The organism is Nitrospira moscoviensis, assembly GCF_001273775.1.
In the GTDB taxonomy this organism is placed as follows: Bacteria; Nitrospirota; Nitrospiria; order Nitrospirales; family Nitrospiraceae; genus Nitrospira_D; species Nitrospira_D moscoviensis.
Genome location: NZ_CP011801.1, coordinates 3365717 through 3421032 on the forward strand (window position 1 = coordinate 3365717; position 55316 = coordinate 3421032).

General features: G+C 61.1%; 60 protein-coding genes (1 of these 60 cut by a window edge). 12 read left to right on the forward strand and 48 right to left on the reverse strand.

Going from position 1 to position 55316, the window contains the following annotated elements:
• Window positions 1-38 precede the first annotated feature (38 nt).
• From rplS to ffh, 5 genes are all read right to left on the reverse strand, one after another.
• Window positions 39-443, reverse strand: a complete 405-nt coding sequence (gene rplS / locus NITMOv2_RS16375) for a 50S ribosomal protein L19 (RefSeq protein WP_053380883.1) — start codon at window positions 441-443, stop codon at window positions 39-41.
• A gap of 4 nt (window positions 444-447) precedes the next feature.
• Window positions 448-1233 (reverse strand): tRNA (guanosine(37)-N1)-methyltransferase TrmD, encoded by a 786-nt coding sequence (trmD, locus tag NITMOv2_RS16380; protein ID WP_053380884.1) that lies wholly within the window; start codon window positions 1231-1233, stop codon window positions 448-450.
• Window positions 1234-1236: 3 nt separating this feature from the next.
• On the reverse strand, window positions 1237-1755 hold the full coding sequence (gene rimM, locus NITMOv2_RS16385; RefSeq protein ID WP_053380885.1) for a ribosome maturation factor RimM: 519 nt from the start codon (window positions 1753-1755) through the stop codon (window positions 1237-1239).
• Window positions 1756-1769: 14 nt separating this feature from the next.
• Window positions 1770-2060 carry a 30S ribosomal protein S16 gene (gene rpsP / locus NITMOv2_RS16390; protein ID WP_053380886.1) on the reverse strand — a complete coding sequence of 97 codons (291 nt, stop codon included), beginning with the start codon at window positions 2058-2060 and terminating at the stop codon, window positions 1770-1772.
• A 94-nt stretch (window positions 2061-2154) separates the two neighbouring features.
• Window positions 2155-3501: a signal recognition particle protein gene (gene ffh / locus NITMOv2_RS16395; RefSeq protein ID WP_053380887.1), complete on the reverse strand. Its 1347-nt coding sequence runs from the start codon at window positions 3499-3501 to the stop codon at window positions 2155-2157.
• Window positions 3502-3714: 213 nt separating this feature from the next.
• On the opposite strand from ffh, the gene NITMOv2_RS16400 reads away from it, so the two are divergent.
• On the forward strand, window positions 3715-3975 hold the full coding sequence (locus NITMOv2_RS16400; RefSeq protein ID WP_053380888.1) for a DUF4321 domain-containing protein: 261 nt from the start codon (window positions 3715-3717) through the stop codon (window positions 3973-3975).
• Here NITMOv2_RS16400 and uvrB read toward each other — a convergent pair.
• From uvrB to NITMOv2_RS16420, 4 genes are all read right to left on the reverse strand, one after another.
• Window positions 3972-5969 carry an excinuclease ABC subunit UvrB gene (gene uvrB, locus NITMOv2_RS16405; RefSeq protein WP_053380889.1) on the reverse strand — a complete coding sequence of 666 codons (1998 nt, stop codon included), beginning with the start codon at window positions 5967-5969 and terminating at the stop codon, window positions 3972-3974. The two genes, NITMOv2_RS16400 and uvrB, sit on opposite strands and share 4 nt — an antisense overlap.
• A 123-nt stretch (window positions 5970-6092) precedes the next feature.
• Window positions 6093-6392, reverse strand: coding sequence for an RNA recognition motif domain-containing protein (locus NITMOv2_RS16410; protein WP_053380890.1), 300 nt, complete (start codon window positions 6390-6392; stop codon window positions 6093-6095).
• A 257-nt stretch (window positions 6393-6649) separates the two neighbouring features.
• Window positions 6650-7381 carry a hypothetical protein gene (locus NITMOv2_RS16415; protein ID WP_053380891.1) on the reverse strand — a complete coding sequence of 244 codons (732 nt, stop codon included), beginning with the start codon at window positions 7379-7381 and terminating at the stop codon, window positions 6650-6652.
• A gap of 72 nt (window positions 7382-7453) precedes the next feature.
• Entirely contained in the window at window positions 7454-7717 is a 264-nt protein-coding gene (locus tag NITMOv2_RS16420; protein WP_053380892.1) for a hypothetical protein, read from the reverse strand.
• Between the two features lie 292 nt (window positions 7718-8009).
• On the opposite strand from NITMOv2_RS16420, the gene NITMOv2_RS16425 reads away from it, so the two are divergent.
• A complete protein-coding gene (locus NITMOv2_RS16425) occupies window positions 8010-9338 on the forward strand; it encodes a M28 family peptidase (RefSeq protein WP_053380893.1) in 1329 nt (442 codons plus the stop codon).
• Window positions 9339-9367: 29 nt separating this feature from the next.
• Here the strand turns inward: NITMOv2_RS16425 and NITMOv2_RS23590 are convergent, their stop codons facing one another.
• Complete coding sequence (locus NITMOv2_RS23590) at window positions 9368-9799, reverse strand: hypothetical protein (protein WP_053380894.1); 432 nt, start codon at window positions 9797-9799, stop codon at window positions 9368-9370.
• A gap of 61 nt (window positions 9800-9860) precedes the next feature.
• Between NITMOv2_RS23590 and NITMOv2_RS16435 the strand changes: the two genes are divergently transcribed.
• The 4 genes from NITMOv2_RS16435 (at window position 9861) to NITMOv2_RS16450 (ending at window position 13612) form a co-directional block, all read left to right on the forward strand.
• A complete protein-coding gene (locus NITMOv2_RS16435; protein WP_053380895.1) occupies window positions 9861-11423 on the forward strand; it encodes a TolC family protein in 1563 nt (520 codons plus the stop codon).
• Window positions 11424-11431: 8 nt separating this feature from the next.
• Window positions 11432-12142 (forward strand): CPBP family intramembrane glutamic endopeptidase, encoded by a 711-nt coding sequence (locus tag NITMOv2_RS16440; protein WP_053380896.1) that lies wholly within the window; start codon window positions 11432-11434, stop codon window positions 12140-12142.
• 88 nt (window positions 12143-12230) lie between these two features.
• Complete coding sequence (locus NITMOv2_RS16445) at window positions 12231-13250, forward strand: ribonuclease Z (RefSeq protein WP_053380897.1); 1020 nt, start codon at window positions 12231-12233, stop codon at window positions 13248-13250.
• Window positions 13251-13264: 14 nt separating this feature from the next.
• Window positions 13265-13612, forward strand: a complete 348-nt coding sequence (locus NITMOv2_RS16450; protein ID WP_053380898.1) for a hypothetical protein — start codon at window positions 13265-13267, stop codon at window positions 13610-13612.
• A 28-nt stretch (window positions 13613-13640) separates the two neighbouring features.
• On the opposite strand, the gene NITMOv2_RS16455 is transcribed toward NITMOv2_RS16450, so the two are convergent.
• Both NITMOv2_RS16455 and NITMOv2_RS16460 read right to left on the reverse strand, forming a co-directional pair.
• The gene (locus NITMOv2_RS16455) at window positions 13641-14216 is read right to left on the reverse strand and encodes a hypothetical protein (RefSeq protein ID WP_053380899.1); all 576 of its coding nucleotides are present in this window, start codon (window positions 14214-14216) and stop codon (window positions 13641-13643) included.
• Between the two features lie 3 nt (window positions 14217-14219).
• The gene (locus tag NITMOv2_RS16460) at window positions 14220-14540 is read right to left on the reverse strand and encodes a heavy metal-binding domain-containing protein (protein WP_053380900.1); all 321 of its coding nucleotides are present in this window, start codon (window positions 14538-14540) and stop codon (window positions 14220-14222) included.
• Between the two features lie 128 nt (window positions 14541-14668).
• Here NITMOv2_RS16460 and uvrA point away from each other — a divergent pair, with 128 nt between their 5' ends.
• Window positions 14669-17560: an excinuclease ABC subunit UvrA gene (gene uvrA / locus NITMOv2_RS16465; protein WP_053380901.1), complete on the forward strand. Its 2892-nt coding sequence runs from the start codon at window positions 14669-14671 to the stop codon at window positions 17558-17560.
• A gap of 15 nt (window positions 17561-17575) precedes the next feature.
• On the opposite strand, the gene NITMOv2_RS25140 is transcribed toward uvrA, so the two are convergent.
• From NITMOv2_RS25140 to NITMOv2_RS16540, 16 genes are all read right to left on the reverse strand, one after another.
• Window positions 17576-17830 (reverse strand): DUF2442 domain-containing protein, encoded by a 255-nt coding sequence (locus NITMOv2_RS25140; protein WP_053380902.1) that lies wholly within the window; start codon window positions 17828-17830, stop codon window positions 17576-17578.
• Window positions 17831-17853: 23 nt separating this feature from the next.
• Complete coding sequence (locus NITMOv2_RS23595; protein ID WP_145976386.1) at window positions 17854-18429, reverse strand: hypothetical protein; 576 nt, start codon at window positions 18427-18429, stop codon at window positions 17854-17856.
• A 327-nt stretch (window positions 18430-18756) separates the two neighbouring features.
• A complete protein-coding gene (locus NITMOv2_RS16475; RefSeq protein WP_053380903.1) occupies window positions 18757-18996 on the reverse strand; it encodes a hypothetical protein in 240 nt (79 codons plus the stop codon).
• A gap of 10 nt (window positions 18997-19006) precedes the next feature.
• The gene (locus NITMOv2_RS16480; RefSeq protein ID WP_053380904.1) at window positions 19007-20251 is read right to left on the reverse strand and encodes a CHC2 zinc finger domain-containing protein; all 1245 of its coding nucleotides are present in this window, start codon (window positions 20249-20251) and stop codon (window positions 19007-19009) included.
• A gap of 65 nt (window positions 20252-20316) precedes the next feature.
• Window positions 20317-21261: a helix-turn-helix transcriptional regulator gene (locus NITMOv2_RS16485; RefSeq protein ID WP_053380905.1), complete on the reverse strand. Its 945-nt coding sequence runs from the start codon at window positions 21259-21261 to the stop codon at window positions 20317-20319.
• A 90-nt stretch (window positions 21262-21351) separates the two neighbouring features.
• On the reverse strand, window positions 21352-21585 hold the full coding sequence (locus tag NITMOv2_RS16490; RefSeq protein ID WP_053380906.1) for a hypothetical protein: 234 nt from the start codon (window positions 21583-21585) through the stop codon (window positions 21352-21354).
• A 57-nt stretch (window positions 21586-21642) separates the two neighbouring features.
• Entirely contained in the window at window positions 21643-23010 is a 1368-nt protein-coding gene (locus NITMOv2_RS16495; protein ID WP_053380907.1) for a DUF3422 family protein, read from the reverse strand.
• Between the two features lie 8 nt (window positions 23011-23018).
• A complete protein-coding gene (locus NITMOv2_RS25145; protein ID WP_083448131.1) occupies window positions 23019-23369 on the reverse strand; it encodes a DUF5615 family PIN-like protein in 351 nt (116 codons plus the stop codon).
• Between the two features lie 3 nt (window positions 23370-23372).
• Window positions 23373-23600 carry a DUF433 domain-containing protein gene (locus tag NITMOv2_RS16505; RefSeq protein ID WP_053380909.1) on the reverse strand — a complete coding sequence of 76 codons (228 nt, stop codon included), beginning with the start codon at window positions 23598-23600 and terminating at the stop codon, window positions 23373-23375.
• 71 nt (window positions 23601-23671) lie between these two features.
• Entirely contained in the window at window positions 23672-24910 is a 1239-nt protein-coding gene (locus tag NITMOv2_RS16510; protein WP_053380910.1) for a PDZ domain-containing protein, read from the reverse strand.
• A 61-nt stretch (window positions 24911-24971) separates the two neighbouring features.
• Window positions 24972-25532: a YqgE/AlgH family protein gene (locus NITMOv2_RS16515; RefSeq protein ID WP_053380911.1), complete on the reverse strand. Its 561-nt coding sequence runs from the start codon at window positions 25530-25532 to the stop codon at window positions 24972-24974.
• Between the two features lie 67 nt (window positions 25533-25599).
• Window positions 25600-26391, reverse strand: a complete 792-nt coding sequence (locus tag NITMOv2_RS16520) for a nitrilase-related carbon-nitrogen hydrolase (protein WP_053380912.1) — start codon at window positions 26389-26391, stop codon at window positions 25600-25602.
• A gap of 72 nt (window positions 26392-26463) precedes the next feature.
• Complete coding sequence (gene smbP, locus NITMOv2_RS16525; RefSeq protein WP_145976387.1) at window positions 26464-26811, reverse strand: small metal-binding protein SmbP; 348 nt, start codon at window positions 26809-26811, stop codon at window positions 26464-26466.
• Window positions 26812-26901: 90 nt separating this feature from the next.
• Window positions 26902-27780 carry a sulfurtransferase gene (locus tag NITMOv2_RS16530; protein ID WP_053380913.1) on the reverse strand — a complete coding sequence of 293 codons (879 nt, stop codon included), beginning with the start codon at window positions 27778-27780 and terminating at the stop codon, window positions 26902-26904.
• A 39-nt stretch (window positions 27781-27819) separates the two neighbouring features.
• Window positions 27820-29100, reverse strand: coding sequence for a multiheme c-type cytochrome (locus NITMOv2_RS16535; protein ID WP_053380914.1), 1281 nt, complete (start codon window positions 29098-29100; stop codon window positions 27820-27822).
• The gene (locus NITMOv2_RS16540; RefSeq protein ID WP_053380915.1) at window positions 29097-30041 is read right to left on the reverse strand and encodes a histone deacetylase family protein; all 945 of its coding nucleotides are present in this window, start codon (window positions 30039-30041) and stop codon (window positions 29097-29099) included. Before NITMOv2_RS16540 ends, NITMOv2_RS16535 begins: the two co-directional genes overlap by 4 nt.
• A gap of 162 nt (window positions 30042-30203) precedes the next feature.
• Here NITMOv2_RS16540 and NITMOv2_RS16545 point away from each other — a divergent pair, with 162 nt between their 5' ends.
• Window positions 30204-30521 (forward strand): tetratricopeptide repeat protein, encoded by a 318-nt coding sequence (locus tag NITMOv2_RS16545; RefSeq protein ID WP_053380916.1) that lies wholly within the window; start codon window positions 30204-30206, stop codon window positions 30519-30521.
• A 3-nt stretch (window positions 30522-30524) separates the two neighbouring features.
• On the opposite strand, the gene NITMOv2_RS16550 is transcribed toward NITMOv2_RS16545, so the two are convergent.
• Window positions 30525-31373, reverse strand: a complete 849-nt coding sequence (locus tag NITMOv2_RS16550; protein WP_053380917.1) for a hypothetical protein — start codon at window positions 31371-31373, stop codon at window positions 30525-30527.
• A gap of 46 nt (window positions 31374-31419) precedes the next feature.
• Complete coding sequence (locus NITMOv2_RS16555) at window positions 31420-31749, reverse strand: hypothetical protein (RefSeq protein WP_053380918.1); 330 nt, start codon at window positions 31747-31749, stop codon at window positions 31420-31422.
• Window positions 31750-31891: 142 nt separating this feature from the next.
• Here NITMOv2_RS16555 and NITMOv2_RS16560 point away from each other — a divergent pair, with 142 nt between their 5' ends.
• Window positions 31892-33703, forward strand: a complete 1812-nt coding sequence (locus NITMOv2_RS16560) for a M3 family oligoendopeptidase (RefSeq protein WP_053380919.1) — start codon at window positions 31892-31894, stop codon at window positions 33701-33703.
• A 101-nt stretch (window positions 33704-33804) separates the two neighbouring features.
• Entirely contained in the window at window positions 33805-34005 is a 201-nt protein-coding gene (locus NITMOv2_RS16565; RefSeq protein ID WP_053380920.1) for a (2Fe-2S)-binding protein, read from the forward strand.
• Between the two features lie 29 nt (window positions 34006-34034).
• On the opposite strand, the gene NITMOv2_RS16570 is transcribed toward NITMOv2_RS16565, so the two are convergent.
• Window positions 34035-34664, reverse strand: coding sequence for a flavodoxin family protein (locus tag NITMOv2_RS16570; protein ID WP_083448132.1), 630 nt, complete (start codon window positions 34662-34664; stop codon window positions 34035-34037).
• A gap of 33 nt (window positions 34665-34697) precedes the next feature.
• Window positions 34698-34883 carry a hypothetical protein gene (locus NITMOv2_RS24050; protein WP_053380922.1) on the reverse strand — a complete coding sequence of 62 codons (186 nt, stop codon included), beginning with the start codon at window positions 34881-34883 and terminating at the stop codon, window positions 34698-34700.
• A gap of 30 nt (window positions 34884-34913) precedes the next feature.
• Here NITMOv2_RS24050 and NITMOv2_RS16580 point away from each other — a divergent pair, with 30 nt between their 5' ends.
• Window positions 34914-35483 (forward strand): DUF192 domain-containing protein, encoded by a 570-nt coding sequence (locus NITMOv2_RS16580; protein WP_053380923.1) that lies wholly within the window; start codon window positions 34914-34916, stop codon window positions 35481-35483.
• Between the two features lie 18 nt (window positions 35484-35501).
• On the opposite strand, the gene NITMOv2_RS16585 is transcribed toward NITMOv2_RS16580, so the two are convergent.
• The 4 genes from NITMOv2_RS16585 to NITMOv2_RS16600 form a co-directional block, all read right to left on the reverse strand.
• Entirely contained in the window at window positions 35502-37682 is a 2181-nt protein-coding gene (locus tag NITMOv2_RS16585) for a RelA/SpoT family protein (RefSeq protein ID WP_053380924.1), read from the reverse strand.
• Window positions 37683-37686: 4 nt separating this feature from the next.
• A complete protein-coding gene (recJ, locus tag NITMOv2_RS16590) occupies window positions 37687-39384 on the reverse strand; it encodes a single-stranded-DNA-specific exonuclease RecJ (protein WP_053380925.1) in 1698 nt (565 codons plus the stop codon).
• A gap of 186 nt (window positions 39385-39570) precedes the next feature.
• Window positions 39571-39768, reverse strand: coding sequence for a ubiquitin-like protein Pup (locus NITMOv2_RS16595; protein WP_053380926.1), 198 nt, complete (start codon window positions 39766-39768; stop codon window positions 39571-39573).
• 184 nt (window positions 39769-39952) lie between these two features.
• Window positions 39953-42010 carry a sodium-translocating pyrophosphatase gene (locus NITMOv2_RS16600; RefSeq protein ID WP_083448134.1) on the reverse strand — a complete coding sequence of 686 codons (2058 nt, stop codon included), beginning with the start codon at window positions 42008-42010 and terminating at the stop codon, window positions 39953-39955.
• Window positions 42011-42286: 276 nt separating this feature from the next.
• On the opposite strand from NITMOv2_RS16600, the gene NITMOv2_RS16605 reads away from it, so the two are divergent.
• On the forward strand, window positions 42287-42541 hold the full coding sequence (locus tag NITMOv2_RS16605) for a hypothetical protein (protein ID WP_053380927.1): 255 nt from the start codon (window positions 42287-42289) through the stop codon (window positions 42539-42541).
• Window positions 42542-42551: 10 nt separating this feature from the next.
• Here NITMOv2_RS16605 and NITMOv2_RS16610 read toward each other — a convergent pair whose 3' ends face one another.
• From NITMOv2_RS16610 to NITMOv2_RS16665, 12 genes are all read right to left on the reverse strand, one after another.
• A complete protein-coding gene (locus NITMOv2_RS16610) occupies window positions 42552-43901 on the reverse strand; it encodes a flavin monoamine oxidase family protein (RefSeq protein ID WP_053380928.1) in 1350 nt (449 codons plus the stop codon).
• 117 nt (window positions 43902-44018) lie between these two features.
• Window positions 44019-45317, reverse strand: a complete 1299-nt coding sequence (locus NITMOv2_RS16615) for a multiheme c-type cytochrome (RefSeq protein WP_083448135.1) — start codon at window positions 45315-45317, stop codon at window positions 44019-44021.
• A 33-nt stretch (window positions 45318-45350) separates the two neighbouring features.
• Entirely contained in the window at window positions 45351-46676 is a 1326-nt protein-coding gene (locus tag NITMOv2_RS16620) for a multiheme c-type cytochrome (RefSeq protein WP_053380930.1), read from the reverse strand.
• Between the two features lie 27 nt (window positions 46677-46703).
• A complete protein-coding gene (locus NITMOv2_RS16625; protein WP_145976389.1) occupies window positions 46704-47153 on the reverse strand; it encodes a PDZ domain-containing protein in 450 nt (149 codons plus the stop codon).
• Window positions 47154-47172: 19 nt separating this feature from the next.
• Window positions 47173-48006 carry an ethylbenzene dehydrogenase-related protein gene (locus NITMOv2_RS16630; RefSeq protein ID WP_053380932.1) on the reverse strand — a complete coding sequence of 278 codons (834 nt, stop codon included), beginning with the start codon at window positions 48004-48006 and terminating at the stop codon, window positions 47173-47175.
• A 91-nt stretch (window positions 48007-48097) separates the two neighbouring features.
• A complete protein-coding gene (locus tag NITMOv2_RS16635) occupies window positions 48098-49351 on the reverse strand; it encodes an NHL domain-containing protein (protein WP_053380933.1) in 1254 nt (417 codons plus the stop codon).
• A gap of 29 nt (window positions 49352-49380) precedes the next feature.
• Window positions 49381-49647, reverse strand: coding sequence for a twin-arginine translocase TatA/TatE family subunit (tatA, locus tag NITMOv2_RS24735; RefSeq protein WP_053380934.1), 267 nt, complete (start codon window positions 49645-49647; stop codon window positions 49381-49383).
• A 25-nt stretch (window positions 49648-49672) separates the two neighbouring features.
• Window positions 49673-50485: a tetratricopeptide repeat protein gene (locus tag NITMOv2_RS16645; RefSeq protein WP_053380935.1), complete on the reverse strand. Its 813-nt coding sequence runs from the start codon at window positions 50483-50485 to the stop codon at window positions 49673-49675.
• A gap of 25 nt (window positions 50486-50510) precedes the next feature.
• A complete protein-coding gene (locus tag NITMOv2_RS16650; protein ID WP_145976390.1) occupies window positions 50511-51659 on the reverse strand; it encodes a hypothetical protein in 1149 nt (382 codons plus the stop codon).
• A gap of 49 nt (window positions 51660-51708) precedes the next feature.
• Window positions 51709-53490: a B12-binding domain-containing radical SAM protein gene (locus NITMOv2_RS16655; protein ID WP_053380937.1), complete on the reverse strand. Its 1782-nt coding sequence runs from the start codon at window positions 53488-53490 to the stop codon at window positions 51709-51711.
• A 255-nt stretch (window positions 53491-53745) separates the two neighbouring features.
• A complete protein-coding gene (locus NITMOv2_RS16660; protein ID WP_083448136.1) occupies window positions 53746-54696 on the reverse strand; it encodes an ethylbenzene dehydrogenase-related protein in 951 nt (316 codons plus the stop codon).
• A gap of 83 nt (window positions 54697-54779) precedes the next feature.
• Window positions 54780-55316: the 3' portion of a TorD/DmsD family molecular chaperone gene (locus NITMOv2_RS16665; RefSeq protein ID WP_053380939.1), read on the reverse strand. Its footprint extends 435 nt past the window's final position; 537 of the gene's 972 nt are visible here — the last part of the coding sequence; the start codon falls outside the window, past its right edge — the gene reads right to left on this strand; its stop codon occupies window positions 54780-54782.

A 55316-nucleotide genomic window follows, 5' to 3' on the forward strand; every position in this document is an offset into this window, starting at 1 on the left:
AGGTCGTGAATTGCCCGCGCGCTCGGGCACCGGCACCGTCAGGCCTTGACGGTTTCCTGCGCCGCTGCGGCCGGTTGAGCGGCCGACTTGCCGTCGCCCACGAACTCGCGCTCCTCGACCTTGGCGAACTTGCCCTTCTTGCCGCGAAGATAGTACAGCTTGGCGCGCCGGACGCGGCCCTGCCGCATCACGTCGACCCTGGTGACGATCGGCGAATGGACGGGGAAGATCCGCTCCACGCCGACGCCGTACGACACCTTGCGGACGGTGAAGGTCTCCGTGTTGAGCGTCCCTTTGCGCGCGATGACGGTTCCTTCGTACACCTGAATGCGCTCTTTTTCCCCTTCGACCACTTTGACATGGACGCGCACCGTGTCGCCGATTTCGAAGTTGGGAACCGATTTTTTCGTAAAGGACCGCTGGATTCGTTCTAACTGATTCATGGACTCACCCCTCCTCCCCGCATCGAACAGGCATCGACGTGATACCTTCGCTTAAAAGTTCGTTCAATAACCGCCGGTCTTCCTCGTTCAGCACCCGATCTTTGATGAGATCGGGCCTCTTCAGATACGTCGCCCGCAGAGCCTCCTTGCGCCTCCAGAGACGGATGGCTTCGTGGTGGCCGGAGAGCAACACCTCGGGAACGCCCATGCCCCGCACGTCGGCCGGTCTGGTGTAGTGCGGATATTCCAGCAGCGAGTCGGAGAAAGACTCCTCCACCGCCGACTCGGGATCTCCCAGCACGCCGGGCACCAGCCGCGTCGCCGCATCGATCAGCAAGAGCGCCGGCAATTCGCCGCCGGTCAACACATAATCGCCGATCGAGATCTCTTCCGGCGACAACGCCGTCCTCACCCGTTCATCGACTCCTTCATAGTGACCGCAGAGAATGACGATCCGCCGCCGTTCACGGGCCAGGTCCTTCGCATGCCGCTGCGTAAAGGGACGGCCGTGCGGGGAAGGAAACACCAGCCGGATCTCCTCAGCGTGCTCCTGAGCCGCCACCCGGACGGTCTCCACCGCCCGGAGGATGGGCTCGGCCTTCATCACCATGCCGGCGCCGCCGCCGTAGGGAATGTCGTCGGCCACCCTGTGCCGATCCGCCGTGAAGTCACGGAGATTGACGACCTCCACGTGGAGGAGGCCCTTCTCCTGCGCGCGTTTCAGGATGCTCTGGCCGACCACCGGCGCGATCATCTCGGGAAAGAGGGTGAGCACCGTAACGCGCAACATGATCTATTCCCCCAACCCTTCGATCATCCGGACCGTCATGCATCGCCGCTCAAGATCGACGGCGGTGATCAATTCCTTGGCGGCGGGAATCAGGATCTCCTTCGCGCCCTGGCGCACGACAAATACATGGCTGCCCGGTAATTCCAAGATGTCCTCCAGCACACCGACCGGTGCGCCCTGTTCATTCTGGACCGCGAGCCCCACCAGGTCGCACTCGTAATAGGCTCCTTCGGGAAGCGGCGGCGCTGCTGTTCGCGGAGCTTGGATCAGGCTGCCGCGCCACAGCCCGGCATCTTCTGGGTTGGTGAGGCCGGCCAGTCCCACGATCAAACCGTTGCCCGCTCGCCGCACATGCGTCACTGCCGTCTCGAGGGTCCGCCCCTGCTTGTCGACCACGCTCACATGGGTGAGCGACTCCCATCGTCCGGGCACGTCGGTCAACGACCGCACCTTGACTTCGCCTTTGACACCGAAGGGGCGTTCGATTTGTCCGACGGTGACGGTTTCGAGCTGCTCGACCATGGTCCCCTTCGCCGCTACTTGGCGGCGGTCTTTTTCTGCGCCGCCTTCTCCGTCTCGAACTGCTTCCAGACGCCGGCCCGGCGCAGCAACGTCCGCACCGTCACCGACGGCTGCGCTCCCTGGTGCAACCAGGTGAGTACCCGATCCTGCTTGAGCTCGGGGAGGCCGGCGTCCTTCAGAGGATCGAAGATGCCCAAGATCTCCAAAAACCGTCCGTCGCGGGCCTTGCGTGAATCCGCGGCCACCAGCCGATACATCGGCCGCTTGTGTCTGCCAGTCCGAGCCAATCTCAAATGAACTGCCACGTCGTCCTCCTCGCTAAGAAGAATAGGGTTAGGTGTAGGCGAGGGTCAGGAAAGGCCAACGACTTGACCTTAATCTCGACCTCAACCTGTTTCTTCACATCGAACGCATGAGCTGGGCGAGTTGCCGCCGGCCCCCTGCGCCCGTCATCGCTTTGGCGAGCTTCTTGGCGGACAAGAACTGCTTGATCAGCCGGTTCACGTCCTGCACGTTGGTGCCACTGCCGCGGGCGATCCGCTTTTTACGGCTGCCGTTGATGATGGTATGGTCGCGACGCTCGCGGACCGTCATCGAATCGATGATGGCCGCCACACGACGCATTTCGCGCTCCGGCTTTTCTCCTTCCAGCGCGCTCTTGAGCTTTTGCCCGCCGGGCAGCATGCCGAGAATTTGCTCCAGCGAACCCAGCCGATTCATCTGTCCCAACTGGGCGCGGAAATCCTCCAGTGTGAAGGTGTTGCTGGTCAGCCGCTTCTGGGCCTCTTCGGCCTGCTCCCGGGAGAACGTCTCCTGCGCTTTCTCGATCAAGGAGAGGACATCCCCCATGCCGAGAATCCGAGAGGCCATTCGATCCGGATGAAAGACCTCCAGCGCGTCCAGTTTTTCGCCGACCCCGATGAACTTGATCGGCTTGCCGGTCACGGCGCGGATCGACAGGACGGCGCCCCCGCGCGCATCGCCTTCGACCTTCGCCAGGATGACTCCCGTCAGGCCGACCTTCTGATCGAACTGGCCGGCCATCGTGACGGCATCCTGTCCGGTCATGGCGTCCGCCACGAGCAGCACTTCATGGGGCGACGTGGCCGCCTTCACCGCCACGAGTTCGCCCATCAGCTCGTCGTCGATGTGAAGCCGGCCCCCTGTATCCAAGACGACGAGGTCGAACCCCTGTTCTCTGGCCCGCTCGACCCCGGCCCGGCAGATCGCCACCACGTCCTTGGTGGTCGCATGGGCTTGGTCATGCCGATGCACCTCGACGCCCAAATCCCGGCCCAACGCGCTCAACTGTTCTCCGGCCGCGGGCCTGCGAGGATCGGCGGCGACGAGAAGCACGCGCTTCCCCTGGCTCTTGAACAGACGGGCGAGCTTGCCGCAGGTCGTCGTCTTGCCGGCTCCCTGCAGGCCGACCATCATGACGATCGTGGGCGGCTGGGGATTGAGCGACAGCCCCGCCCGCTCGCGCCCCATCATGTCACTGAGCTCGTCCCAGACGACTTTGACGACCTGATGCCCCGGCGTGAGGCTTTGCAAGACTTCCTGGCCGATCGCCTTCTGCCGAACCCGCTCGATAAAGTCTTTGACGACCTTGAAATTGACGTCGGCCTCGAGAAGCGCCAGCCGAACTTCCTTGAGAGCTTCCGCTATATTCTGCTCGGAGAGCACGCCCTGCCCGCGGAGCTTCTTCAGAATTTTTTCGAACTTGTCGCTTAATGCGTCCAGCATGGGTGCACAAAGAAAGAGGCCATCGAAGCCTTACACCAGATCTCCGATCGCCTCGAAAAATCTAGAAAAAGAGCATCGGCGAGTGTATAGAACCGAAGGGGGGCAAGTCAAGGAGCGCAAACCCCGCAGATTTGTTGACATGCTTGCATCCTTCCGATATGGTGCCTCTGGTTTTCCCTAGGCGAGCAGACAGACGGGAGGGACGGCGACCGCGTGCGGAAATCACCCTGGATTCTCCTCATCTTCGTGCTCATCGGCGGATTACTGGGTGGGATTCTGGGGGAAATCCTCCATGTCATGGCTCCTCAAGGAACCATCCAAAGCATCTTCTCCACCCACTTCACCCCCGGCATCAGTCCCCCGCTCACGATCGACCTTGTCCTGCTCAAATTGACCCTCGGCTTCAGCATCAAGGTCAACATCTTGAGCATTCTGGGGATGTTTATCGGCGTTTACCTCTACAAGCACGTTTAAGACGGGACGTTCAGCTCTTTCAGCCTCAACGACCTGATTCGATTCCGCAGCTCGGCGGCGCGTTCGAAGGCCAGCTCTTTCGCCGCGGCCTTCATCTCAGATTCAAGCCGCTCAATGAGCCGCTCCGTCGTCTCCTCCGTTCGATAGTCGGCGACCGGTTCTGCCGCCAAGTCCAATTGGACATAATCCATCTCGGCGACCGCGTACTCGAGGGCCGGGATCCCCTTCTTCACGCTGGCCGGCGTGATTCCGTGCTCCTCGTTGTAGGCGGCCTGAATGCTGCGCCGCCGGGTGGTCTCGTCCATCGCCTGCTTCATCGAATCGGTGACGGTATCGCCGTAAAAAATCACCCGCCCCTCCACATTCCGGGCGGCGCGGCCGGCGGTTTGGATCAACGACCGGTAGGACCGAAGATAGCCTTCCTTGTCGGCGTCGAGAATGGCGACCAGGCTCACTTCCGGCAGATCGAGCCCTTCGCGTAACAGGTTGATCCCGACCAAGACATCAAAGACACCGCGACGGAGATCCCGCACGATTTCCGCGCGCTCCAACGTCTTGATGTCCGAATGGAGGTACCGGACCTTCAAGCCCAGGTCGTGATAATACTCGGTCAAATCCTCCGCCATGCGCTTCGTCAATGTGGTCACGAGAATGCGGCCGCCTTTCGCCACTTCCGCCCGCACTTCCCCGAGCAAGTGATCCACCTGCCCTTTCGCCGGTCGGACGTCGATGAGCGGGTCCATCAACCCGGTCGGGCGAATGATCTGTTCCACGACGTCGCCGCCCGCATGCTCGAGCTCATAAGACCCCGGCGTCGCCGACACATAGATCACTTGATTCACACAAGCCTCGAACTCTTCGAACTTCAGCGGACGGTTGTCCACTGCGGACGGCAGTCGGAAACCGTATTCCACCAAGGTCCGCTTGCGCGAGTAATCGCCTTCATACATGCCGCCCACCTGCGGGACGGTGGCATGGGACTCGTCGATGATGAGCAGGAAATCTTTGGGAAAATAGTCGAGCAGCGTCGGTGGCGGCTCGCCCGGCGCCCGGCCGCTCAGATGGCGCGAGTAATTCTCGATGCCGTGGCAGTAGCCCATCGCCCGGATCATTTCCAGATCGAACTTCGTCCGCTGGGCCAAGCGCTGCGCTTCGACCAGCTGTCCCGCTTTCTTGAGGGCGGCCACCCGTTCCTCCAATTCCTCCTCGATGCCGCCGATCGCACGCTCGTACCGATCGGGCGCGATGAGATAGTGGGTATTGGGATAGATCGCGATTTTGGGGAGCTTGCCGGTCGACTTGCCGGTCAGCGGATCGATCTCATGAATCACGTCCACCACGTCGCCGAACAACTCGATCCGCACCGACTTCGCCTCGGAGGACGCCGGGAAAATCTCGATGACGTCGCCGCGCGCCCGGAACGTGCCCCGGTGAAAATCGATGTCGTTGCGCTCGTATTGGATTTCGACCAGCTTCGCGAGGATTTTCTCCCGGCGCACCTCCATCCCCTCTTCCAGATACACCAACATGTCGTGGTAGACCTCCGGCGATCCGAGGCCGTAGATGCAGGAGACGGAGGACACGATCACCACGTCGTTCCGCTGCAAAAGGGCGGTCGTCGCCGAATGCCGCATCTGATCGATGGCGTCGTTGATCGACGCATCCTTCGCGATATAGGTGTCGCTCTGCGGGATGTAGGCCTCCGGCTGATAGTAATCGTAGTAGCTGACGAAGTATTCGACGGCGTTGCGGGGGAAGAACTGCCTGAATTCCTGATACAGCTGGCCAGCCAGCGTCTTGTTATGGACCAACACCAGCGTGGGCTTCTGCACCCGTTCGATGAGATTCGCCATGGTGAAGGTCTTGCCGGAGCCGGTGACGCCGAGTAGGACCTGATGCTTCTTGCCCGACTCCACCCCTGCGGCGAGTTTGGCGATCGCCTCCGGCTGGTGGCCGCACGGCTTGAATGGCGCTTCGAGTTTGAAGGGGGGCACGGGGATCTCCGGGCATGATCATACCAAAGAGGCGGGGACGGCTCTACGGCGGCCGGCCGCGCAGCGAAAAAAAAGAGGGCTGCCGAACATGTCCGGCAGCCCTCCCACAACCACGCGTCCGGACTAGTGCCGTCCGCCTCCGAATCCGCCGCGCCCTCCCCCGCCGGAACGGGGCTCCTGAGGACGGGCTTCGTTCACCGTCAAGGTACGGCCGCCGAGCTGCGTGCCGTTCAACGCGGCGATCGCCGCCTGAGCTTCCGAGTCCGACGACATTTCCACGAAGCCGAATCCGCGGGACTGGCCCGTGAACTTGTCCGTGATAATGCGGGCTGAGGCGACCGACCCGTGCGCCGCGAACAGATCGCTTAGCTGTTGCTCAGTTGTCGAATAGGGCAAACCGCCCACGTAGATCTTCGAACCCATTGGGTTCCTCCTTTGAGATAATGGTGTTGTCTTGGACTCGAGAAAGACACGAGGAAGGAATGGGCCGAAGACGTCAACACAGCGGCGACTTAGCTCTGCTTCCGATCAGATTCCCGGGCAGGACCAAAACAACAACCGTTCAGGCCTTGTTCACTCTCCGCGCTTGCTTGCCAGGCCTCTTACAAACAAGTAGCTCATGCTACTCCAGTCGCCGGAACAAACGCAAGCTCTCCCCGGAATCCCGCTTCGGCACACGATCAGTACGCTGCCGGCGCGGAGAGCGGCCGATGCGAAAACAGCGGGACCGCGTGGAAGCTGTCGAAAAACAAAGAAGAATTCCCGCTTGCCAGCAGACCGACTTGGCCGAGCCCCAAGGTCTGATCTTCAACCGAGAGCACCAGGGTTCCGTCGACGAAGGTCTCGATAAAATCTTTGCTGATGATCGTATTCCGCTGCACGCGCAGGGTATGCCAGTCGACCGGCTTGAGCTTCACGGGAGCCTGCGCCAGCACGGCTTCACGGCCGTCCACGACTCGGATCACTTGCACGGTTGAACCCTTCAGATCGACGACACCGGCATAGAAATTCGCCGCGTCTTTCGCGCCGAAGGCGATTCCGCCGATCGCCGCCGCGCCGTCGCCGCCGCGGAACCGCACCGTCACATCCGGATACTCATAATCCAGCCCCTCGGCCAGCAGGAGTTGACGGCATCCCGTGCACGAAGAGGCGACGGCCAGGACGTTCGGACGGGAGGGGGCCGTCTCATCGGGCTGCACGCTCCACGTCGCAGGCTGCGCTTGATCCGATGATCGGCCGCCGAAGCCGGCCGGGGGCTTGTTGATCTCGTCCTTATCGAAGGTCCATTTGTGAAACAGCCCGCCCGTGGCCTGCTTCTTCAGATTCGCCTCTTTTTCCTCCTGCGTTTCCCGTTGAACCGCAAACGTATGCGGCTCACCGCCCGCCACGCTCATGCCGAATACCACGAGCATGCACAAAACCCTTCTCCCGGTTGACGTTGCGACATTCATGTTCCTGTTCCTTCTGCCCAATATGCGTGACGGCTAGCGCCTGCCGTCGGTCTTATCCGATGCCTGACGGATCCGCAGAATTTCCTGCTGCAGGCGATCCCGCTCGGCCAAAATCTTTTTTCTCCGCTGCCAACGGTTCCACGTCCACCACCGAAGCTTCTCGCTGAATGTCACGGTCGGGGGTGCGGCGCTGCCGACCGGTTGATGCTGAAACTCGTAACCTTGATGACTGTCACGGCGCTCGAAAAATCTGGCGTAGAGGTGATCGTACAATCCGTTCCCCGACCCACCGGCCACATCCCACTCCTTCCGTTACAACAACGACTCCGGCTCTGTACTCTCTGTCGACGGATCGATGCGGACGCATAGTACCGTGCCATGAGAAGGCTGCGCAACGGGCGGCCCGGCGCCTCCTCCTATGCTATAGTAGCCCCCGCGACGCGCGCCCGGCGAGTGGATGATGGACCCAGGACGAATCTCTGCACTCCTCCTCTCTGTTGCCCTTCTGCCCTGTCTGGTCCAGGCTGCATCGCTCGACGATACAGAACCGGCGCTGGCTCCTTCCCTCGCTCGGATATCACCTGAGCGGATGCAGGCCGATATTGCCGCGCTCAGCGCGCCGGAGTTTCAGGGCCGCCAGGCCGGTACGGAAGGCGATCGGCGCTCCGCCGCTTGGATCGGGGACCGGTTCCGCTCCATCGGCCTGGCCCTTGCCACGATTGCTGACCGGCTTTCAGGCGACCAAGCCCCGACCGGCTTCATGACGTCCGTCGTCACGGCTCCGGTCATCGACACGGACCCCGTCCTCCGCCTTGGATCAGCGATGTCTCTACACACCATCCAACTAGGAACCGACTATTTGCCCGTTCTGGATTCCTCGTCCGCCGATGTCCAAGCGCCCATCGTGTTCGTCGGGTACGGCACGGGTGAAGAATATGGGAACGTAGAGGTGACCAATTGCATCGTCCTGTTCCTGCGGGGAAAGCCTGAACGTGCAACAGCGGCGTTGAGCCATGCCGACAAGGTTCGGCTGGCGCGGGCCAAAGGAGCAGCCGGCTATCTGACCGCCACCGGCCCGATCCTGGGCCCCTACGAGATCAGACGCGGTGTCACCGGGACACCGCGCGCGTTTTACGCGCAGTTGCCGGAGTCCGAAACCCTCCCAGGCGCCTGGATCAGCACACAAAGGGCGGAGACTATCGTCAGTGACCTGCGTGAACGTCAAGCGAAGCTCAATACGGAACCTTCACCGCAATCGATCCGAACGGAGCATTACGCGGGACTCCACTGGCAGACTCACCGACGGGAAGGCCTCTTGATCAACGTCGTGGCGCTGCTCCCCGGCACGGGCTCCGAGGCCATCGTGATCGGCGCCCATCGGGACCATTTCGGCAGCACGGCGGGGCTCGTCTTCCCAGGCGCGGACGACAATGCCTCAGGCACGGCGGTGATGCTGGAGGTCGCCCGGCTCCTGACGTCCAGCGGATGGCGGTCGAAACACACGATTCTCTTTGTCTCATTCAGCGGAGAGGAACGGGACCTGTTGGGATCGCGGCTCTACGTCGCTCGCCCGGCGATGCCTCTCACCCGGACTAAGGCCATGATCAACATCGATCACGCCGGCGTCGGCAACGGGCGGCTTACGGTCGGCGTGACGGGACTGGACAAGACGACCGCACAGGCAGCGGGACAACCGGCAGGCTTACCCGACAAACTCGACCTCTTCGGATTCTTCCCCGGCGGAGATCACGTGCCGTTCAAGGAAGCCGGTGTGCCCACGATCACGGTGGTCAGCGGCGGAGTCCATCCGCACTTCCATCGACCCACCGATACGGCCGACACGATCGATCCGGAAATCCTGCGGAACGTCGCGCGCTACGTTTTGGCGCTCGTGTGGCATTTGTCGGACGCTCCCTGAGCGCGGATGCCGCAGGGAGAGAAGGCCCGTCATGGAATCTCATCAAACAGCGTGGACTGAATCGGCGGCAAGGGAGGCGTCTGGCGCGGCGGGCCGGGCAGCACCACCGGGGACCCGATTTGGTTCGCGCCTTGAATCAGACCGATCGAGAGCTGAGGGCCGAGCGTCATGACCGCACCGCTCCAGGCTTGCCCAGTCGTCGGATTCCGAAAGCTATACGACTGGAAATTCTGACCGGGGTTATACAGGTAACCCTGCGTCCCTTGATTATCGAGGTACAGGTTGCCCGGCCCGACTAAGTTGAACAGCGGCGCCACGCCGCCGTCGAAGGACCGGATGCCGGAGACGCTTTGTGCCCACACAGCGGCGGCGCCGTTCATGTCTGCTATAGCCGCGAACAAGACGGACAACAGGACAATACCGATATCGCGACGAAGCAGGCTGGAGAATCGTTCATTCATGGTACAACCCCACGACAACTGTAGTATGATCGCCTCCGCTTTCCGGATTCAAGGAGGATCTATGGTCACGAGATTCCATACCACGCTCCTCTGCGGCGTCGGCCTGCTGTCCGCGATCGCGATCGGCGCGCCCGATTTCTCCTACGGTCAGGACCCGGGCAAGCCGGCCCCCGCGGCGGAGCGGCGCGAGGCCGTCTCCCTCTCCGACGCGGCGCTGCGCGCCCTGCAGAACAACCTCGATATTTCCATCAGCCGGCACACCAAGGAAAGCCGTCTGGCGGACATTCTAGTCGAGCAGGCCAAGTTCGATCCAACCCTCAGCGTCAACGGCCAATACAATCGCACGGTGAATCCACTGAACCGGCCGGTCTTCGGCGGCACCGGTTTTACCCTGAATGAGATCACGACCTTCGATCAACGCAGCCATTCCGTGACCGTCGACGCCACGCAGAACTTGATTACCGGCGGCAACGTGGATCTGAATTATAGCCCCGCCCGTTCGAACGTGAACCAGAACGTGGCGACCGGTTTCCTGTTCAATCCGGCCTACACCGGCGGCCTGGCCCTGACCCTGACGCAGCCGCTGTTGCGCAACGCCGGCATCGACATCACGAAGACCTTCATCAAGATCGCGCAAAACAACGCCGAAGTGGAGCAGCACGTCTTCCGCGATCGGGTGCTCACCGTGCTGGCGACTGTCGAACAGGCCTATTGGGAATTGGTTTTCTCCAACGAAAACCTGAAAGTGGCCCAGGCGGCGTTGAAGGCGGCGGAGGAATTGCTGGCGTCGAATCGTGCCAAAGCGAAAGCCGGCATCATGTCGATCGTCGATGTGCTGCAGGCCGAGGCGGCCGTCGCGTCGCGCGTCGAGCAGATCCTGCTCGCCGAAAAAGCCATCCGCGATCAGGAGGACCAGCTCCGCCGGCTGCTCAATCCCGGCGAAGCAGAATTGCGGCAGGATGTCCGCCTGACCCCGATCGACCAGCCGGTCACACTCCTGGCGCCGATCAGCCTGCAGGAAGCCATCGACACGGCCATCGAGCTGCGGCCCGAAATCGTGCAGGCGAAGAAAAATGTGGACACGAGCGCCATCAACACCAAGTTCGCGCGGAACCAGATGCTTCCGACCCTGTCGTTTCAGGGCACGATGGGATTGGCGGGCCTCGGCGGAGACTATGCCGACTCGGTGAACAGAAATTTCAGCGGCGACTTTTACAACTACGGCGCCGGCTTGGTCCTGAGCTATCCGTTGGGCAACCGCTCCGCGATCAGCACCTATAACAAGCGCCAACTGGAAGCCAAGAATGCGGAGGCCACCCTGGCGAGCGTGCGCCAGCAGATCATCGTCGGGGTGCGCGAAGCCGTACGGCGGGTGCAGACCGATTTCAAGCGGATCGAGACGACTCGGTCCGCGCGCATCATGGCGGAGAAGCAGTTGCAGGCCGAGCAGGAACGGCTGAAGGTGGGCTTGAGCACCACCCGATTCGTCCTGGACTTCCAGCGCGACCTCGCCACCGCCCAAGGCAACGAGCTGCGGGCGATCGTGGATTACAACAAGTCGCTCTCCAATCTGGCGCGGCACAAGGCGACGACGTTGGATCGCTACAATCTGGAACTGCAGTAGTCTGTGTCATGGCCCCTGAGCCGGACCGCCAGGAGCCGCCGGCGAGAACAAGCGAATGGGGCGCCGCGCTGGCGCTCCTCCCCATCGCCGCCACGGTCGGTTATTACACCCTGCCCGCGCCGCTTCAAGCCCCGACGCTGATCCAGTTTCTGCCGCAACTCCTCGCCTACGGCACCATCGGACTGTGGGCGGCGCGGAACAGCGGGAGAGGCTTCCGTCTTGGACTGACTGCCGGGGGGATTGGAACCGGCCTCCGCTGGGGCCTCGCGACCGGCCTGCTTCTCGGCTGCGTGAATACGGCCACGATCCTTTTCGTCTTTCCATTCCTCGGTTATGACATCGCGTTCTTGAAGGACACGCCGCATGCCCGCCTGCCGGTCCTTGTCATGGCGCCCTGGTTCATCTGCGCCATCGCGGTCTTCGTGGAGCTCAATTTTCGCGGCTTTCTTCTCGGACGGCTTGCCGCTCTGGAAGCTCCCCGCTGGAAATCCCCGCGGTTTCAACGTTGGCCCCCGGTGGCACTGCTGGCGAGCGCGCTCACGTTTACATTCGATCCGTTCATGGTGAATACTTTCAGACACCTCCACTGGATCGCTTTATGGGACGGCCTCATCTGGGGCGCCCTTTGGTTGCGCACCCGCAACCTCTGGATCACGATCGTAGCCCACGCCGTGGAAGTCATTGTGATGTACCTCGCAGTGCGAGCGGTCTTACGTTGACCATTGCATTTCTCCATTGACGATTGATTCATTGGATAGGCGCGGCATGCAACGACTCAACCGGCAATGATTCAATGACTCAATTCCTATGACGCCGTCCTTCTCCAGCTATCTCATCAATGATGTCTTCGGCGATCCGGGGGTCTATGTCGAGGTGCGCTGGTCGAAGCGTGCGCTGCTGTTCGATCTGGGTCACAACGACGCGTTGGGGCCGACCAGACTGCTCCGGGCGACGGACATTTTTATTTCCCACACGCATATGGACCACTTCATCGGGTTCGACGCCGTCCTGCGCGTGGCGCTGGGGCGCGGCAAGATCCTGCGTCTCTACGGCCCTCCGGGGCTGATCGACAACGTCCAGGGCAAGCTTCGCGGCTATACCTGGAACCTGGTCGATGGCTATCCCCTCTCGATCGACGTGCGTGAATTTCGTCGGGGAGAACTGCACGGGGCCTCATTCCACGCGTCCGCCGGATTCCAGCTATGCCGGCACCCGCCAAGCCCGCTGGCGGCCGATGACACATCCGATATCTTTTCCGTGCTGACAGATCCCATGTTTACCGTCCGTGCCGTCGCTTTGAACCATCGCGTTCCGTCGTTCGCCTATTCGCTGGAAGAGCAGTTTCATATCAATGTGAACAAACAGAAGCTGCACGAGGCCGGGCTCCCGGTCGGCGCCTGGCTCAAGGACGTGAAGCAGCACATCTGGCGGGGCCGGCCGGACGACTTTCGATTCACCGCGACACTGTACGACGAGCACCGGCGCGAGGAGCGTGACTTCGTGCTCGGGGAATTGAAAGCACGATTTTTGACGATCTCGCGCGGGCAAAAGATCGTCTACGTCGTCGACGCCCGCTACGACGACGAGAACGAGGCGAAGATAGTCTCGCTCGCCAAAGGCGCCGATGTGTTCTACTGCGAGTCGCCCTATCTGGAAGCCGACGCGGAAAAGGCGCGCGATCGATATCACCTCACCGCGAGGCAGGCCGGCCTCATGGCGCGCAAGGCCGGTGTGCGGGATCTGGTTGTCTTTCACTTCTCGCCGCGCTATACCGGTCAAGGCGATGCGCTCGAACGGGAAGCGCTGGACGCGTTTCGGGGCGGGTAACGGAGGAGGAGCTTGTGAGCGATCTGGCGAAGTATGTGGTCTATTTTCTGCTCGGCGGGACGATCGTCAGTGTGTCGACCTATCTGGGATCGCAAGGACGATCGTATCTGGCCGCCTTCGCCAGCACCTTTCCCGCCATCACCGGCGCGACCTTCGTCCTCCTCTATCTGAACGGCGGCACCGACGCGATCGTCGCCTACGCCGAAAAACTCTTCTGGTTCGTGCCGCCCTGGATCGTGTACGTCCTGGCGATGATCTTCGGCGTCCCGCGCTTCGGCTTCTGGCCCGCGATGGCCGGCTCGCTCCTCCTGTATATGGGCTGCGTCGGGTTTGTCCGGTTGGCGATCCGGTATCTGAGCTAAGCGTCCGGGGTTCGCGCCGCAAGGGGTCTTACCGGGCACCGTGGAAGTGCAGGCGCTTCATTTCGCCGACGGCGCTCACCATGTGGTCGAGCGTTTCCGTCACCGAACGACTGGCTTGTTGGGAGGGACCGTCGGCGCCGGCCCAGATGTCAGGCGGGTCGTCCATCTCATGTACATTTTGGCAAAACTGGAAGATCGTCCGCTTCCAATGCAGCGCATTGGACACACCGAGGAACTGCACCCGGTCCTGCCCGAACGGATCATCGAATTGCCCCGCCCGTAGCAGCCACAAGCTTTCCATCGCGGCCTGGCGCTCGGCGTTGAAGTCCAGGCCCTCCGCCCGTTCGTTCAGCGCCGCAAAGAATCCCGCCACCACCCGGTCGGTTTCCGACTCAGGAAAGACGCCCACACAAGTCTGGACGAGGAGATACTTGTAGAACAAGAACACCTCGGCGTTGATCCGGGACTCCTGGGCCGAGGGATCGTAGGCCCGGGCCAGTTCCCGCAAGGATTCGGCCGGAGCGTCCTGGAGACTCGCGCCGAGCAAGTGGGCCAACTGGCGGCCGATCGTGAGATACCGAGCGGGCAAGGCATTCGAGCCCATGTCCTATTCCACCACCACCGCGGTGCCGCTGGCGCTCACCATCAACATGCTGCTGTTGGCGCCGATCGTTTCATAATCGATGTCGATGCCGACGATCGCGTTGGCGCCCAGGTGCCGGGCCTGCTCGCGCATTTCACCCAGCGCAATGTCCTTGGCCTTGCGGAGCTCCGCCTCGTAGGAAGCCGAGCGCCCACCGACAATGTCGCGAATCGAGGCGAAGAAGTCGCGGAAGATGTTGGCGCCCAGGATGGCGTCCCCCGAGACGAGCCCCACATACTTCACTGCCTTCCGCCCTTCAATCGTAGGTGTCGTCGACAGAATCATGGTTCCTCCTCAACAGATGGCCCATCCTCTCATTCCCGCCGCCGTTCACCAAGCCTTTCCCGAATCCCCGTTGAAGCGATGCCCGAGGGTTGCTAGGATCACCTGTTTGCACGAGAGGACCGCGACCCTTGGCACTCACCCCTCCGTCACCGGACTCGTCTCATCACCTCGTCGTCGAAGGCGCGCGCCAACATAATCTCAAAAACATCTCGCTCCGGATTCCGCATGATCGCGTGACCGCCATCACGGGCCTGTCGGGGTCCGGCAAGTCGTCGCTGGCGTTCGACACGATCTTCGCCGAAGGCCAGTGGCGCTACGTCGAATCCCTCTCCACCTATGCCAGGATGTTCCTGGACAAAGTCGCCCGTCCCGACGTCGAGCGCATCCTCAACGTCCGGCCGGCCATCGCCATCGAACAAAAAAATCAGGTCCGGACCGCCCGGTCCACCGTCGGCACGACGACGGAGATCGCGGATCTGCTGCGGTTGCTGTTCGCCAAGATCGGGAAGCCGGTTTGCCCGGACTGCCGGCAGGAAGCCCGCTCGTACCACCCAGAGGCGGTGACCGATGATCTGCTGAAACGGCTTCTCGGCGCGCGCGCGATGATCCTTTTTCCCGTCGCCGCTCCCAACGCCACACAGACGCCGGCGTTCACGCAAACGCTGCTGACCCGCGGATTCACCAGGCTGAAGGTCGGCGATCAGATCATCGACCTGCACGACCTCTCCCCTCGTTGCCCTCTCCCCATTGTGGGAGAGGGGAAGGGTGAGGGGGCGCGCCTTCTTTACGTCGTGCTCGATCGCTTGATCATCCGGGCTGATGATCGGGCGCGGCTCGTCGAAGCGGTTGAAACAGCCTTCCGCGAGGGAGAGGGGACCTGCGTGGTGGATGTCATCGGCCATGGGCCGCAGTCCTACAGCACCAGGTACCTCTGCCAAGGTTGCGGCCGCAGGTTTGAGCCGCTCCGGCCTGTCCTCTTTTCCTTCAACCATCCGCTCGGCGCCTGCCCAGAGTGCAAAGGCTTCGGCAATGTGCTGCGGTACGACCCGGACCTCGTGATTCCGGATGAGGGTAAATCGCTGTCACAGGGAGCGATCGAACCGTGGAGCAAGCCGGGCACCGACTGGTGGCAGAAGCAGATGTTGCTGGCGATGAAGCGGCGAGGCGTGGATCTCACCGTCCCGTTCAAGGATTTGCCCAAGGCGACGCAACAGCTCTTGTGGCAGGGCGACCGGTCGTTTGACGGGATCAACGATTTTTTCATGTATATGGAAGGCAAGCGCTACAAGTTGCACGTCCGTGTGTTGCTCAGCCGCTACCGCACCCCGTTCGATTGTCCCGGTTGCCACGGCAGCCGGCTGAAACCGGAGGCGCTGTTCGTCAGAATCGCCGGCACGGACATCCACCGGGCGATGGGACTGACGGTCGAGGGCCTGCGGGAGTGGGTGGAATTTTTGCCGCTGCGTCCGTTCGAACAGGAGATCGCGGCCGACATTCTTCGCCAACTCACCGCCAAGCTCGGCTTTCTCCTGCGCGTAGGCTTGGGGTATCTCACCCTCGACCGGCAAACCAAGACGCTTTCCGGCGGGGAGGCGCAACGGGTGGCGCTCGCGAATCAACTGGGCTCCCGGCTCGTCGGCACGTTGTATGTCTTGGATGAGCCCACGATCGGCTTGCACGCGCGAGACACCGATCTGCTCGCCGGCATTCTCAAAGACCTGGCGGCGGTCGGCAACACCGTCGTCGTTGTGGAACATGACCGCCGAATGATCGAATCGGCCGATTATGTCGTGGAAATGGGCCCGCGGTCGGGCGAGCACGGCGGGCAGGTCGTCTGCGCCGCTCCGACGCCGGCCTTCATCGCGGATTCACGCGCCATCACCGCGCGGTATCTGCGTGGAGAAGACACGATCCCCCTGCCCAAAATACGGCGCTCCGGCTCCGGCAAGTTCCTCGTCATCGCCGGCGCGGCGGAACACAACTTGAAGGACCTGCTGATCCGCATCCCCCTCGGCATGCTGATCTGCGTCACCGGCGTGTCCGGTTCCGGCAAAAGCACATTGGTCGAGGACACTCTCTACCGCGCCGTAGCCCGCGCCTTCCGTGTGGAGTCGCTCCCGATGGGTCGCTTCAAGGCCATCAAAGGGCTGGAGCATCTCAAAGGCATACGGCTCATCGATCAGCAGCCGATCGGGCGCACGCCCCGGTCGAATCCCATCACCTATCTCAAAGCCTTCGACGAGATCCGGCAGCTCTTTGCCGCCGAGTTGGACGCGTTGAAGCGCGGGTTCACGCCGGGCCACTTTTCCTTCAACGCTACAGGGGGCCGCTGCGAGCGCTGCGAAGGCAGCGGAGTCGAAAAGCTGGAAATGTACTTCTTCGAAGACATCTATGCGCCCTGCGAGGTCTGCGAAGGCAAGCGGTTCAAACCGGAAGTCTTGCAGATCCGCTATCGCGGGAAGAACATCTCCGACGTGCTGAACATGACCGTCGACGGCGCATTGGCGTTCTTCGCCGGCGCGCCGAAGCTGCAAGAACGGCTGCATCTCTTGTCGTCTATCGGCCTTGGCTATCTCCGCCTCGGCCAATCAGCCACGACTCTTTCCGGGGGCGAAGCGCAGCGGCTAAAGATCGCCGCCGAATTGATATCCGGTGGGGGACTGTCCCATCAAGGGACTGTCCCCCTTCCCGGCCGAACGAACGGGGACAGGCACCGGCCCAGCCGGAGCCAGTCCCCGAGAGACGTGCTCTACATCATGGACGAACCGACCACCGGTCTGCATTTCGAAGACATCAAAAAACTGCTGGCTGTGCTGAATAAACTCGTGAATGCCGGCAACACGCTGGTGATCGTCGAGCACAACTTGGACGTAATCAAATGCGCCGACTGGATCATCGACCTCGGCCCGGAGGGCGGTGCGGCGGGGGGACAGATCGTGGCGGAAGGACGTCCCGAACAGGTGGCGAAGGTGGCGGCGTCACATACGGGACGGTTCCTGGCGAAGGCGTTGGCTGGGTAAGCAGAAGGGTTGCGACTACACCGTTACATTAGGAGCCGGCGCCCCGCGGAGAAGCCCTTCGGTACTCAGATCCTCGTCTATCTCGGGCCAGTGAATCCCGTATCCCGCACCAGCGATTTCCCATCGCTCTCGCTGTTCCGGCGTCGCGTTCATCAGCCGCGGGTACCATGCAAGAGGAACTGAGATTGTTCGTCCATCCATCAGATCAACAGCCAGAACGTCGTCGGAAATCCGAACTGCTTTCACACGTTCATCAGCCGACTGCAGCATGAACACTCGTACCTGAACTATTGTCAGCCCACGCTCGTTGCTTTAAAAACCTCTTCCCAGCACATCAAATAACCTCCAACAGAGCACGAACGATCCTTGTATTGGAGCGAGTCATTAAGGACTGAGGAATAGCCTCCATTCTCGATTAATTCACGCGATGTCAAAAGAATAAAGTGCCTTTTTGGAAGTGAAGCCTTGCAAAGATAGTCTAGTAGTCTCCCAACCTGACCATGCTCAACGTCATTACCTCCACTTGTAAAACGGCTGCCGATCTTGTTCTCAATAATAGCAATACTTCCATCCACCGTAGATATATACACGAGGTCAGCCCTCATTAGTCCCCATCTATCCATATCGAGTTTTTGCGCTTTTGACGCGAATAGCGGGTACTGACAGACTAATATCCCATGTCCGCTTAAGACAGAAGACGCATTTAATCCCGAATTATCTTTTGTCGGCAGAATGAGATTCACCTTGTCCCATGCCACTAGTCCTTTCAAGTGGAATACTGCAAGAAGGGCACTGAGTTCATCTTCATTGGTCGGATAAACCCCAGTTACAGGATCGCAAAAATATGGGGGCAACTCGTTCCAGTTCATAACCAATACTGCCTCGAAAACATCTTAGATGCTCCAGAATCACCCCAGGTGCATTCTGAACACTGGTTATGATCCTTGTGTGGATTGTACATATCACTGTCCTATTGAGCCAGAATGATAGTACACGGACTTGTTTGCCCCGCTGCCATGCCGATGCACACTAGATGGCCCGTTCATGCAACCTCGACCATAGGACATGGAGTTGCAAAAAACGCAGTGTTTCTCATCCATTCCGCTGCGTTCACGACGTTTGTGAGGACTGTTTAGACAGCCGGATCCGACGACATCGAATTGCAGAACTTACATTTGGTTGCCACAGTGCTCCTCCTATGGTCGAACCCCGCACTGCTCCAAGACTCGCCTCCTAAGAGCGTCCAAAGCATACGCCCTGACCGTTGGATTCTCAATCCGCATTGCAGCCCGGAAATCTTCCTCGCGCTGTTCGAAATGTCGCTTGCAGACCACGTGCTCCTGAATAACCGCTTTGAGCGACTTGCCCATGATCGCCTCGCTGAGACCGTCTCCGGCATCGACAATTTGCAAGATCAAGCTCAACAACAATTCCATTTTCGCTCCATCAAGAAGCAAGGACTTCACTCAAAGAAATTGCATGGCTCATTCCCATACGAACGGCTTCAGCACCATGACATTGGAGTATGTCTGCGAGGTCATAATCGCCAGACAGCCCAAAGAGTTTTGTTTTTTGATATTCAGACCCCGCTTTTTCAGTAATTACGTCTAGTGAACTCGCACTGCCTCGTTCTGCCCGCCAAAGATAGATAACAGACTTTGAGAGTGCAAAAGCGGTGCGCATGGTATAGGGCTCCATCCCGACCTGACACAGCGTATTGTGAATACCGGCACTGTGCAGCAGCAACATCTCCCAGAGAGTCCCGTCAACGAGCGCAGCTTCGTATCTATTGAAATCTTTCGGCCATGAAGGCGCCGGCAATACAAGCCGCCTAAATCGGCGGTCAGAAATGCAATTTGTGCGCATGATTGATTGCCCCCGTATTCCGGCGCTCTGTGGAAATCCTGGGACAGGATCGGCAAAGCCGAAACAGCGACCTTGATCGTCCCGAAGTGGAACCAGCATGCCGAAAAAACGGTCTCTCGTTCCTTTTGCATCATCCGACACGACTCCTAGCTCGACTTGTGTTGTCATGTCGAACCCTTTGCTTTGTAGGTGATCGGAAAGCAGGGAACTGGGCTGGGCCGGAGCATAGCCCAGGCCGAAGTCCTTAATAGTTTCGACGCTGATCCCCTTACCAAGAAGCCAGGTTCTTGCTGCCGCACCTTCCGACCGCTGCATCAACAGCTCATGATAGAAGCGCTGGGTCTCAGCCATGATGGTCCATCTCTTTTTCTGTCCTGCAAGACGTCCCTCCAACTCCTGGTTGTTGAGCATCTCGCGGAGGCGCACTAGCGCAGTCCTGCGGGTGCATTCCTCTGCTTCCATGAAAAAGTCGATGGCCGAGCCCCATGATTGGCAGGCCTCACAGTGGTAGCGGTCGGCGCTGAATACAAAGTCAGCGCTGTTTGAACAGAACGGGCACTTGGACCCGAATACGTCATGATGACGACCTCTCGCCTTCGGATGCCCGACATAGCGTGAAACCAGTTCGACGCAATCCAAGTCGTCCAACAGATCCTCCAGCTCTTCAATGAAAATGAGGCTGTCGGTGGGGGCCGATGTGCCGCCCACAATGGGCCGGGACGCTTCGCCCCTGGAGGCACTCTCCGATGCTTCAATAAGTCCCGGAAGAAGGTTGCCTAAACCTAGAGCCAGGGCAGTCTTAAACAATGTACGTCTGTTGAGCATGTGTCCCTCCTCGTCTTAGCGTGGAGAGAGGCTAACACGTATATGTGACAGACTATGTCACAGGTTTATTTGCTTGGAGAGTACTGTTTGCGCGCAGCTTCTAGACGCGATCGCACCGACTCGATCAACTCCGGCGGGCTCAGCACTTTGGCATCAGCACCCCAGGAAAGGACCCACGAGGTCATCTCGTCTAACCCACCGGCCTGGAAGGTGACGACCACAGATCTATCTTTTTGCTGTTTGAGAGATTGGGTCGGATGCCATTGGCGCTCTTTCATCAGATACGCCACATCCGGACTGAACCAAATTCGCACAGTCTTCGAGGGCTCCTCGATCAGACCAAACAGACGGCCAGACTGTGATTCCCACGAGAAATCGGCCGGCATCTCAAAACGGTGTTCGGAGAGATCAAGTCCGCGAATACGCTCTATCGCAAACATCCTCAGCGCCTTGGCGCGATGCGAGTAGCCCGCCACATAGAGGCCACACTGGTACAGCAGGAGCACATAGGGGTCCACTCGATGTGCGACGGGTTTATCAAAACCTGGCTTGCAATGATCCAGGATCACGGTCCTCTGCAAAAGGAGGGCCTTTCTGAGATGGTTCAATACCTCCTTTTGCTTTCCATACGAGCGAACCGGCACTTGCATAGGAGCAAACACGCGGCTGATCCTTTCAAGATGATTCGCGACCTTGGCGGGAAGCCCTGCCTCAACTTTCGCAATCACACTGTCGAGATCATCAACGAATGGCGTGCTGTTCAAATAGGCCAGATGACTCTTCCCCATATGGAGCGACATCAATTCATATGGAGAAATGGCAATCTGCGGCAATCCTTTATATCCGAGCGGCAGTTGCCAGAGCTTTTCTCCCGGCTCATCCAAGGCGGTCAGCGGGTGGCCCTCGGCTTCGATCTCCCCTAAATCCCGGTGGACCTGCCTCGGGCTGACCTCGAACTCCAGTGCGAGTTCTTTGAGCGTGCACGCTCGGCTCGCCAGCATGCGCATCATGCGCGCAAGGCGCTCAGCTTGGCTGTAGCGTTTTGGACGTCTGCCTGGTCGGTGATTGGCTGGCACAGTGTGGAAAGCGCCCCGATTGAACTATTGCTGCGGCTCAGAGTTGCGCCGCGCTTCCTCTTCGGCCATTCGCCGCCAGGCCGCTTCTTTCGCCAAACGAATCTCGTGCATCACGTCAACCATGGTGGCGGCGGGATTGTTCTGTTGCATAGCGGCGAGCCGCAAGGCCAGCGCAAGCTCGGTGAGTTCGATGCCCTTTTGGAGATTCGCGGACATGCGATCCTGTTCCGCCTGGCGGTCGCGCGTCTTGTGGGCCATCGGCCCTCGCAAGCCTCAACGCGGCTGAAGTCTACTGGACACCTCGAATTTGAGCAATCACGAAGAGGGAGGAGGCGGCGGCGCCCCTGCCAGCCTCTTGTGCAGATACTTCTTACTCACCGTGGTGATGACAAAGGCCAAACCGATGGCGATGGGGACGAAGACGGCGGAGGCGAGGTTGGCGTTCTTGAGCCAGCCCATGTCCTGCATCCCTTTGAAGATGTACCCTCCCAGGCCGGCCACGTAGTAGGCGATGACGATGACCGACAGACCTTCCACTGTGTGCTGCAGAAGGACCTGGCTCTTCGTCGTCTTGTCGACACTTTGGAGGAGCGTGAGATTTTGCGCTTCCAGGATCAGGTCGATGCGGGTGCGGATGATGGAAATGATACCCTCGAATCCGCCTCGGAGCGTCTCGATGCGCCGCAAGAGTTGCTGATATCCTTCCGCCACCCCGGTGATGCCGCCGAGCACATAATCAGAGACCGGGCGATACAATTCCATCGGCTGCTCGCCAAGCGAGGCCAACGTGGTGTGGACGATCTTGTCGTACGGCACCGACGCGGACAGTTCGAAATGCAGCTTGCCGGACATCCGATTGGTCTTCAACAGATCCTGCGTGAGGCTGTTCAACCACCGCTGAAGCGTCTCGGAGTTCGCATGGCCGATGTGGGCGGTGATGATCTCCCGCTGCTTCAAATGCACCTGCTCGAATTTGTAGACCTGGTCGATCGCGGCGGAGAACAATGGCTTCTGCATCAGCAAGAGGTGGTAATAGGTCTCGATCCGCACGATCGCATCGACGATGTCTTTCAGCCGCGACGCGTGAACTTGCGACGGCCCGACGCTGACCCAATACCGCTCGCGCCCTTGATCATCAGGCGTGAAACTGGTGGCGACACTCGTTTGGTCGTCGAAGATCCGGCTGCCGTAAATGACCGGCCCCGGCAGCAGCGCGCGCAGCTCGTCGCGCGGCGGCAGTGCATCGGTCGTCAACAAGATATCCAACCGGCAAACGTCCGATCCCAGCGGCGTCACCGGAAAGGTGTAGTGGGGGAACTTCAGCGGCCCGAACGTGACGCCGCCGCCGTTCTTTGGCGGCAGGTGCCAGAGCTGATAGTTGTAGTACTCGGTATGCGCCTGCCAGACGACGATCAGCCGGTCCCCGCTCTCCGCTTCCTTGACGCCGTACCCGAACGTCTCGCGCAACACCGTCGACTCGGCCGGCACCTTGAAGGTGCCCAACATCGACTGGAACTCGGACCGGCTGGCGGCGCGCTGCGTCGGCGGGTCCGCCATCCGGAAGGCTTTGTAATGGACATGAGCCGGCGCCCGCAGCCATTCGCCCAGCGGCAGATGCGGACGTTCATGCAGTTTCTTGAGCAGATGGTCGGTTCCCGGCTGCGGCGCTTCCGATGAATTCATGCTCACCCTTACTCCGTTGATGGCAAAGTCAGCGTAAGAAAAGTCGCCGTCTCCTGTCGGGCAAACTGCTCGATATCGTGTGCTCGCATGGTCAACAGGCGAACGAGATCCTGGTTAGAACAATTTCCGACATCCAGCCAAACGACTTTCTGTGGGGCTCCTCGCATCATGCTCAGGCGAAGGAAGTCCTGATCTCTTGTCACCAACAAGCAACCATGCTCTTTCGCCAGACGCCATACGATATCATCCGACGCCCCTCCTGCTCCTAACAGACGAACATGACCAGACTGCGGATACAGAGGGGTAATTGAAGGGAGAAGATACTCTGAAAGATTTTCGTCAAGGAGCAGCCGCACCACTGCTCAGGCTGCGGGAATAGAAAGAGTGCGCCGCTCGCGCTCCGCCGCATAGGCCAAGCACGCTAACACATCCTCATGCGTCAGCTGGGGAAAATTTGCGAGCAGTTCCGTTTCCGGCATTCCGCTGGCCAGATGGCCGAGCACTTCACCTACTGTGATTCTTGTGCCACGGACACAGGGTTTGCCAAACCGGATGTTCGGATCGACGCTGATGCGGTCAAGGAATTGCATGGGGCTATGATAACGGAGTCCTCATTCTGTCGCAACAAGACCTATTGGAGCTACACGCAGTCTGGACCTGCTTATAGTCCCGGGCGTTTTTCCGCCGTGACGGCGAGTTCCATCGTCTCGTCTCCGCGGCGCACGGTGAGCCTCAGCGTTTGGCCTGCTTCCACTTGGCACAAGCGTTTGGCGTCCCGCTCGCTCTTGATCCCTGCCAAGGAGCGCCCATTGCAGGCGACGACCTTGTCGCCAACTCGCAACCCCGCCTGCTCCGCCGGCAGCCCGCTGCGGAGCTCCCGCACCTGATAAAACCGAGCTCCATGGTCTTCCACCAGCTCCCAATTGACGCCGATGCGTCCCGAGCCGAGCAGGCCCGTCTGCGATCCGAAGCGAGCCAGGATCCGGTGGACGATCGTGCGGGCCGAGCTTTCCGGATCGTCGGTGGTCGGGTCGATCAGATGGCCTTCGCCGCTGAACAGCAGGACGCCGGTTTCCACATCGATGATCCGCAAAGAAAGCGAGACCGCGTGGGTCCTCTCCTGCTCGCGCCGCTCCCACTGTTGGACGTCTCCGACGATGATCGCCTGGGCGCCTACCAGTTTGCCCACTCTAAGGACGTTCGCGTCGTCGGCATGCTGCAATTGAATCACTTGCTCTTTCAACACTTCATCCAGCTTGGCCCGTTCGACCATGTGCACGTCCAGATCCAGCATCAGCGTCGTGACAATTCCGGCCACCCGCGATCCGCTCCCCTGCGCACCGGCCGCGTCTTCGAACAGCATCACGGCCATCGTGCGATACCGATCGATCGTCTCGCGGTCGATGGGACCGTTGCCCGACACGGTGGGTTCGGGCCGCCCGGCGCCGCCCGGCCGCGCCGTCGGCACGCCGACCGTCGCGCAGGCGCGCCGGCGCTGGAGAATCGCCGCCGGCGGTCCCCACGCGCAGAGCTCGTCGTTGACCAGCACAATGTGTTGCGGATACTCCCGCTGGTGCTCGGAGATGATGTTCGTGAAGGGATAAAAGAGGCACCCGCCGACCCAGATCGACAGGGGGCAATAGCCCAATTCGTAGAGCCATTGTTTTCGGGCCGTCATCGAATATTCCCACACCAACATGCGGCCGTCGTCACGCAGCACGCGGTCCGGGCGCCCGATCGCCTCGACCACTTGCCCTTTGGTCATCGGGATCGAGAGTCGATCCAATTTCGCTTCCGATTTGACGAGGGTATAGCCCACGCCGCAGCCGCTCGTCACCGCGGCTCCCGAACCGGTGACGACCAGCGCGAGAAGGACACGAATGAGCGGTGCGCCTCGCATGGCGCGAGAGCGTAGCACCACCCGGACATGGCTTCAATGGATCTCTACGACGGCGGACTTCTTAATTGTAGGAGGGGTCGAAAGGCATATCGGCATAATGCCGATACTCGTCGCCCAGTGTCAGGAGAATCTCCCCCCAGACACAGGTGGGATCTTTCTCGAAGACCATCGCCGGATCGGCGGGCAGCGTAATCCAGGAGCCCGTTTTCATCTCGCTTTCGAGTTGACCGGGTCCCCAGCCGCTGTAGCCCAGATAGGCGCGAAACGACTCCTTTGTGCCGGCGCCGGTGAGAATGCGCTCCACCATGTTCATATCGCCCCCGAGGCACACTCCGTCGAAGACATGATGGGAATTCTCCGGCAACTGCTCGGCGCGGAAGAGCAGCATGACTTGATTGGTCTGCACCGGCCCGCCGGCGTACAACACATGGCCGGAGCCTTCGAGAATCGGCACCTGCGGCAAGGCTTCGGAAATCGACATCGCGGTCGGCCGGTTGACGACGACGCCCAGCGCCCCTTCCGGCCCATGCTCGCACAACAGCACGACGGATTGGCGAAAGTTCGGATCGCGCAGGCTCGGCGCGGCGACGAGGAAAATTCCCTTGCGGAGCGGCGTCTGCATGGTCAAATCCTACCGTGCCGTCGCGTGGCGTGCAAGATGAACGGAGGGAGCAGACGCGCCCCGGCGGTCAGAGATTGTAGAGCCCGGACCGGCGGTCGCGCAGCAGATCGTTGTACCGGTTGAGGTGTTTGTCGCGGGCTTCGGCCGGATCGATGTCGAGCACGGTGAGGTCTTCCCGGTCGCGGGGCGCGCGGTGGAGGATCACGCCCTTCGGCGTCACGATCTCGCTGTTCCCGATATAGGTCAGCGGGTCTTTGCCCCCGCGGGCTTCACCGCCGATGCGGTTACAGGTCACGGCAAAGACCCGGTTCTCCAGGCAGCGGACCGGCATGGAATCGGGGCAGTTGGGCAAGACGAGGTTGGACGGATGGCAGAGGATATCGGCGCCTTGCAGCGCCAGCGAGCGGGCGGCTTCCGGATAGTACCAATCGAAGCAGATCATCACGCCGATCTTCGCCGGCCCGATGTCCCAGACGCGGAACCCGGAATCGCCGGGCGTGAAGAACAGCGTTTCCTCATAAAACAGGTGCGTCTTGCGGTAGCAGCCGAGCAAGCCGGAGGGCCCGACGACCACGGCGGAGTTGTAGCACCGGCCCCCGGCTCGTTCCGGCAATCCCGCCACGATGTGCATGCGGCGCCGCTTCGCCACATCCAGCAAGCGAATCGTCGTGGGACCGTCCGGCACCGGTTCCGCCAGGCGCTGCACCTCGTCATGCGAGACGAACTGATAGCCGGAGGCGAAGAGCTCCGGCAGCACGATGAGATCGGCATCGGCCTGCTCCAACTTGGCCGTGACCGTCTCAAGATTCTTCGCGACGTCGCCGAACTGCGGATCGAATTGGTAGAACCCGACGCGCATGAAATAGGTTGGGGGGTTGGGGCACGAGGCGGGAGGATCGTTCCTCCCGCCTCGTGCCCCTCGCCAGAATGATTACTTCACTTCCGAGAGATGGGTCACGGCGCCTTCGGCGTGCTTGGTCGCCACGTCCGCGTGGCCCGCCTTGCCGTGTTCGACGGCTTCTTTCAGGTGCTTCACGCCTTCGTCGAGATGCGGATTTTTCATTCCCGCCGCTTCGGCGTGCTTCAAAGCCCCTTCGGCATGCTTCACGAGCGCGTCCGCGTGGCCCGCCTTGCCGTGGGAGACGGCTTCCTTCGCATGTTCGACGGCTTCACTGACATGTTTGTTATCGGCGAGCGCCAGACCGGTGAGCATCGGCAACCCCGCGATGGCTCCGGCGGCGGCTACCACAAGTGCGCTGCGACGAATGGTGATCATCATGTTCGCCTCCTCCTGGTTGAATGTAGACGGGACAAGGACTGGAAGAATGGTAAATTCACCTTACACAGCGTTCTGCAACACTGTCAAGGTTCAAGAAGGGCGCGCCGTTTGGTCGAACCCCAGGATCTTTTGCAGCCCCTGGAAATCCTTTTCCACCGGGCAGGCAAAATCCCTGCTCCACTCCCACCAGGAACCCGGATAATTCCTCACGCGCTCGTAGCCGACCAGTTTGAGCACGACATAGAGCCACGCCGACCGCACACCGCCCGTACAATAACAGACCAGTTCCTGGTCCGGCCGGATTCCTTTCTCCTCGAGCGCCGCCTTGATCGCTTCGGCGTCTTTGACCGTCGCGTCTTTATTCAAGAAGCCGTTCCAAGCCACATGGATGGCCGACGGGATATGCCCGGGCCGCGGAATGCCGGACACTTCTTTCCCCAGATACTCCTCCAGGCTGCGGGCGTCCAGAATGGCGGTCTTCGGATGGGGCGCCCGCACGATCGTCTTCAGCTCCTCCTTGGCGATGGTCACCTGCTTCACCGGCTGCGCCGTAAAATGACCTGGCGGCGGGGTCACGCGGCCGTGTTCGAATGGGCGTTTTTCGGCCGTCCACTTCACCCAGCCGCCGTCCAAGATGCGGAGCTTCTTGTGCCCCAGATATTCGAGCATCCAGAACATGCGGCCTTCGTCGCCCCAGTTGTCGAAGGGATTGGAATAGATCACGACCTCGCTGTCCTGATTGATGCCGAGCCGCCGGAGGATCTGTTCGATCTGTTTGAGATCGGGGTTGAGCAAGCCTTTCGGCACGGCGTTCGGATCGCTGTACTCGTGCCAGGTGGAATGCACCGCGCCGGGAATGTGGCCGCCGAATTCATACGCGGCTTTGCCGCGCACGTCGATCACGACCAAGTCCGGTTGGCCCAACCGCTGCTGCAGGGTCTCCGTGTCGATCAGGAAGGGATGCGTCATGACGTTCCTTTGTTGGTGTGGGCTGTCCGCGATCCGCACTCAGCCTTCAGCTTGACAGCTCATTTCATTGCGCTGGCGGCTGGAGACTGATGGCCGATCGCTGTTGTTCAGTGCAGCCGTCAATTCACCGGATAAGGGGAAGTCCCGCTCGTACACCACGAACCGATACGGATCGTCGGCCGTCAGTCCATACTTGGTGCGCAACATCTCGTGCTGGCCGTCCGTCAAGATGTGGTACTGCACCCGGGTCTTGAGAATCAAGCCCTCCGCCTGTTCGGGAACCCGATACCCAAACTCGTAGGCGCGACTCGCCAGCGGCAGCAGCCGGTTATCATACAGTTCCAGAATCGCCGGCTGCCACAAGATCCAGCGACCCATCGTCGCGCTCTGCCGCTCCAAGACCGTCCCCTGCTTGTCTTCCACGGAAAACTCCACGGTGAAGTGGCGGTCCGGATCGCCCGTCGGAATCTTATGTCCGGCTCCCGCATTGATCAGCGTCAAGGTGAATGTGATGCGCTCGCCCGGCCGGACCGCTTCGCGATCGGCCTTCACCTGGACGGCGATGGCCCGCTTGACCATGTCGGGATCGTGCCCGCCGCGCCAGAGATGTTGCCGGCCGTGCCGGATAGGACCGTTCGTGGCGACGGGCCGATCGATTTCCGGCATGTGGCAGCTTTGACAAATGAAGCCCCGCTCCTGCATGAAAAACTTGCCTTCGTACTCGGCGTAGGTTCCACAGGGGCCGACATTGTAGAACTGCGCGGGCCCGGACACGACGTTATGGCACCGGTAGCAGACCTGAGCCGTGCGAAAATTGGGATCGAACTGCGTGGGATGCGGGGCGGCGGAATCCTCATAGGGGCCTAAGATGACGCCGTCCCGCACATGGCAGGCCGCGCAGGTGACCGATTCCTTCTGATATTCGGCGTCATACTGGGGATTCGGCACTTGCTCCGCTTTTTCCACCCGGCCGCGCGGGATGTCTTTCACCAGCGTGGGCTGTTGATTCTCCAGCGGTGTGTGGCAGTTCAAGCAGACCCACATATGCTTATCCTTCTTCCAATAGGCTTGGAAAAACGGATCGTCATAGGCGCGGGCATGGATGCTCGTCTTCCATTCTTCGTAGATCTCGCGGTGGCACTGGCCGCAGGATTCGGCCTTCAGACTCGTGAGCCCTGCCGGCACCGGCTGAAAGGGAATGGCATGCGCATAGTCGGATCGCAGCCCGAAAATCACGACCGGCTTGATCTCGGTGTAATAGAGATAGATCGCGGCCGCCAACACGAGCGCGGCGAACCCAACTTTGACGAAGCGGTTCATGAATCCAATAGTGTCCGGATATGGCGGTCGACGGACGAGGCCAGGGCCGTCAGGTTGTACCCGCCTTCGAGCGAAGAGACGAGGCGGCCGTGTGCATGGTTCGCGGCGATCCCCGCCACGATGCGCGTCAGCTCGGCGTAGCCCTCTTCCGTAAGGCCCATCCCGGCCAGCGGATCGTCTCGATGCGCGTCGAACCCGGCCGAAACGATGACGAAATCCGGCTTGAATGCATCCGCCGCCGGCACGAGTGACTTGAGAAAGATCTCCCGATAGGCGTCATCCCCTTCGCCGGGCTCCATTGGGACGTTGATCGTGAATCCTTCACCGGCACCGCGGCCCCGCTCGGCGGCTCGTCCGGTGCCGGGATAGTGCGGGTACTGGTGGGTGCTGAAAAAGAGGATGGACGGATCGTCTTCAAAGCTGTGCTGCGTGCCGTTGCCGTGGTGGACGTCCCAATCGACGATCAGGACTTTCTTGAGTCCGTACTGTTTCTGCGCGTAGCGCGCGCCGATCGCCACGTTGTTGAAGAGACAAAATCCCATGGCTCGGCCGGCTTCCGCATGATGGCCCGGCGGGCGCACGGCGCAGAAGACGTGCGCCACCAGTCGGGCCATGACGGCATCCACCGCGGCCAAGACGCCCCCTGCTGCAAGATAGGCGGCGGTCAACGATCCCGGAGACATCGACGTGTCGGGATCGAGCGAAACGCGCCCGCTGGCCGGCGCATGGCGGTTGAGCGCCGCGACATAGCCGGGCGTATGAACCTGCGTGATCCATTCGTCTTCGGCTTTCCGAGGTTCGATCCTCGTGAGCCGGGTCAGAGTTCCCGACAGCTCCAACTGTTGCATGATGGCGCGCAGCCGATGCGGCGACTCGGGATGTCCGGCTCCCATGTCGTGCTCGAGGTAGGCCGGATGGTAGACCAGACCTGTGTTACCCATAAGCGAGCCAGTGATCAGTGATGCGTGATGGGTGATCAGCGCGGTCTTGACTCATCACTCTTCACTCATCACCATTCACTCGCGATGGTAGCACGCGCAAAACGGCATAGACAATGAGCGCTCGGCGCTGCTATCGTCCTCCGAGACGAAGAGGAGGATGCGATGCCGAATCCGAGAATCGAACCGCTTAAGAAAGTCCTCGCGGTGGATCCGAATGACGAGGTCGCCTGGTTCGGCCTGGGGAAAGCTTATATGGAAGACGGCCATTTCGAGGAAGCCGCGAACGCCCTGCGGCAATGCGTGACGGTCAAGCCGACCTATTCAGCCGCCTACTACGCATGGGCACAATCGCTCCACAAACTCGGCCGTCTGGAAGAATGCCGGCAAGTCTCCGACCAAGGAATCGAGGTCTCCAAGAAAAACGGCGATGCGATGGTGACCAAGAACCTTGAGATGTTAAAGGGAACCCTGCCTGCCTGACCCTTACAACAGGCTGCGAAGCGTATCCTGCTGCCGCTCATTCAAGACCGCGGCGGCAGCAGGATTCCGGACGAGCATACGCACCCGCGGCTGAGCCCGCTCCTGCTTGCTCCGCTCAATCACGTCGACGTTCGCCAGTCTCGTTCCGGCCTTGGACGGAAGCGGATGGACGTCCCACAGCGAAATCAGCACGGCGCTCAGATGGCGCAGTCTGGTCAGCAAGACCGTGACCGCCCCTGAGAGGGCTTTCAAGTCCAGCCAGATCTCCTCGCGGCGGCCAGTCGTGCCGCTCCGCAGGTCGGCGCGCGGAATGGAAATGTGGAGCAGCACCGGATCGCAGTAGTCCGACAGCTGCTTCGCCTTCTGCTGGATGCGCGCCAATACGCGATGGATCAGAATCACGCCGCGATCTTCTTCCGCGCCCTGGTCATCGTCTTTGATGATGCCGCGCAGCGGCAGGCGCCGGCGCTCGGCCGAACCCACCATGGCCGTCACCTCGACAAACAACCGGTCGCGCCCCAGATGGCACTCCAAGTCCGCCGTCCGGGCCTGAGACTCCGGCAAAAACGTCACGCGGACGCCGGCTCTGATCAGGTGGGTCGCCAGTTCCAGCTCGGCGAGCGCCGATTCCCGCACGCCGGGATCGTCATGCGCCAGCCGATGGATGAGCCGCCCCAGCCGCACATGGCTGGATTGATCGGCGCAATGGCGATGGAGCGCCGTCCATCGGTCTTCAAGCTGACGGGAGAGGATCTTGTCAGGCCGGCGCTTCAGGGACAGCGCGGGGACTCCGTGCCCTTCTCGAAGATGGGCGTGCAGTTTCAGCGTCCGTCGTGGTCGCCAGCGGGCCATGGAGGGTCGTTACTCGTGAACCGTTATTCTCACGAATGTTTTAGTACTAGACCGGCTCTGCGCCTTCATCTTCGCCGGAAGACGACTCCTCACCGGCAGGCGGCGCGGCGTTCAGTTCCTCATAGACTTCATCCAGCCATCGGCCCGCACAGCCGAGCACTTCGCGGACCAGAGGCTCCGGTTGCCCCGTGCGCCTGATAGTCCACTGTGAGACATATTCCAACAGCGCGTCGCGCTCGAACTGGCGCGTAGACTGAGCCGCGAGCTCCGTCAATTCGCCGAGACCGGTCTTCAGGATGTCGCCGACCGTTTCGCGGGCGTAAGAGGTGCTGGCCGTGACATATTGAATGGCGCGATTGAGCTCTTGATCGGTCATCGTCCTGCCAGAATTGTCACATCCGTCCAAGGCGCTGTCAACGAACGAACCCGGCGAAGGCCGCCGCCTTTTCTCATCCGCCCCGCAGGCGGAGGATGGTATGATCGATCATCGTTCCGCCCGTGAAGAAGGAGATATGAGAATGGCCCGTCAACTTCGCACCCGAACCGCCGCTCCGTCCCGTCGCGCTCGCGTCACAATCCCGGACCGCTGGAACTTGGCGGATCTGGTCGAAGATCCGGTGAAACGGCTGGACTCCCATCTCGCCGAATTGGAATCCGCCATCGCGCAGATTGAAGCGGCCCGGCCGGAGCTCTCTCCTTCCATGTCCGATGACCGATTGATGGCGTTGTTGAAGCTCAGCGAAGCCGTCGCGCGGGGCTCTGCGCGGCTGGGCGCGTTCGCCTATTTGTGGTTTTCGGAAGACACCAAAAACCCTGAGGCGCGGTCGTTCAAAACCCGGGTCGAAGAACGACTGACGGCGCTCAATAACCGCCTGCTCTTCTTCGAGCTGTGGTGGCAGAGCGTCGACGAGGCGAATGCCGAGCGCCTCATGGGGACGGCCGGCGATCTGCGCTATCACCTGGAGACGATCCGGCGATTCAAGCCGCACACGCTGACCGAGCCGGAGGAAAAGATCATCAATGTCAAAAACGTCACCGGTCGTAGCGCCGTCCATACGTTGTACGACGTGATCACCAACGGGTTCACATTCACGCTGCGGGTGGGCGGCACGAAGCGGACGATGAACCGAGAAGGACTGATGGCCTATGTGCGCCATCAACGGCCTTCGATTCGGCAGGCGGCTTATCGGGAGCTGTATCGGGTGTTCTCGGCTCAGCGGGACGTCCTGGGAGAAATCTACAAGACCCTCGTCAATGATTGGAAATCGGAACAGCTCGGGCTGCGGCATTTTTCTTCTCCGATCGCCAGCCGAAATTTGGGGAATGACATCCCGGACCGGGCGGTGGACGTCCTCTTGGCGGTCTGCGCCAAGAACGCGGGGATCTTTCAGCGCTATTTCACACTGAAGGCGAAGATCTGCAAGATCGCGACGATGAGCCGCTATCATCTCTACGCGCCGCATCGGACAGAAGCGAAGAAGTACCGCTACGCCGACGCGGTGAAGATGGTCCTGGAGGCCTACCGCGGCTTCTCTCCACACCTGGCCGGCCTGGCCGAACAAGTTTTCACGGATCGGCACATCGACGCCCCCACCCGCCCCGGCAAGCTTGGCGGCGCCTATTGCTACAGCGTCGTCCCCGGGTTGACGCCCTACGTCATGTTGAACTACACGGGCGAAGCGCGCGACATCGCCACGATGGCCCATGAGCTGGGCCATGCAGTGCATGGGATGATGGCGAAGGACCATTCCATCTTCACCTTCCACTCGACGCTGCCCCTCGCCGAGACGGCGTCGGTCTTCGGCGAGCGGATTCTGTCCGATGCCCTGATGTCCCAGGAACGAAACACATCCGTCCGCCAGGGGCTCCTGTTGAGCCAGTTGGACGACATCTATGCAACGGTTCTGCGCCAGGCCTACTTCGTGCGCTTTGAAAAACTCGCGCATCAGATGATCGCCGAGGGGGCGACGGGCGACCAGCTGGCCCAGGCCTACATCGGCGAGCTCCGGCAGCAATTCGGCAGGGCGGTCACAGTGCCGGACGAGTTCCGGTGGGAATGGCTTACGATTCCCCACATCTACGCCAGCCCGTTCTATTGCTATGCCTACAGCTTCGGCAATCTGCTCGTGCTGGCGCTCTATCGCATGTACAAGGATCAGGGTGCGGATTTCGTGCCGAAGTACCTCGATCTGCTCGCCACCGGCGGGTCTCAGGCGCCCCGTGACATCCTTGCCAGAGTGGGAGTCGATATGACTTCCGAACCCTTTTGGCAGTCGGGATTCGACCAAATCGAGGAAATGGTGGGGCAGTTGGAAGCCACCCTTTCTTGAGCCTCCCGGGGCCTAACGATTCTTATGCAAGGGGGCTTGACAGGTTCCGCCTGTTGAGGCATACTGAGAATGCTTCTCATAATCGTTCACAAGGACATTCCATGTACGTCTGTCTGTGCAACGGAATCACGGAATCGGATGTTCGCGAGGCAGGCCGCGCCGGCTGCCTCACTCCTTGCCAACTCAAGTCGAAATTCCGCCTCAAACAGAACGGCTGCTGCGGCCGTTGCGCGAAGAACATCCATCAGCTGGTCGACATCGCCGTTCAAGGAGCCTCCGAGCCCTGCACGGCGGAACGGTAACGGTTCGCAGACCACGCTTCCGGTAGGATTCAGCGAGAAGAGTGCGGGTGGAGAAGCGCGGTGATTTCGGCCACGCGCCGGCCCAGAGCCTTGGCGTCGGCCAGTTCTTTCTTGTCGATGCCGGGGCTGTCGCCCTCGGTGGTGGCGGACGCTCCGAAAGCCCCGCCGGCGCTGACGACGATCATCTGATTCCCCAGCATCGCGGCGAGAATGGTGAGCATCGTCACTTCCTTGCCGCTTGAAACCTGTCCGCCTGTGGCGAACGCCGCGCCGACCTTGTTCTTCATTTTGAACTCGGGGAACACGCCGAATTTGAACTGCCAATTATCGAAGAAAGTCTTCACCTCCCCCGACATGTTCGACCAGTAGACCGGCGACCCCACGATCAGGGCATCCGAGGAAAACAGCTCATCGGCGGTCACCTGCCCCACTGGTTTCAGCAGCACCTCGGCGCCCGCAACGCTTTTGACCCCCTCGGCCACCGCCTCCGCCATCTGCTTGGTGTTGCCGGATAAGGAATGGTAGGCGACGAGCACCTTGATGCCCGATCGGTCATCTTCCGCGCCCGATGGATGGGGAAGGAACGAAGCCAGCACAAGAACGGCGAACAGGAGGCAGGACCAGACCGTCACCTGAGAGAAGAGACGCCTTATCGGCATGGATAAATCGGAACGAACGACTCGGGACTGCGATCAGCGCCGGAACGTTTCTTCTTCCAGATGCTCTTCGACCGACACTTCCGTCAAGGTCCCGCGGTAGTCACAGCGGTGGCATCGAATCCGCCATTCCTCCATCCACTTTTCCTGCACGTAGGACTGGCGGCATTTCGGGCAGACAAAGACGCCCTTCTTGTACAACACGCGACGTTTCTCTTGCATGCAGGTCCTCCGTCGGCAACCAGCAGGAGGATGGCACAGCAACCGGCGGGATTGCAAGGTGCGGCCCGACACGGCACGGCCGGGACGGCCGATTCCTTGACTCGGTGCGATGCGGCTCGCTACGATGCCGCCATGCGCATGATTCTGCTCGCCGGCTTGGCCGGCCTCTTCCTGCAGGGAGCGGCGTTCGGCGAGCCCGCCCGGCGGATTGCCGATTCACGGCTCATCCCGATCCAAACTCCGTCCGGCGTGACGATCCAGGCGGAAATCGCCGATACCCCGCAGAAGCGGGCGACCGGTCTGATGTACCGCGAGCAGCTGAAGAAAGATCACGGCATGCTGTTCGTCTTCAGCGAACCGCAGGCCTGGACCTTCTGGATGAAGAACACGAAGATTCCGTTGGACCTGATCTGGTTGGACGGCAAGAAGCGGGTGATCTACATCGAGCGGAACGTCCCCATCTGCACGAGGACGGACGACAGCTGCCCGCAATACCGGCCGAACGACGACGCCATGTTCGTGTTGGAAATCGCGGGCGGTACGGTGGACGGGTACAAGATCGAGAAGGGATCGAAGCTGCAGTTCGCCGTCCCTAACTGAGCGGCCGCTCCACGCCCATTACGACTTTTCCTGCCAGGATCGGATCCGCCGCGCGGTAATCACGCCGTCGACGCGCTCCACGGCCTTGAGCACGCGGTTGAGGTGACCCGTGTCGGCGATCTCGATGACAAAGTCCAGCTCCGCCTTGCGGTCCTCGCGGGTCATGATCTCCGCGCGGCTGATATTGGCATGACATTCCGCGATGGCGGAGGACACGTTGGCGAGGACTCCCGTCTTGTCGACGGCGATCACGGCGATCTTCACCGCATGCTGGCTGGGCGTGGCCGTGTCCCACTCCACCTCCACCAATCTTGCGCGGTCGTAATCCAACGCTTCCAGATTCGGACAGTCGACGGCATGGATCGTCAGGCCGCGTCCTCTCGTGATGTAGCCGATGATCCGATCGCCCGGAACGGGGTTGCAGCAGCGGGACAGCTGCATGAGAAGATCCCGCGCCCCTTTGACCCGCACGCCTTTTTCATCGGTTTTCGCGCTCGGCACCTTGGCCGGCACCGAAGGTTCCGCCGGCGCGGAGGTGCCGCCCGGCGACGGGGCCACGAGCTTGCCGACGATCTGAGCCGTGGCGACATGGCCGAACCCGACGGCGGCGGCCAGCTCGTCCGGTGAATCGAATCCCGCCTGCTTGGCGACCTCCAACAGTTGATCCGATTTCAACACCTGGGCCGGCGCGAGCCCATGGCGGCGCAGCTCGGATTCCAGCAGACGCCGTCCGATTTCGACGCTGCGCTTCTGCTCTTCCGCTTTGATCCAATGTTTGATCTTGGTCTTGGCCCGCGAGGTGCGGACGAATTTGAGCCAATCCTTGTGGGGAGTCTGGTTCGGCGAGGTGAGAATCTCCACCGTGTCGCCGCTTGTCAGCTGGTGCTTCAGCGGCACGATCTTGCCGTTGACCTTCGCGCCGACACAGTGGTCGCCGACTTCGGTATGGATGGCATAGGCAAAATCCACCGGCGTGGAGCCTTTCGGCAGCTCCTTCACAGTGCCTTTCGGCGTGAAGACATAGACGACGTCGTGGAACAGCTCCAGCTTGACCGAATCCATGAACTGCCGGTTGTCCGGCAGGTCCTGCTGCCATTCGATGAATTGCCGGAGCCAGCCGAACGTCTTGCTGTCCTTGTCCTCGATCCGTCCCTGCTCTTTGTATTTCCAATGGGCGGCGATGCCGTATTCGGCGACCCGGTGCATGTCTTCCGTGCGGATCTGGAATTCCACATGCTCCCCTTTGGGTCCGACGACGGTGGTGTGCAGCGACTGGTACAAGTTCGATTTCGGGATGGCGATATAGTCCTTGAACCGGCCGGGAACCGGCCGCCAGAGCGAATGGATCACGCCCAACAGCGCGTAGCAGTTCATCTTCGTGTCGGTGATGATCCGGAGCGCCGTCAGGTCGTACACCTCCTCGAAGGAAATCGACTGCTTGTTCATCTTCTGATAGATGCCGTAGAGATGCTTGGGCCGGCCGTAGACTTTTCCCGGCAAGCCGGCCTCAGCCATGGCCTTTTCGACCAACGAGCTGACTTCTTGAATGTATTGCTGCCGGTCTTCGTCCCGCTTGGCGACCCGCACACGGAGGGTTTCATAGACATCGGGTTTGAGGTGCTTCAGACAGAGGTCTTCGAGTTCGTTCTTCACCCACCCGATGCCGATGCGATTGGCGAGCGGCGCGTAGATCTCCAGCGTTTCCTGGGCGATTTCCTGCCGCTTCGTTTCGTTCAGATGCTCCAGCGTCCGCATGTTGTGCAGCCGATCGGCCAATTTGATGATCACGACGCGGATATCGTCCGCCATCGAGAGGACCATCTTGCGGAAATTTTCGGCTTGTTTTTCCTCGGAGCTCTTGAAGGTGATCTTCCCGATTTTCGTCACGCCGTCGACCAGATGGACGACTTCCTTCCCGAACTCCCGCTCGAGCTCATCGGCGGTCGCCACCGTATCTTCCAGGGTATCGTGCAGCAAGCCCGCCACCACCGCCGTCACGTCGGTCTTGAGCGAGGTCAGCACCCCCGCCACCGCCACCGGATGTTTGACGTAGGGCTCCCCGGACCGGCGGGTTTGGCCCTCATGGGCCTTGGCCGAGAACTCATAGGCCTTGCGCACCAGGCCGAGATCGGCCTCGGGTTGGTAGGTCTTGATCCGGCCGAGCAGTTGCTCGATGTCTGTGACGGTTTCGTACACCATGCTGCTACTCGTACCCCGCCGGTCTCACGTCGCGAATGCGAAGCTGGATTCGATCGTAGCCGTTCCAGTGGTTGAGCTCCGGCGTAAAGGCGACGTCCACGGGGCTCTTCACGGACAATCCCCGATCTTCCAGCGATCTCATGCCGAACCCTATACTATCAAACGGCAGCGACCGTCCCTGACGGACCGTCATTTTCAAGTGCTTCTCACCGACGACCCGGGCGTTCAGAATGTCCAAGCGCCGGACGGCGAAGGTCGGCTCGGGGTTGCCGGCACCGAATGGATGCAGCGTGCCGATCTCCTGGATCAACTGCAGCGTGATCTCGTCCAGGGTGACTTCCGAATCCACGTGCAGGGTGGGCACGCTGTGAGTTTCCCGCGCCCAGGTCTCCGCCACGGCGGCAAACCGCTCGGCGAATTCCGGGATCCGTGACCCCTGGATCGTGACGCCGGCCGCGCTGGGATGGCCGCCGAAGGCCAGCAGCAGGTCCCGGCAAGCCGTGAGCGCCCGATACAGGTCGAAACCCGGTACAGTCCGGGCCGACCCCTTTCCGATCCCGTCTTCCGAGACGGCGATCACGATCGCGGGCCGATGGTACCGCTCCATGATGCGGGCCGCGACGATACCCACCACGCCCAGATGCCAGCCGCGGGAAGACAACACGATACCGCTCGGCAACGCGCGTGATTCGACCTGAGCGACCGCTTCCTGCATGATGCCGGCTTCCATCTCCTGCCGCGCTCGATTCAACTGTTCGAGATCCTCCGCCAGCCGCTTCGCCTCCGCCTCCGACTCGGTCGTCAACAGTTGCACGCCTTTGATCGCCTCGTCCAACCGTCCCGCGGCATTCAGCCGCGGGCCCAGCTTGAAGGCGATCGTCTCGGCCGTGCATTCCCGCGTGATGCCGGCCACTTGCTTTAAGGCCCGGATACCGCAGCGCGCGCCGCGCGAGAGGAGCGCGAGCCCCTCCCGCACGAACAGCCGATTTTCATCCTGCAACGGCACCACGTCGGCGACCGTCGCGAGCGCGACGAGATCCATGAGCGAGTCGAGCGGGACTCCACCTCGACCGTATTTTATTTCATAGGCCTGGGCGACCTTGTAGGCCAGCCCGCCCGAACAGAGCCCGCGAAAGGGATACCGCGCGTCCCGCCGGTGCGGATTCATCACCGCCAGCGCGGGCGGCATGTATTCATCGCTCTGGTGATGGTCCGTGACGAGGACATCCATCCCGAGTTCGTTCGCGAGCGCGATCTCCCGATGAGAGGTCGTGCCGCAATCCGACGTGACGAGCAACGAGACGCCGTCCGCCGCCAAGGTGCGGATGGCGCCCTCGTTCAACCCATACCCTTCCCGCAGGCGGTGCGGGACGTAGGCCTGCACCTCGGCGCCGAGCCCGCGGAAAAACGAGAGGTAAATGCCGGTGGCCGACATCCCGTCCACATCATAGTCTCCGTAAAAACACACCCGTTCGCCTTTTTGCATGGCTTGACGAAGGCGGTCCACCGCCCGATCCATGTCCGGAATGAGAAACGGGTCGTGCGCTCGGACCGGCGACAGCCAGGCCGTCGCTTCATCGATAGTCGTGACCCCTCGCCCGAGCAGAAGGGATGCCGTGGCGGATGAGATCGACAGGGCTTGCGCCAAGGCGCCGCGTTGGACGGGATCAATCGGGCGAAAGACCCAGAGCTTAGACTTCATCCGTGCCTCCTCAAGGGCCTGCGCGCCGGAACCTAAATCGTCGGGATTACACAGGAATGATGCCGAATGGTAATGAGTCGACGGGGCTTTGTCAAACTCCGAACATGGGGAGAGACTCAACGGATCACTGCAATGAACGAGGATGAAGGCGGGAGAAACGAACAGGGGAACGCGAACCGGAGCTCGCTATTCCCCTCCCTTCTGCACATAGTTCTTCACGAATTCTTCGGCGTTCTTCTCGAGGACATCGTCGATTTCGTCCACGAGCTTGTCGATGTCTTCCTTGATTTTCTTTCCGGCCTCGACGACCTTAGGGTTCGCCTTGACCTCTTCCTTCGCTTGCGGCTCGCGCTTCGCTTCCTGCTTGCGTTCCTGTTTCTCCATTCGAGCACCTCCCATGATGCGTGGGAAACTCTCGTGGACCGATCACGACGCCTAGAGTCACCTTACTCCAGCGCTCGCGAAGCCGTCAAGCCGAGCGTCGAAACACGAAGCGCGACGTGCGAGAACGCGCGGGCCGGCCGGAAAGATCCGTCCAGTCTCGCGTGTCTCGCTCGTCGCGCCTGTGCTACCTCACGATCAGCGACACGATGAGCAGCGCGACGATATTGATCACCTTGATCATCGGATTGACCGCCGGTCCCGCCGTGTCCTTATAAGGATCGCCGACCGTGTCACCGGTCACCGCCGCCTTGTGCGTGTCGGAGCCCTTCTTGCCTTGCTCCTCGATGTATTTCTTGGCGTTGTCCCACGCGCCTCCGCCGCTGGTCATCGAGATCGCGACAAACAAGCCGGTCACGATACTGCCGACCAGCACGCCGCCGAGCGCCTGCGGCCCCAACACCCACCCCACGAGCAGGGGCGACACGACGGGGATCAGGCCGGGAATCATCATCTTTTGAATCGCGGCTTGCGTGACGATGTCCACGCAGGTGCCGTATTCCGGCTTCCCGGTTCCCTCCATGATGCCCTTGATCGTGCGGAACTGCCGGCGGACTTCTTCCACGACCAGGCCGCCCGCTTCGCCGACGGCTTTCATGCAGAGCGCGCCGAAGAGAAACGGCAGCATGCCGCCCAAGAACAAGCCGACCAATACCTTCGGATCGGCCAACTCGAACGCCGCCAACGCCGGATTGTGCGCCGCCACTTCCCGGGAATATTCGGCGAACAGCACCACGGCGGCCAAGCCGGCCGACCCGATCGCATAGCCCTTCGTCACCGCCTTGGTCGTGTTGCCCACCGCATCCAATGGATCGGTGATGTTCCGCACTTCTTTTCCCAAATGCGACATTTCGGCGATGCCGCCCGCGTTGTCCGTGATCGGCCCGAAGGCATCGATCGCCACCACGATGCCGGCCATCGAGAGCATCGACACGGCCGCCACCGCGACGCCGTACAAACCGCCGGAGGCCGCGCCGCCGGTGATCCAAAAGCTCGTCAGGATAGCCGCCGCGATCACGACCACCGGAGCCGCCGTCGCCTGCATGCCCACCGCCAGTCCCGCGATGATGTTGGTGGCGTGCCCGGTCTCGCTGGCCTTGGCGATGCCTTTCACCGGCGCATAGCTCTTGGATGTGTAGTAGTCGGTGATGAAGACCAGCGCCAAGGTCACAGCCAATCCGATCAGGGCCGCGAGATAATAATTCAGCCCGCTCACACCGCCGACCCCTTCCATGATCATATTGGTGATGGGCAAGAAGGCGACGGCCGCAATGCCGCCGGCCACGAAAAGGCCTTTGTAGAGAGCCGGCATGATGTCGCCCCCAGGGCTGACCTTCACGAACAGGATCCCGATGATGGTCGCGAAGATCGTGACACCACCCAGGGCCAGCGGGTAGAGAATCGGCGCGGTCGCCCCCTTGAACATCGTAAAGGCCAGCACCATCGCCGCCACGGTGGTGACTGCGTAAGTTTCGAACAGGTCGGCCGCCATGCCGGCGCAGTCGCCGACGTTGTCGCCCACGTTGTCGGCGATGACCGCCGGATTGCGGGGATCGTCCTCCGGAATGCCGGCTTCCACCTTGCCCACCAGGTCGGCGCCGACGTCCGCCGCTTTCGTATAGATGCCTCCGCCCACGCGCGCGAACACCGAGATCAGGCTGCCGCCGAATCCCAGGCTGAGCAACGCATGGATCGCCTTCTCCTGTCCGGCAATCGTCTGGGCGATGGTGTAGAACCCGGTGATGGCCAGAAGTCCCAGGCCGATCAACAAAAGACCCGTCACGGCACCTCCCCGAAAGGCTACCGTCAACGCCGCGTTCATGCCGTTATGCGCCGCCTGCGCGGTTCGCACGTTCGCCCGGACGGCGATGATCATGCCGACGTACCCGGCAATCGCCGACGCGCCGGCGCCCACCAGAAAGCCCACCGCCGTAAGCAGGCCGAACTTGTCCGAGATGGCCCCGGCTCCGGCCAGGATGACGAACAGCACCGCCGCCACGACGCCCACCGTCTTGTACTGGCGGTTCATGTAGGCGCCGGCGCCTTCCTGGATCGCCTTGGCAATTTCCTGCATCTTCGCGTTGCCGGCATCGAGTTTGAACACCCACATCGCGAGATAGAGGCCGTAACCGATGCCGGCCACCGCCGCAATCAACGCAAAGATCACAATCGCTGAATCGCTCACGGGATACCCTCCTGGTGGTTAAACGAGCCTCTCGTATGTCACACGGTTCCCCTTGGCTTCAACCCATCAAAAGTACGAAAATCAGAGGGGGAAACCGCAGGGTGGTGCAGTCGTGACGCGGCTAACTGGCCGAAAAGTTGGGCCATTCTATACAGGTGAGGGGTGCGGATCAAGCTGAAAAAGGACGGCGCCGGACCGACCAGCCGCGTCCTGTCGCTCGCTTTGGATTTGCCGCGCTCAGGAGTCTTTGCTATAGTCCGCGGCTGAGGATCTGTGATGGGACTGGAACCGAACTACATCGTGGTGGACGGCCAGACGTTCAGCAAAGCAAAGCTGGCGCTCGACAATCACGTCTACAAAAACTGCCAGATCGACGATTGTGACTTGTATTATAGCGGCGGCCAATACGAGCTGCTGGACACACACATTACCAATTCCCGCCTCATTCTCAACCACCCGGCTAAAGGCATCTACAACGCCCTGCAGATCTTCAAGATGAAATCTCCGGGCTCCCGCATCGTGTACGAGTGACCCTCGCTCTTCACTGTTCACTCCTCATGAGCGCTGAGACTTCCGCCGCCGCCCGGAGGCCGCTTTCCACCGCGCCGTTCATGTAGCCCTGCCAGTTGATGCTCGTGTGCTCGCCGGCGAAGAGCACCCGTCCATGGGGGCGGGCCAGCCAATCGCGCAGGCTCGGATCGAACCCCGGATCGAAATAGGCGTAGCCTCCCTGGGCCCAGGGATCGTCTTCCCATGTGATCAGCCGGCTATGGAGTAATGTGGCGGACCGGACGCCCAGCCAATCGAGCTGACCCACCAACCCTTCGACGCCTTGCTGGGCGACGATCTTCTGAGTGTCCTCGCTCGCTTGCCCGCCGGCCATGAGCGTCAGAATTCCGGCGCGGCCGCGCTGCTCTTCGTTGGCGTCCCAGACAGCGCCGGTCGGCGCATCCGTGCCGAACGCCCGCGGTTTCCCTTTTTTTCTCCAGAAGGACCGGTCGAATTGCAGCAGCGCCTTGGTCACCCGCCCGTACTTCAGACTGTGGATCGCACGGGATTGCGGCGCCGGCAAGGCGGGCGTCATGCGGATGGCTTTCAGCGCCGTCGCCGGCACGGCAAAGATCGCATAGTTCCCTCGCAGAGATCCCCGTTCGCCCTCGGGCGTTTCCACGACGACCCGAACCGACGTGCGATCCTGGCGCACGGCCCGTGCGACGGTTCGTAAGTGCAGATCCTCGGCAATATGTCCGGCCAGGGTTTGCGCGAGCCGGTCGTTGCCTCCGTCGATCCGATACATGGCTTGCTGCCCCGGCACATCGGAGGCGAGCTGATCGACAAGGGCCAATAAGGCGAGATCTTCGGGATCGGCGAGGAAAAATCCCCGCAGGCTGCGAACGACGGCCCGCATGTCGTCACCGGCCTTCACCTCATCCAGCCACCGAGCCACCGATTGGCGGGCGAGCCGAACGGTCACCGGACTATCCCAGCGCTTGTCCGCGACCCGATAGGCATCGACCAGCGGACAGAGTGCGCGGGCCAGTGTGTCCCATGCCTCCTCACCGGAGAGCGTGTGGCGACGGCGCCTGGCAGCTCCTTGGTAGGGAACGAAGGCGAAGCCCTGACGGAGAATCGGCCGAAGGTTCAGTCCTTGCTCGGCCGCCAACCTCCTGATCTCATGCTGGCCTTCATCGATAAAGTCGCCGCCCGCTTCCGCATGCTGAGCCTCGGCGAACGCTCCCCGCATGGTCAGGACTCGCCCGCCGACTCGGTCCCTGGCCTCTACCACGGTGATCCTGGCCCCGTCCTGCCGCAGTCTCACGGCAGCCGTGAGACCCGCCAAGCCGGCTCCGACGATGATGACCCTGGTCTTGCCGAGGACCCGCCGCTTCATACAAAGGCTCGCAATTGGACAAAAGCTTAGCCCCGCCCAAGCCAGGCCGACCACGGTCGGTAACCCTAGTCACGCAAGTAATTGATACTCTAGGAGACTTAACGATAGAGGCGGGTTCTATTTGACCGGAATGTTCTCCACCCGTTTGACGATCTCGATGGGCTGGAAAACCGGATCTTGCGATCCCTTGGAAGACTCCGCCTCGACGCGCTGCAGGAACGAGGGGGGCCCGCTGATGGGAGCATAATTGAGCGTGACTTCGACATCGAAGGTCTTCGTATCTTTCGGGGTGGGGAAGGTGAAGGTTTCCACCCTGGTTTCTTCCGGCTTCAGGACTGTGTCTTCCAACACCTTCGTCGCCTCGAAATCAAAGACCGTCTTGTCGCCTTTGGCATTCGCATAGACCCGACCGTAGACCCGCTTATCCGAGAACACTGTCCTGAGGTTCTTGCCTTTGATGTCGAGCTCCAACACCACACTGGCCCAAGCCGGGTGGGTGGTCGGTAGGTTGTGCGGAACGAGGCTCTGGACCTTCACCGTGACGGTCGTCTTGTCCCCTTCGATCTTCGTCTGCACGTCGAGCTTCGCCGCCTCCTGGCGCAGTTTACCGATCCGGCCGGGGAAGGTGTGGTTCGCCACCTTGCGCTTTTTCTCCCCGTTGGCCGACTCGGCCACCTGCTCGGGCATATGGCAACTCTGGCATTCCTTGCCGGACTTGACCGCCAGGCTCTGATCCCAGCTGCCCAACAGATCGTTCGCCTTGCCGAGATTCCCCGCCGTCGGAACCGACTGGTGACAATTCAGACAGAGGTCGGACTTCTGGAATAGCCCCAGTTCCATCGACTGATGCGCCAGATTCTGGACGAAGTCTTTGTAGGGTCCGTACAGGGTCTTGCTGCCGAGCTCATACTTCGGCTCGGGCGGATGCTTGGACCGATCCACCTGCTTGATCAGATGGCATTGGGAGCAGGCGACCCCGTCCAAGGACGGATCTCCGGCCTTGGCCTGATCCACGAACAATTGGGCGTGATCCGGGAACTCCCGCACATGGGGGGCATGGCATCGAAAACAGAGCGCCTTATCCTTCCCGCCGGAAAAGTTCAGATACGCGTCGAGAGAGGCCCGAAAGGCCGGTGAATGGATCGACCGGGAGAGGGGCGAGGTTTCCCATTCCTCAAAGACCCGCTCGTGGCAGCGTTTGCATTTGTTGGAGTTGGGAAAGGCCTTCTCGATCACGGCCTGAGAATTGGCGCCCTGCGCGAGGGTGGGCTCCGTGTCCACCAATGCAAGCAAGCTGACGCCCAGCCCGAGAGCCGCCGTTCCAACGATCGCCAAGAAGATGCGCTGCCCCAAGTGAGGTCCTTTCTTCTTACCCGCCCGCCCCGGCGCGCCGACGCGCCGTTTGCCCTGTCTCACCCGCCCGCCCCGGCGCGCCGGGGCGGAGACGCCTTACAACGACTTCGCGCGATAGGTGAGCATGCGCGGTTGGGTGTACTCGCTCAGAATTTTCTTCGCTTCTTCCCGTTCCTTGTCGCTGGCCAACGTCGCCAAGTACTTGTCCCGCAGAGCCGGCTCGGGCGTCGGGATCAGCGCGTAGCTCAGCACCGCTTCCACCGTGGCCGCCGTCGCGCCGGCCGGTACAGTCAGACTGAACGGCACCTTCCGTGTATGGCCGCCTTTGATGAACGGATCGGGAATCGGGCCCCGGAGGATCTTGTCATACGGCAAACCGAAATGCTTGATCTCTTCCGCCAGCACCTTGCCCTTCGCGTCCTTCGCCGTGACCGTCAGATAAAACTGTTTCAACACCGGATCGCCGTCTGGAAAGCTATGGGGCAGGCTGCCGATCTTGACCAGCGCCGTACCTTCCACCGTGCCGCCCGTCTTGCCCACCTCGATGTCGAGACGCGGCATCCATTCGGCCTGCAAGTTGCGATTCTTCAGCAAGGTACCGGGAATCACGACGCCGCGAAACCAGTGCCGCCCGATCGCCCTGGTCATCGCTCCGCGCTTCGAGGTCGAGCTACCGGTCGAGGGCTCCATATGGCAATCCTGGCAGATGGTCCCCTGGAGAATCTCCCCCGGAAGATCCTTCTGGGTGACGTCTTTGACTTTGTCGAAATGACAGGAAGCGCAGAAATTCGCGCCGCGATACAAGTCCGATTGTGCCGCCTGGTGCACGAGGTTTTCCTCAGGGTCCGCATAAGGACCGAACAGGGTATTCCCCGGTTGCAGCTTGAAGGTCGGGGGGGGACCGCCGTTCTTCTCCACCGAGCCGATCAAATGGCAGGAGGCGCAGCCGATTCCTTCCACCTGCGGCTTGCCGGCCAACACTTGCGCGGCGATCTTCTCGGCGTGCTGCGGGAACACCGTGGTCGACGGCACATGGCAGGACAGGCACCGGCGCTGTTCTTCAGCCGTCGGATTGGTCTGCATCCAGACCCCCAAGACGGTGCGAAAGACCGGCGATTCGAGCGAGGTCCCGTGCAGGAGCGCCGCGTCGACCCTGCCGAACGTTTTCAAATCAGGTGTCTGCTCCCGAACGCCTTTCCACTCCTCATAGTGGCGGTCGTGGCACTGTTTGCAGTCTTCCGAACGGATAAAAACCTTTTCGATTTCATCGATCCAATCATGGGACGGGGCCTGGCCGTCCGCTTTCTGCGCGATGGCACCCCCGCGATAGACGCCCGTGATGCCGACGAGAACCAGGACACAAACCGCCACGGTGATGCGTCCCGATCGACACCACCGGCTATGGCCTTTCACATCACCCATCACTGGTCACTCGTCACAGAGTTCATGCTAGTCCCGCTTGCACCCGACGAAATGGAAATTGACACCCCAGCCGACCGGATCGCCGGGATCGGCCGGTTCGTACGTGCCGACCGTAAAATTGCATTCCTTCATCGCCTTCTTAATGGCGACACCGAAGTCCACCATGGTCCGAATCTCATGCTTGTCGACTTCCTTGATCACCGAACGCACCTTGATGCCGGCGTAATCCGCCCGCGAGTTGCCGATCACTTCGAACACCGCCACGCCCTGCGGCCGTTGGAGCTTCAGCTCCTTTTGGATTTCTTCGTCCACGGGCCCCACCACAATGCCGAACTCCTCTCCCAACTGCGCCGCCTCTTCTTCCGTCATCCCGTTGGGCGCTTCGGCCTGCGCCAAGCCGGCCAGCAGGGCCACGGCCGACAGGCACAGAACCCATGCAGGCAGGCGAAAGACTGTATGATCTGAGCGTCGTTGCAAAGGACCGCCCCTTGCCGCGTTAAATTTTTGCCACCGGATCGATCGACAGCTGAAACCAGGGCGCCACGGCCTTCTGGCCGTTGCGTTCTTTGTTCTCGCCGTTCCACACGGCGAACGAAATCGTTTGCACGCGGCCGGGGATCAGCTTGGCTTCGTTCTCCTGCTCCTCGCTGGCCAGCGGACGCCGCATCACGACATGCCAGATGCCGTCCTTCCAAAACGCCTTCCCCTGCACGCGGCCCTGCTTTTCCTTCGTGGTCAACGTGCTGAACCCACCTCCGATGAGATCCTCGACGGAGGAGATGCGGCGCGGAATCACTTCGAACGTCCGCACCCCGCCTTCTTTTTTCTCCGATTGCCGGGCCGCCCGGCGATCGATGTCGCTTTGCCAGTCGGCCTTCCAGTGCCAAATGTTGATGTAATGGTCGAGCTGTCCCATACAGAAGAACGCCGGCGCATCGCCGAGGGGCAACCCGATCGCCACGCCGTCCCGGAACGTGCCGGGCGTCAGCCGATCGTTCTTCGTATTGTCCTGCCATTCCAGGAGGAACGCGATCTCGGTCCCGTTATGGAGGGACCGGACGACCAAGGCTCGCGCCGTCGGCTCCGGCCAAACCGGGCGCGTGATGACCTGCCCGCTGAGCGGGAGCGTCATCGGCGCCACCTTGCTCCACGCCGGATCGTCCGGCGCCGTGGGCAAATCCCCTGCGATCCAGTGAGACCGGATCACCATGCCTTCGGAACTGACTAAGGGAACGCCCCACGCGCCGAGAAGGCCTGCCAGGGCGAGGAGACTCGAAAACAACAGGAGCAAAAGAGGACGGGAACGGCCGAGGTTCGTCATTCGCACCATGCAGTGATTCCGAGGACCGCCGGACACACCGCCGAGTGGCCCAGAATACCACAAAATCCGTGCGACAAACGACGAGACGATGAGGCCGAGATTAAGTGAGCTTCACGCGACGGATTTTGTTTTCCCCACGTTCACAGATATAGAGATGCCCTTGCGAATCCAACGCCAGGCCGACGGGCGAATTCACCACGGCCTCGACGCCGAGCAGGCCGTCGCCGTGCTTCAGCGTCCCCGCCGCTTCCTTCGCCACGAAACGCGCCGCCCCGCAGCCGCCCATGTTCTTGTCTTCGTATCCGCTGTCGCCGTTGCCGGCCACGGTCGTGATGACGCCGGTCACGGCATCCACTCTTCGAACCCGGTGATTCATGGTATCGGACACATAGAGATTGTCCTCGCGGTCGAAGACCACCGCTTCAGGCGCATGGAGCATGGCACGGACGGCGGGCTTGCCGTCGCCGTCATACCCATAGCGGCAGACGCCGGCGACCGTGGAAATGATGCCGGTCCGCGCGTCGATTTTGCGGACCCGGTTGCTGCCTTTGTCGACGATGTGCACGTCGCCCTTGCTGTTCACGGCGATGCCGACGACGTCGTACAAGCGCGCGTCCAGGGCGGGCTTGCCATCGTCGAGATACATCGACATATCCAAGCCGTCTGAACAGACCGGCATGAGCCACCCGTGGTCGTCGCTGAAATCGATTCCGATGGCGTCGCCGGACAGCACGACCAAATTACGGGCGACGAGCGGCTGCTCGCGCGCGTCGTCCTCCGCTGTCCAGGTCCCGGCGATCGTCGTCACGAGGCCCGTCTTGGGATCGTAGCGCCTGATCTTGTGGGCCTGTGTATCGGCGATGTAGAGGACATCGTCTTGATCGAATGCGATCGCGGCGGGCCAGGTGAGATTGACTTCGAGGGCCGGACCGTCGCCGTTGAACCCGTGCTGCCCCGTGCCCACCACAGTCGTAATGATGCCGGTGTCCCGGTCCACCTTGCGGATGCGGTTACTGCCGGAATCGCAGATGTAGAGATTGTTGCGGGAGTCGAATGCGACGTCGAGCGGGAGATACAGCCCGGCTTCGCCGCAGGGGCCGTCGTCGCCGCTGTAACAGGTTTCCCCGATGCCGGCGAAGTTATGCAGCGTCCCTTCCTGCAGACTAATCCGCCGCACGCGGTCGGAGCCGGACTCGGCGAAGTAGAGCCACCGCTCCTCCTTGTCGAGCGCGACGTGGTGCGGCAACGGGATACCGGCCTTGACCGCGCGCTTCCCGTCGCCGGTGCTCCGGGCCTTTCCGTTTCCGGCGAAGGTTTCGATGTAGCCGGTAGCCAGCTGCAGCTCTGTATCCACGGACGTCGTGCCTCGCTCGAAAGAACCGGTTACGCCCGTGTGGCCTGCTGGGCCGCCGGTTGATCCACGGGCGCCGCCTGCACCTGGGCGGCGGTGATCGCCTGGGGCGCCGCGGCCTGCTGCTGCGCGGCCTGCGCTTCCGCCTCAATCTGGTCCGCCTCATGGACGGACTTCTTGAAGCCCTTGATCGCCTTGCCCAATCCCTCTCCGAGCTGCGGCAACTTCCCCGCGCCGAAGATGATCAACACGATGACGAGGATGAGAATCAGCTCTGTAAACCCGAGACTCCCAAACATGATGCGCTCCTTCGTGAAGGGTAAATCAGGTTCCGGCACTCTCTTTGGCTTTTTTGGCGAACCGCTCTTTCAACCGCTTGCGAGCCTCTTCGGCCTGCTCGAACATTTTGCACTTGTCGTACACGCTGATGAGATTGTAGTAGGCCAACGGCTCGTCCGGATTGTGCTCGACGGCGCTTTCCATCACCTTGATCGCCAAATCGGTCTTCTTGTGGCTCAAGGCGATTTCCATCAGCTTGAAGCTCGACTCCAGGTGCTTGGGATCCAATTCCAGCGTGCGCAGGTAGCACTGAATGCCCATGTCGATGGTGTTGTAGTCGGATACCTGCGGATTATCCAGCTCAATGTAGACGCCGGCCAGGTTGTACCAGGCGATCGGGTCGTCGGGCGTGATCTCGACGAGCCGCTCGTAATAATTCTTCGCCTCCATGTATTTCTTTTTGTCCGCATAGAGCCGGCCCAGGTTGAACAGGGCGAGCACATCGTGAGGAAACACCTCGAGCGCGTGTTTGAACTCGGCTTCCGCCTCGTCCGGCATGTTCTTCGTCGCGTAGATCGTGCCGAGGTTCGAATAATACATCGCCAGCGAGCGGTTCATTTCCGCCCGTAGGCCTTCCGCCATCTCGATGGATTTCTTCACCTCCGCCAAAGCGTCGTCCAGACGGCCTTTGCTGAAGTAGAGCTCGCCGAGACGGCACCGGGCCTGAAAATCGTCCGGCTCCGTCGCGAGCAGCTTCTCGATTTCGGCGATTTCTTCGTCCGGCGACAGGGGCTGATCGCCCGGATCCGTCGCGACGCCCGTGGGAGTCGGTTCTGATGTCGGCTTCTGTGTGTCCATAGGGTATCCTCTGTACCGGTCTCCTCTACACCTGTTCCGTGACCAATCCCTCGGGTGATTCCATCAACGGGCTGGCGGTCGCCGCGGTCGCGTCGGCCACCGGCGGTTTGGCTCGATCCAGCGTGAGCAACATCACCCCGAGAATCACCATGAGGGTGAGATTCGAAAACAACAGCGCGTATCCGGCCATGAACATGAGCCCGATGCCGTAGCCCGCCACGCGTCCCATCGAGAGCAGCTTGATGACCGTATAGGACCAGCAGAGCAGCCCGGCCATGTAAATCGCGAACGGAAGATAGAACGTATAGCCCATCCCGAACTGAAAAATCCATCCGATCCCCTGGGACGCCTGCCGGACGCTGCTGGCCAGGGCCGGATTGTACCGTTCCAGCAGATAGTCCGTGAAGAGGAGCGTGGTAAAAATCACCCCCGCGGTCGCCCAGAACCAGATCGCCCGGTGGCGCTGGCGGCGGTTCTTGGTGCGCAGAGAAAGGCCCTGCCCATAGGCGGCGAACACCAAGATGCTGGCAAGCACCATCAGCGCCTCGCCGGCCCGGTGAAATTCATAGACCAGCGGCGGTGCGGCCAACGTGCCGGCCAGACTGTACGCAGTGGACAGGATCTGGTAGTAGAGCCAACCCGAGATGCCGAGAAAATACGTGAGTCCGAAGATGCGTTGCGTCCGCTCGTGATGCGTCGCGAGATAGTCCCACATGAAGAGGCTCAGCGTGAGCACGGCCACGCTGTTATAGATGACCGACCCGAGCATCGCCGGCTGGACAAACAGGAAGCCGACGGTGAGCAGCAGCAACAGGACCGCGCAGGCGGTGCCGGCCTTGGCGAGCGCGCTCTGCGCCTGCGTGGCGCTTCGATGCACCATCGTGATGATCAGTCCCATGAAGAGCAGGATCGCCACGACGTTCAGCAGCCATGCGCCGATCTCCGTCAGGGCGGTGAAGGTCGGGGTGATCCACGGATGGGTGGCGGCCATCTTGCTCAGGTGCATGCCGAGCCGCGACACGAGGCGGTACAGCACGAGCTCCAGGAAGGAGGCGAGCAAGACCAGCTTGATCGTGTATTCGAACAGGGGGCCGAACTCCCCGATCTTTCCGTGCAGCCGCTCGCCGATGGTCGCCGCCTTGATCACGAACATCCCCTTTTGCGAAGGGCTCATTATATCTGTCGGCAAAAAACTCGGTCAATGCTGCGGGGCTGGACGCGGGTCACGTCCCGATCGGCTGAGGCGCTTGGCCGGCCTGCTCTTTGGCCTTCGCGATATACAGGAGACCGTCGGCCATCGAGTAGTTGAAGGGCAGCTCGCACACCACTTCGCTGACCCGCTCGTAGACATGCTGATAGAGGCGTTCCGCCTGCTCCGGCGTCATGCCTTCCTGGACTTCGTAGAAGAACCCGAGGCTCAAGTCCTCCGCCGACGGGCGCATGATGCGGCGGATCCCGTATCCGGCCGGATCGCTCATGATCGGCGCTTCCTTTTCCAGGTCGAACAGGCACGGCTGGCAGGAGAACCCGAACGATTCATGCAGCTTCTTGTTCTCAACGATGAAGTTCATGGTGTCGAGCGCTTCTTCTTCTTTTTCCGTCGGGAAGCCGACGATGATGTAGCAGTGGACGGCGATGCCGAGATCCACGCAATCATCGGCGATGCGCCGGACCCATTCCTGCTTGATCCCCTTCTTCATGAAATCCATCACGCGCTGGTTGAAGGACTCCAGTCCGAAGACGATCTTCAGGCACCCGGCGTCCCGCATGGACGCGAGCAGCTCGCGGGTGAGGTTCTTTTCGAACCGCATCTCGCAGGTCCATTTCACATCGAGGCGCTTCTCGATCATCTGCTGGCACAGGCGCTTCGTCGGGGACAAGGCGAAGCATTCGTCGGTGAAGAAGAAATACTGGGCGCCGTACCGCTGCTTGAGCCATTCCAATTCGTCGATCGTCCGGCCCGGGTCCTTCTGCCGGAAATTCTGGTGATCCAAGGTCAGGGCGCAGAAGGCGCAGTCTTTGTAGTAGCAGCCGCGCGAAAACTGCACCGGCAGCACCGGCTCGGGCGACAGATAGCGGCCGAGCGGGAAGCCGTCGTAATTCGGCGCGGGCAGTTGGTTGACGTTTTCCGAATAGAAGGGCTGGTTGACCGTGATCTTGCCGTTCTGCCGGTAGATCAAGTTCGGTACTTTGCTGTAATCCTTCTTGCCGGCCAGCTGATTCACCAGTTCGAGCAACGCCGTTTCGCCCTCGAAGACGACGATGTCGTCGGCCAGGTCGAAGAGGCTGGGACAACGGCGGATATTGTCGACGAGCCGCGTGAAGATGCTGCCGCCGATCGTCACGTGGAGATCGGGAGCGGCGTCTTTGATCAAACGGCAGAGAGTCAAGCCGGGAATAATTTGCGACGTCGCCGTGATCGACACGCCGATGAGGTCCGGGCGATCCCCGACGATGGAGGGAACAAAGCGCTCGCGGAAGAGGCCGATATAGGGATTTTGCGCTTCATCGCGAATGACCTTCATCAGGTCCTTCGACGAATAGATCGAGTAGTGGCTGAACTGATTGTCGACGACCGTCAGCCGGGTCGGGAAATAGACCGACGACACGACTTCCAGCCATTTGTCGATCATGAACAAGCTGCCGCGGTACGCATCCAGGTCGTAAAACCCTTCGCTCCTCAGCGTGTCTTTCGCCAGCTCGATCCGATCGATCAGGTAGGCAAAGCGATCGAGTGATTCCGTCACCTTGGCATAGTGTTCCCGGCTGCCGGGGCCGGTTTCCCCGGCTTGGGAACGTTCCAGCTCGCGTTGTTTGTCGACCAGCCGCTGATAGACTTCCGCGCCATAGGACCGGGTGAGCAACCCGTCCAGCAGCTCAATGCCCAAGTCCCGCTGGGACACATCCGATACCCCACCCTGATGGAGAAATCCCGTCAGAGAAGGGAGGCTGAGATAGGGTTGGGAGGGATGCCACGTGGGGGGGAACAGCAACGAGACTTTCATAGGAGGCGGTCTCTATCTACCTGGTAAAACCGCGGTTTTCTGAAGAATGTTCCTGTGGGTTATACACTCCGGCTTCCCGGAATTGCAACCCCGCGAGCTTGCGCCGCGGCTTTTCTGAGACCGGGTCGGCGCTGAAAAAGAGGAGGCCCCGGATCACCACGCCACCGACCGTGACGCCGACCCGGGGCCTCTCTATCTGCCCGCGCTTTCCTGCTCAGAAGAAAACGCCGGCCCTCTCCAAAACCGGTTCGCTGACTACAACTTCAGCGTGAACCAGGTGGAGAGCGCCTTCATTCCATTGCGCTCGATGTTCGCGCCGTCCCACACCGCGAAGGCGATGGGCACGGACATACCGGCCTTGAACTGCGTGTCGTTCGCATCGCCGGTCTCCAGCGACCGCTTCACGACCACGCGCCAAGTCGGGCCCGAGTAGGCGCCGCCCTTCACGGAGCCCGACGGCTCCCACACGCCGTTACCGATCACATCCTGGTGGGCCTGCGTCGTCAGCGTGCTGAATCCGTTGGCGTTCAAGTCTTCCACCGAGCTCACGCGGAGCGTCGGATCGGACATGATGTTGCCGGACCAAATGCCGGGGTTGAAGGGCCCGAGGCTGCGGCCGATCCGATCCGGATAGGTCACGCCGCCGGCCGGCTCTTCAAAGTAGTAGTCCCAGAAAATACCCGGGTATTGATCGTCCACGTCCCAGAGCCCGGCGCTGTCCTTGCCCAGGTCCTTCTGCCACTCCGCGTTCCACCGCCAGATGTTGGTGGTCCCGCCGGACTGGCCCATGCACTGGAACGGCGGCGCGCCGGAGGTGTTCACCGGAAACATGATCGCGACCTGGTCGCGGAAGTCCTGCGGACCGATGGTCGTATCATTCTTGGTCTGATCGTTCCACTCCAGACGCAGCCCGACTTCCTTGCCGTTCGTCATGGCTTTCACGAACACGGACTTCACGGAGATGTTCGGGTGCATCGGGGTGGTGATCAACTGGCCGCTCAACGGAACCACGACGCCCGGCACGCTTTCCCAAATCGGGTTGGCGCCGTCCATGGGAATCGGGCCCTTCACAGTCTTCGCCGGGATGGTGACCGGCTGACTGACGGCCAAGGGTACCTGCCCCAACGTCAGCATGACGCCGACGACGAGGGCAGAGAGAAGAATGCCAAACACCAATTTCTTGTTGGTTGTCTGCACTACTCTCATACGACTAACCCCTCCTCTCGATTAAAAGATTAATAACGTCGACTGAAAATGACTGCCATGAAACGGAAGATGAATGTCCGGAACTAAGCGGTTCCGACCGGCCCCCCCTCCTCTTTATCCTTGTCTTTGTCTTTGACGTCCATGAACGACTGGGCGCCCACTTCGTTCAGCAGCATGCTCAATTCGTTGCCCTGATCCTGCGCGCCGCACTCATAGGTTTGCCCTTCGGGCGAATTGAATGTCGCGGGGCGGTAATCGGTTTCGGTGTAGGGCTGCGGGGTCACGCCGAGAAACGCCGTTTCAAACTCCATCCAGTCGGCCGTCATGTCCGCCACGACCTTGAAGAGACCGGAATCGGCCTTCTTGGTCAACATGCGGCAGAAAAGCGGCACCCACCGCCCGATGTGGTTCTTGACGAACTTCTTCTGCGCGTCGACGACGATCTGGGTCTTGTCGGCGCCGTCGTGGCAGCGCGAATAGGATTCCTTGTAGGCGAGGAAATGCATGAACTCGAACTCGACGCTCAAATGATCGAGTCGTTCGTGGATGTCCTTCGACAGCTCGACGCCGAACGCTTTGTAGAACCCGGCGATGTCGCCCATCACGTGGGATTGCGCGAA

Bases quoted from the DNA above. Each gene is read 5' to 3' on its own strand.
- NITMOv2_RS16480 (WP_053380904.1), bottom strand. From the start codon at position 20,251: ATGCTCAACAGACGTACATTGTTTAAGACTGCCCTGGCTCTAGGTTTA.
- NITMOv2_RS16455 (WP_053380899.1), bottom strand. From the start codon at position 14,216: ATGGGCTCGAATGCCTTGCCCGCTCGGTATCTCACGATCGGCCGCCAG.
- NITMOv2_RS16610 (WP_053380928.1), bottom strand. From the start codon at position 43,901: ATGAAGCGGCGGGTCCTCGGCAAGACCAGGGTCATCATCGTCGGAGCC.
- NITMOv2_RS16425 (WP_053380893.1), top strand. From the start codon at position 8,010: ATGCAGGCCGATATTGCCGCGCTCAGCGCGCCGGAGTTTCAGGGCCGC.
- NITMOv2_RS16510 (WP_053380910.1), bottom strand. From the start codon at position 24,910: ATGCGAGGCGCACCGCTCATTCGTGTCCTTCTCGCGCTGGTCGTCACC.
- NITMOv2_RS16595 (WP_053380926.1), bottom strand. From the start codon at position 39,768: ATGGAGAAACAGGAACGCAAGCAGGAAGCGAAGCGCGAGCCGCAAGCG.
- rplS (WP_053380883.1), bottom strand. From the start codon at position 443: ATGAATCAGTTAGAACGAATCCAGCGGTCCTTTACGAAAAAATCGGTT.
- NITMOv2_RS16570 (WP_083448132.1), bottom strand. From the start codon at position 34,664: ATGCCGATAAGGCGTCTCTTCTCTCAGGTGACGGTCTGGTCCTGCCTC.
- smbP (WP_145976387.1), bottom strand. From the start codon at position 26,811: ATGATGATCACCATTCGTCGCAGCGCACTTGTGGTAGCCGCCGCCGGA.
- recJ (WP_053380925.1), bottom strand. From the start codon at position 39,384: ATGAAGTCTAAGCTCTGGGTCTTTCGCCCGATTGATCCCGTCCAACGC.
- NITMOv2_RS16475 (WP_053380903.1), bottom strand. From the start codon at position 18,996: ATGGAATTGTTGTTGAGCTTGATCTTGCAAATTGTCGATGCCGGAGAC.
- NITMOv2_RS16410 (WP_053380890.1), bottom strand. From the start codon at position 6,392: ATGGGTTCGAAGATCTACGTGGGCGGTTTGCCCTATTCGACAACTGAG.
- NITMOv2_RS16505 (WP_053380909.1), bottom strand. From the start codon at position 23,600: ATGCAATTCCTTGACCGCATCAGCGTCGATCCGAACATCCGGTTTGGC.
- NITMOv2_RS16605 (WP_053380927.1), top strand. From the start codon at position 42,287: ATGGGACTGGAACCGAACTACATCGTGGTGGACGGCCAGACGTTCAGC.
- NITMOv2_RS16515 (WP_053380911.1), bottom strand. From the start codon at position 25,532: ATGCAGACGCCGCTCCGCAAGGGAATTTTCCTCGTCGCCGCGCCGAGC.
- NITMOv2_RS16490 (WP_053380906.1), bottom strand. From the start codon at position 21,585: ATGGCCCACAAGACGCGCGACCGCCAGGCGGAACAGGATCGCATGTCC.
- NITMOv2_RS16660 (WP_083448136.1), bottom strand. From the start codon at position 54,696: ATGAGAGTAGTGCAGACAACCAACAAGAAATTGGTGTTTGGCATTCTT.
- NITMOv2_RS16415 (WP_053380891.1), bottom strand. From the start codon at position 7,381: ATGCTCGTGGTATTCGGCATGAGCGTGGCGGGCGGTGAGCCGCATACG.
- NITMOv2_RS16555 (WP_053380918.1), bottom strand. From the start codon at position 31,749: ATGACCGATCAAGAGCTCAATCGCGCCATTCAATATGTCACGGCCAGC.
- NITMOv2_RS16620 (WP_053380930.1), bottom strand. From the start codon at position 46,676: ATGGGTGATGTGAAAGGCCATAGCCGGTGGTGTCGATCGGGACGCATC.
- NITMOv2_RS16585 (WP_053380924.1), bottom strand. From the start codon at position 37,682: ATGGTGTACGAAACCGTCACAGACATCGAGCAACTGCTCGGCCGGATC.
- NITMOv2_RS16565 (WP_053380920.1), top strand. From the start codon at position 33,805: ATGTACGTCTGTCTGTGCAACGGAATCACGGAATCGGATGTTCGCGAG.
- NITMOv2_RS16435 (WP_053380895.1), top strand. From the start codon at position 9,861: ATGGTCACGAGATTCCATACCACGCTCCTCTGCGGCGTCGGCCTGCTG.
- NITMOv2_RS16580 (WP_053380923.1), top strand. From the start codon at position 34,914: ATGGCACAGCAACCGGCGGGATTGCAAGGTGCGGCCCGACACGGCACG.
- trmD (WP_053380884.1), bottom strand. From the start codon at position 1,233: ATGTTGCGCGTTACGGTGCTCACCCTCTTTCCCGAGATGATCGCGCCG.
- NITMOv2_RS16550 (WP_053380917.1), bottom strand. From the start codon at position 31,373: ATGGCCCGCTGGCGACCACGACGGACGCTGAAACTGCACGCCCATCTT.
- NITMOv2_RS23595 (WP_145976386.1), bottom strand. From the start codon at position 18,429: ATGAACTGGAACGAGTTGCCCCCATATTTTTGCGATCCTGTAACTGGG.
- NITMOv2_RS16540 (WP_053380915.1), bottom strand. From the start codon at position 30,041: ATGGGTAACACAGGTCTGGTCTACCATCCGGCCTACCTCGAGCACGAC.
- tatA (WP_053380934.1), bottom strand. From the start codon at position 49,647: ATGTTTGGGAGTCTCGGGTTTACAGAGCTGATTCTCATCCTCGTCATC.
- NITMOv2_RS16520 (WP_053380912.1), bottom strand. From the start codon at position 26,391: ATGCGCGTCGGGTTCTACCAATTCGATCCGCAGTTCGGCGACGTCGCG.
- NITMOv2_RS16645 (WP_053380935.1), bottom strand. From the start codon at position 50,485: ATGGACACACAGAAGCCGACATCAGAACCGACTCCCACGGGCGTCGCG.
- rimM (WP_053380885.1), bottom strand. From the start codon at position 1,755: ATGGTCGAGCAGCTCGAAACCGTCACCGTCGGACAAATCGAACGCCCC.
- NITMOv2_RS16530 (WP_053380913.1), bottom strand. From the start codon at position 27,780: ATGACGCATCCCTTCCTGATCGACACGGAGACCCTGCAGCAGCGGTTG.
- NITMOv2_RS16460 (WP_053380900.1), bottom strand. From the start codon at position 14,540: ATGATTCTGTCGACGACACCTACGATTGAAGGGCGGAAGGCAGTGAAG.
- NITMOv2_RS16535 (WP_053380914.1), bottom strand. From the start codon at position 29,100: ATGAACCGCTTCGTCAAAGTTGGGTTCGCCGCGCTCGTGTTGGCGGCC.
- NITMOv2_RS25140 (WP_053380902.1), bottom strand. From the start codon at position 17,830: ATGCTGCAGTCGGCTGATGAACGTGTGAAAGCAGTTCGGATTTCCGAC.
- NITMOv2_RS16545 (WP_053380916.1), top strand. From the start codon at position 30,204: ATGCCGAATCCGAGAATCGAACCGCTTAAGAAAGTCCTCGCGGTGGAT.
- NITMOv2_RS16445 (WP_053380897.1), top strand. From the start codon at position 12,231: ATGACGCCGTCCTTCTCCAGCTATCTCATCAATGATGTCTTCGGCGAT.
- NITMOv2_RS24050 (WP_053380922.1), bottom strand. From the start codon at position 34,883: ATGCAAGAGAAACGTCGCGTGTTGTACAAGAAGGGCGTCTTTGTCTGC.
- NITMOv2_RS16485 (WP_053380905.1), bottom strand. From the start codon at position 21,261: ATGATGCGCATGCTGGCGAGCCGAGCGTGCACGCTCAAAGAACTCGCA.
- NITMOv2_RS16440 (WP_053380896.1), top strand. From the start codon at position 11,432: ATGGCCCCTGAGCCGGACCGCCAGGAGCCGCCGGCGAGAACAAGCGAA.
- NITMOv2_RS16630 (WP_053380932.1), bottom strand. From the start codon at position 48,006: ATGGTGCGAATGACGAACCTCGGCCGTTCCCGTCCTCTTTTGCTCCTG.
- NITMOv2_RS16495 (WP_053380907.1), bottom strand. From the start codon at position 23,010: ATGAATTCATCGGAAGCGCCGCAGCCGGGAACCGACCATCTGCTCAAG.
- NITMOv2_RS23590 (WP_053380894.1), bottom strand. From the start codon at position 9,799: ATGAATGAACGATTCTCCAGCCTGCTTCGTCGCGATATCGGTATTGTC.
- NITMOv2_RS16655 (WP_053380937.1), bottom strand. From the start codon at position 53,490: ATGAAAGTCTCGTTGCTGTTCCCCCCCACGTGGCATCCCTCCCAACCC.
- NITMOv2_RS16560 (WP_053380919.1), top strand. From the start codon at position 31,892: ATGGCCCGTCAACTTCGCACCCGAACCGCCGCTCCGTCCCGTCGCGCT.
- ffh (WP_053380887.1), bottom strand. From the start codon at position 3,501: ATGCTGGACGCATTAAGCGACAAGTTCGAAAAAATTCTGAAGAAGCTC.
- NITMOv2_RS16650 (WP_145976390.1), bottom strand. From the start codon at position 51,659: ATGAGCCCTTCGCAAAAGGGGATGTTCGTGATCAAGGCGGCGACCATC.